At 61.5% G+C, this 57671-nt stretch carries 46 protein-coding genes (2 of these 46 running past the window's edge); 30 read left to right on the top strand and 16 right to left on the bottom strand.

The window, feature by feature from the left end:
* From AC0J1C_RS16460 to AC0J1C_RS16450, 3 genes are all read left to right on the top strand, one after another.
* Positions 1-195, top strand: the end of a protein-coding gene (locus AC0J1C_RS16460; protein WP_473044854.1) for a lysophospholipid acyltransferase family protein. Its footprint begins 504 nt before the window's first position; 195 of the gene's 699 nt are visible here — the last part of the coding sequence; its start codon lies off the left edge, out of view; it ends in the stop codon at positions 193-195.
* 95 nt (positions 196-290) lie between these two features.
* Positions 291-533, top strand: coding sequence for a GlsB/YeaQ/YmgE family stress response membrane protein (locus AC0J1C_RS16455; RefSeq protein WP_091988683.1), 243 nt, complete (start codon positions 291-293; stop codon positions 531-533).
* Positions 534-535: 2 nt separating this feature from the next.
* Positions 536-937, top strand: a complete 402-nt coding sequence (locus AC0J1C_RS16450; protein WP_091988680.1) for an MAPEG family protein — start codon at positions 536-538, stop codon at positions 935-937.
* 89 nt (positions 938-1026) lie between these two features.
* Here the strand turns inward: AC0J1C_RS16450 and AC0J1C_RS16445 are convergent, their stop codons facing one another.
* Positions 1027-1467, bottom strand: a complete 441-nt coding sequence (locus AC0J1C_RS16445; protein ID WP_473044853.1) for an OmpA family protein — start codon at positions 1465-1467, stop codon at positions 1027-1029.
* Positions 1468-1793: 326 nt separating this feature from the next.
* Between AC0J1C_RS16445 and AC0J1C_RS16440 the strand changes: the two genes are divergently transcribed.
* Positions 1794-3242: a rhomboid family intramembrane serine protease gene (locus tag AC0J1C_RS16440; RefSeq protein WP_473044852.1), complete on the top strand. Its 1449-nt coding sequence runs from the start codon at positions 1794-1796 to the stop codon at positions 3240-3242.
* Between the two features lie 133 nt (positions 3243-3375).
* Here AC0J1C_RS16440 and AC0J1C_RS16435 read toward each other — a convergent pair whose 3' ends face one another.
* Positions 3376-4830, bottom strand: coding sequence for a hypothetical protein (locus AC0J1C_RS16435; RefSeq protein ID WP_473044851.1), 1455 nt, complete (start codon positions 4828-4830; stop codon positions 3376-3378).
* Positions 4831-4974: 144 nt separating this feature from the next.
* On the opposite strand from AC0J1C_RS16435, the gene AC0J1C_RS16430 reads away from it, so the two are divergent.
* The 4 genes from AC0J1C_RS16430 (at position 4975) to AC0J1C_RS16415 (ending at position 12099) form a co-directional block, all read left to right on the top strand.
* Positions 4975-6798: an ABC transporter ATP-binding protein gene (locus AC0J1C_RS16430; RefSeq protein WP_473044850.1), complete on the top strand. Its 1824-nt coding sequence runs from the start codon at positions 4975-4977 to the stop codon at positions 6796-6798.
* A 125-nt stretch (positions 6799-6923) separates the two neighbouring features.
* On the top strand, positions 6924-8453 hold the full coding sequence (locus AC0J1C_RS16425; RefSeq protein WP_473044849.1) for a methyl-accepting chemotaxis protein: 1530 nt from the start codon (positions 6924-6926) through the stop codon (positions 8451-8453).
* A gap of 246 nt (positions 8454-8699) precedes the next feature.
* Complete coding sequence (gene acnA / locus AC0J1C_RS16420) at positions 8700-11462, top strand: aconitate hydratase AcnA (RefSeq protein ID WP_473044848.1); 2763 nt, start codon at positions 8700-8702, stop codon at positions 11460-11462.
* Positions 11463-11559: 97 nt separating this feature from the next.
* Positions 11560-12099, top strand: coding sequence for a ferritin-like domain-containing protein (locus AC0J1C_RS16415; RefSeq protein ID WP_473044847.1), 540 nt, complete (start codon positions 11560-11562; stop codon positions 12097-12099).
* A gap of 50 nt (positions 12100-12149) precedes the next feature.
* Here AC0J1C_RS16415 and AC0J1C_RS16410 read toward each other — a convergent pair whose 3' ends face one another.
* The 3 genes from AC0J1C_RS16410 to AC0J1C_RS16400 are packed head-to-tail and all read right to left on the bottom strand — an operon-like array spanning position 12150 to position 18694.
* Positions 12150-14078 (bottom strand): ATP-binding protein, encoded by a 1929-nt coding sequence (locus AC0J1C_RS16410; protein WP_473044846.1) that lies wholly within the window; start codon positions 14076-14078, stop codon positions 12150-12152.
* The gene (locus AC0J1C_RS16405; RefSeq protein WP_473044845.1) at positions 14079-16910 is read right to left on the bottom strand and encodes a PAS domain-containing protein; all 2832 of its coding nucleotides are present in this window, start codon (positions 16908-16910) and stop codon (positions 14079-14081) included. It lies immediately after the preceding gene.
* Complete coding sequence (locus AC0J1C_RS16400; protein ID WP_473044843.1) at positions 16907-18694, bottom strand: sensor histidine kinase; 1788 nt, start codon at positions 18692-18694, stop codon at positions 16907-16909. The genes AC0J1C_RS16405 and AC0J1C_RS16400 overlap by 4 nt, the downstream gene beginning before the upstream one ends.
* A gap of 165 nt (positions 18695-18859) precedes the next feature.
* Here AC0J1C_RS16400 and AC0J1C_RS16395 point away from each other — a divergent pair, with 165 nt between their 5' ends.
* From AC0J1C_RS16395 to AC0J1C_RS16360, 8 genes are all read left to right on the top strand, one after another.
* Positions 18860-20458 (top strand): diguanylate cyclase, encoded by a 1599-nt coding sequence (locus tag AC0J1C_RS16395; protein WP_473044842.1) that lies wholly within the window; start codon positions 18860-18862, stop codon positions 20456-20458.
* Positions 20455-21618: a response regulator gene (locus AC0J1C_RS16390; RefSeq protein ID WP_473044841.1), complete on the top strand. Its 1164-nt coding sequence runs from the start codon at positions 20455-20457 to the stop codon at positions 21616-21618. The genes AC0J1C_RS16395 and AC0J1C_RS16390 overlap by 4 nt, the downstream gene beginning before the upstream one ends.
* On the top strand, positions 21619-22014 hold the full coding sequence (locus tag AC0J1C_RS16385) for a response regulator (protein ID WP_473044840.1): 396 nt from the start codon (positions 21619-21621) through the stop codon (positions 22012-22014). It begins immediately after the preceding gene.
* A gap of 87 nt (positions 22015-22101) precedes the next feature.
* Complete coding sequence (locus AC0J1C_RS16380) at positions 22102-22422, top strand: DUF2288 domain-containing protein (protein WP_473044839.1); 321 nt, start codon at positions 22102-22104, stop codon at positions 22420-22422.
* A gap of 12 nt (positions 22423-22434) precedes the next feature.
* Positions 22435-22800, top strand: coding sequence for a PA4575 family protein (locus AC0J1C_RS16375; RefSeq protein WP_091988636.1), 366 nt, complete (start codon positions 22435-22437; stop codon positions 22798-22800).
* Positions 22801-22830: 30 nt separating this feature from the next.
* Complete coding sequence (locus AC0J1C_RS16370) at positions 22831-23739, top strand: LysO family transporter (RefSeq protein ID WP_473044838.1); 909 nt, start codon at positions 22831-22833, stop codon at positions 23737-23739.
* Between the two features lie 102 nt (positions 23740-23841).
* A complete protein-coding gene (locus AC0J1C_RS16365) occupies positions 23842-24801 on the top strand; it encodes an ABC transporter substrate-binding protein (protein ID WP_473044837.1) in 960 nt (319 codons plus the stop codon).
* Positions 24798-27131 carry a PhnD/SsuA/transferrin family substrate-binding protein gene (locus tag AC0J1C_RS16360; protein WP_473044836.1) on the top strand — a complete coding sequence of 778 codons (2334 nt, stop codon included), beginning with the start codon at positions 24798-24800 and terminating at the stop codon, positions 27129-27131. The genes AC0J1C_RS16365 and AC0J1C_RS16360 overlap by 4 nt, the downstream gene beginning before the upstream one ends.
* A gap of 2 nt (positions 27132-27133) precedes the next feature.
* On the opposite strand, the gene AC0J1C_RS16355 is transcribed toward AC0J1C_RS16360, so the two are convergent.
* Together AC0J1C_RS16355 and AC0J1C_RS16350 are read right to left on the bottom strand one after the other, a co-directional pair.
* On the bottom strand, positions 27134-28342 hold the full coding sequence (locus tag AC0J1C_RS16355; RefSeq protein ID WP_473044835.1) for an HD-GYP domain-containing protein: 1209 nt from the start codon (positions 28340-28342) through the stop codon (positions 27134-27136).
* The gene (locus AC0J1C_RS16350; protein WP_473044834.1) at positions 28339-29148 is read right to left on the bottom strand and encodes a TatD family hydrolase; all 810 of its coding nucleotides are present in this window, start codon (positions 29146-29148) and stop codon (positions 28339-28341) included. Before AC0J1C_RS16350 ends, AC0J1C_RS16355 begins: the two co-directional genes overlap by 4 nt.
* A 161-nt stretch (positions 29149-29309) precedes the next feature.
* Here AC0J1C_RS16350 and AC0J1C_RS16345 point away from each other — a divergent pair, with 161 nt between their 5' ends.
* Positions 29310-30581, top strand: a complete 1272-nt coding sequence (locus AC0J1C_RS16345) for a D-amino acid dehydrogenase (RefSeq protein WP_473044833.1) — start codon at positions 29310-29312, stop codon at positions 30579-30581.
* Positions 30582-30706: 125 nt separating this feature from the next.
* On the opposite strand, the gene AC0J1C_RS16340 is transcribed toward AC0J1C_RS16345, so the two are convergent.
* The gene (locus tag AC0J1C_RS16340; protein ID WP_473044832.1) at positions 30707-31435 is read right to left on the bottom strand and encodes a tRNA/rRNA methyltransferase; all 729 of its coding nucleotides are present in this window, start codon (positions 31433-31435) and stop codon (positions 30707-30709) included.
* On the opposite strand from AC0J1C_RS16340, the gene AC0J1C_RS16335 reads away from it, so the two are divergent.
* Positions 31434-32708 (top strand): methyltransferase, encoded by a 1275-nt coding sequence (locus AC0J1C_RS16335; protein ID WP_473044831.1) that lies wholly within the window; start codon positions 31434-31436, stop codon positions 32706-32708. The two genes, AC0J1C_RS16340 and AC0J1C_RS16335, sit on opposite strands and share 2 nt — an antisense overlap.
* Here the strand turns inward: AC0J1C_RS16335 and AC0J1C_RS16330 are convergent.
* The 3 genes from AC0J1C_RS16330 to AC0J1C_RS16320 all read right to left on the bottom strand — a co-directional run bounded on the left by AC0J1C_RS16330 (position 32665) and on the right by AC0J1C_RS16320 (position 36872).
* Complete coding sequence (locus AC0J1C_RS16330; RefSeq protein WP_473044830.1) at positions 32665-33147, bottom strand: DUF4124 domain-containing protein; 483 nt, start codon at positions 33145-33147, stop codon at positions 32665-32667. The genes AC0J1C_RS16335 and AC0J1C_RS16330 overlap by 44 nt on opposite strands.
* 75 nt (positions 33148-33222) lie before the next feature.
* Positions 33223-34431, bottom strand: a complete 1209-nt coding sequence (locus tag AC0J1C_RS16325; protein WP_473044829.1) for an OmpA family protein — start codon at positions 34429-34431, stop codon at positions 33223-33225.
* 167 nt (positions 34432-34598) lie between these two features.
* Entirely contained in the window at positions 34599-36872 is a 2274-nt protein-coding gene (locus AC0J1C_RS16320) for an ATP-dependent helicase (RefSeq protein ID WP_473044828.1), read from the bottom strand.
* A 101-nt stretch (positions 36873-36973) separates the two neighbouring features.
* Here AC0J1C_RS16320 and AC0J1C_RS16315 point away from each other — a divergent pair, with 101 nt between their 5' ends.
* From AC0J1C_RS16315 to AC0J1C_RS16305, 3 genes are all read left to right on the top strand, one after another.
* Complete coding sequence (locus AC0J1C_RS16315; RefSeq protein WP_473044826.1) at positions 36974-37351, top strand: DUF2237 family protein; 378 nt, start codon at positions 36974-36976, stop codon at positions 37349-37351.
* The gene (locus AC0J1C_RS16310; RefSeq protein ID WP_473044825.1) at positions 37351-39555 is read left to right on the top strand and encodes a tRNA(Met) cytidine acetyltransferase TmcA; all 2205 of its coding nucleotides are present in this window, start codon (positions 37351-37353) and stop codon (positions 39553-39555) included. The genes AC0J1C_RS16315 and AC0J1C_RS16310 overlap by 1 nt, the downstream gene beginning before the upstream one ends.
* Before the next feature lie 72 nt (positions 39556-39627).
* Positions 39628-40125: an ankyrin repeat domain-containing protein gene (locus AC0J1C_RS16305; RefSeq protein WP_091988599.1), complete on the top strand. Its 498-nt coding sequence runs from the start codon at positions 39628-39630 to the stop codon at positions 40123-40125.
* A 23-nt stretch (positions 40126-40148) separates the two neighbouring features.
* Here the strand turns inward: AC0J1C_RS16305 and AC0J1C_RS16300 are convergent, their stop codons facing one another.
* Positions 40149-41252 carry an enoyl-CoA hydratase/isomerase family protein gene (locus AC0J1C_RS16300; RefSeq protein ID WP_091988596.1) on the bottom strand — a complete coding sequence of 368 codons (1104 nt, stop codon included), beginning with the start codon at positions 41250-41252 and terminating at the stop codon, positions 40149-40151.
* A gap of 257 nt (positions 41253-41509) precedes the next feature.
* Between AC0J1C_RS16300 and AC0J1C_RS16295 the strand changes: the two genes are divergently transcribed.
* Positions 41510-41845, top strand: coding sequence for a c-type cytochrome (locus tag AC0J1C_RS16295; RefSeq protein ID WP_091988594.1), 336 nt, complete (start codon positions 41510-41512; stop codon positions 41843-41845).
* A 24-nt stretch (positions 41846-41869) separates the two neighbouring features.
* On the opposite strand, the gene ppnN is transcribed toward AC0J1C_RS16295, so the two are convergent.
* Positions 41870-43252, bottom strand: a complete 1383-nt coding sequence (gene ppnN, locus AC0J1C_RS16290; protein ID WP_091988591.1) for a nucleotide 5'-monophosphate nucleosidase PpnN — start codon at positions 43250-43252, stop codon at positions 41870-41872.
* A gap of 110 nt (positions 43253-43362) precedes the next feature.
* Between ppnN and thiI the strand changes: the two genes are divergently transcribed.
* Positions 43363-44817, top strand: coding sequence for a tRNA uracil 4-sulfurtransferase ThiI (gene thiI, locus AC0J1C_RS16285; protein ID WP_091988588.1), 1455 nt, complete (start codon positions 43363-43365; stop codon positions 44815-44817).
* 28 nt (positions 44818-44845) lie between these two features.
* On the opposite strand, the gene AC0J1C_RS16280 is transcribed toward thiI, so the two are convergent.
* Positions 44846-45859, bottom strand: coding sequence for a histone deacetylase family protein (locus tag AC0J1C_RS16280; protein ID WP_473044824.1), 1014 nt, complete (start codon positions 45857-45859; stop codon positions 44846-44848).
* Between the two features lie 190 nt (positions 45860-46049).
* Here AC0J1C_RS16280 and AC0J1C_RS16275 point away from each other — a divergent pair, with 190 nt between their 5' ends.
* Both AC0J1C_RS16275 and uvrD read left to right on the top strand, forming a co-directional pair.
* Positions 46050-47501 carry an NAD-dependent succinate-semialdehyde dehydrogenase gene (locus AC0J1C_RS16275; protein ID WP_473044823.1) on the top strand — a complete coding sequence of 484 codons (1452 nt, stop codon included), beginning with the start codon at positions 46050-46052 and terminating at the stop codon, positions 47499-47501.
* A gap of 313 nt (positions 47502-47814) precedes the next feature.
* Entirely contained in the window at positions 47815-49980 is a 2166-nt protein-coding gene (gene uvrD, locus AC0J1C_RS16270) for a DNA helicase II (protein WP_473044822.1), read from the top strand.
* A gap of 235 nt (positions 49981-50215) precedes the next feature.
* On the opposite strand, the gene AC0J1C_RS16265 is transcribed toward uvrD, so the two are convergent.
* Together AC0J1C_RS16265 and arsB are read right to left on the bottom strand one after the other, a co-directional pair.
* Positions 50216-51013, bottom strand: a complete 798-nt coding sequence (locus AC0J1C_RS16265) for an undecaprenyl-diphosphate phosphatase (RefSeq protein WP_473044820.1) — start codon at positions 51011-51013, stop codon at positions 50216-50218.
* A 129-nt stretch (positions 51014-51142) separates the two neighbouring features.
* Positions 51143-52213, bottom strand: coding sequence for an ACR3 family arsenite efflux transporter (gene arsB, locus AC0J1C_RS16260; protein ID WP_473044819.1), 1071 nt, complete (start codon positions 52211-52213; stop codon positions 51143-51145).
* 89 nt (positions 52214-52302) lie between these two features.
* Here arsB and AC0J1C_RS16255 point away from each other — a divergent pair, with 89 nt between their 5' ends.
* The 5 genes from AC0J1C_RS16255 to AC0J1C_RS16235 all read left to right on the top strand — a co-directional run.
* Entirely contained in the window at positions 52303-53067 is a 765-nt protein-coding gene (locus AC0J1C_RS16255; RefSeq protein WP_473044818.1) for a metalloregulator ArsR/SmtB family transcription factor, read from the top strand.
* 45 nt (positions 53068-53112) lie between these two features.
* A complete protein-coding gene (locus tag AC0J1C_RS16250) occupies positions 53113-54117 on the top strand; it encodes an ArsJ-associated glyceraldehyde-3-phosphate dehydrogenase (protein WP_473044817.1) in 1005 nt (334 codons plus the stop codon).
* Between the two features lies 1 nt (position 54118).
* Positions 54119-55312 (top strand): organoarsenical effux MFS transporter ArsJ, encoded by a 1194-nt coding sequence (gene arsJ / locus AC0J1C_RS16245; RefSeq protein ID WP_473044815.1) that lies wholly within the window; start codon positions 54119-54121, stop codon positions 55310-55312.
* A 94-nt stretch (positions 55313-55406) separates the two neighbouring features.
* Positions 55407-56591, top strand: coding sequence for an MFS transporter (locus tag AC0J1C_RS16240; protein ID WP_473044814.1), 1185 nt, complete (start codon positions 55407-55409; stop codon positions 56589-56591).
* A 4-nt stretch (positions 56592-56595) separates the two neighbouring features.
* On the top strand, positions 56596-57671 hold the 5' portion of the coding sequence (locus AC0J1C_RS16235) for a tRNA-queuosine alpha-mannosyltransferase domain-containing protein (protein ID WP_473044813.1). Its footprint extends 52 nt past the window's final position; 1076 of the gene's 1128 nt are visible here — the first part of the coding sequence; it begins with the start codon at positions 56596-56598; the stop codon falls past the right edge of the window.

Here is a 57671-nt window from a genome sequence, read left to right as displayed (position 1 = left end):
GCCGCCGGCGCGCCCATCACCATGGTCTGCGCCCAGGAATACCGGGATCAGGCGGTTGGCTGGAGCGGACGCCGTGAATCGGTCGCCATTCGTATCCTGCCGCCCGTGGAAACTGAGGGCCTCTCCGTGGAAGACATCCCGCAGCTCATGGCTCGATGCCACGAGCAGATGGCGCAGGCCATCGCCTCGCTCTGAGTACCTGTGGCGAAGTGCTTGATGCACCACTGGAAACAGTGCAGTCTTTGCGGGACTGATTCTTTCGTCCAACGACCCTCAGGGAGGGGCAAGCAATGAATCTGATACTGTTTCTTATCATCGGTGGTGTCGCCGGCTGGCTGGCCGGTCTGATCATGAAAGGCCGTGGCTTTGGTGTACTGGCCAACATCGGCATTGGCATTGTGGGCTCGGTGATTGGCGGCTTTGTATTTCGCCTGCTGGGCCTGGCGGCCCAGGGAGCCGTGGGTGAACTGGTCACCGCCACCGTCGGTGCGATTCTGCTGCTCGCCATTGTCAGCAAGATCAAGAAGGGCTGAGCATGATCGTACCTGTTACCGGAGTGTTCGCTGCCGTCACCGGCATTCTGCTGCTGGTGTTGTCGATCCAGGTCGTCAAGTTCCGGCTGAAGTATCGCAAGGGCATGGGCGTGACCGACGACCGGGATTTCGAGGCGGCGGTCCGGGCCCATGCCAATCTGGTGGAATACGCCCCCCTGGGTCTGATCATGCTGGCTATCGCCGAGCTCAATGGCGTGGCCAGTGGCCTGATCTACTGGACGGGCATGGCCCTGGTGGTCGGCCGTATTCTCCACGCCTGGGGCATGATTAATGGTCGTGGTGGGCCCCACAAGGCGCGAATGATCGGCATTGTGCTCACATGGCTGGCTATCCTGGCCACGGCCATCTTCCTGCTATGGAATGTCTGGAGCCTGTACGGCTGACGATCGCGGCGGCCTGGTGGCCGTGCGATAAGCGAAAGTGAAAAGGGGCCCTTCGGCCCCTTTTTTGTCGGTCTGATTTGCCGGGCGGCCTAGAGCGCCTGCGCCACATCCACCGTGAGGTACTCCAGTTCCACGCGGCGATTGGCAGCGCGATCCTCCGGTGTGGCCAACGGCCGGGAGGAGCCCCAGTGGCTCATGATAATGCGGGACTCCGGCACGCCCTCCTGCATCAGCACACGGGCGACGGCATTGGCACGCAGGCGGGAGAGGAACCGGTTGTAGTCCTCGCCACCAAAATTGTCAGAGTGGCCGTGGATGCGCACCATGGTGGTGGGGTTGTGCACAAGGTACGCCGCGTGTTGCTTGATGATCTCGAGGTCTTTGCCTTCCAGGGCGTGGCGGTTGAAGCCGTAGTGGAACCTCATGCGGTGAGGCCGCGCACTGCCGGACTCGAAAGCCGCAGGTAGGAAGCCGGATGCCATCGCGGCCTTGGCGATCAGTTCAGGGTTGTCCAATACGAGTACGGTCATCTCAGAATCCTTGTTTCAGGTATCCGGTTTTTCTTGTTATTCCCGGTCACTATTGGTGGATGCGGGAATAACGGCAATTGGCGATTGGTCGATAAGGCCCCCGCGAAACACACGCTTGCCGGCCCCGATTAAATGGCATTGCCATGACGATGGCATGACAGTGAAGCCCGGCAGGTGGCAGCTATCCACTCTGTGGAGCGGTGCACATTTCCCCGATTGACCCGGTGTGACCTCTGCGCCGGATTCCATTTGAACGCGAAAAGAAGGCGTGGCTATGGTAAAAAAGCAGACAATCAAGGACCGATAATGATGAAATGTGACCGCCCATGCTGATCATCCCCGCCGAAAACGCCGTCAACTGGAAACGCCCACCCTGGGTCACCCTGGGCCTGATGCTGGCCTGCCTGCTGGTGTTCCTGTTCTACCAGGGTGCCGACAGCCGCAAGCTCGAACAGGCCGTTGAAAGCTACCTCGAAGCCGACCTGCACCTCCTGGAGGCGCCGGCCTACGAAGACTACCTTCAGCGACAGATCCGGTTTGAAGGTCAGGAAAGCCGCATCTACGAACTGCAGCAGTTCCAGGAGTTGCGGGAAAACGACGAGAACCTCTGGTTGGCCATCAACCTGCTGATGGACCGGGAGTTCTACCAATACCTGCTGCAAAACCAGGACATAATCTGGGCGGCCAGCGAGCGGGCCTACTGGCAGGAACAGCGCCTGGCCATCGAACAGGCCTACATTCAGACCCTCAGTGCCCAGCAACTGGGGCTGGTGCCCGCCGACCTGTCGCTGTACACCCTGATTACCTACCAGTTCCTGCATGGCGGCTGGGGCCACATCATTGGCAACCTGGTGTTCCTGTTCCTGCTCGGCTTTACCGTTGAGAAAGCCCTCGGGCCTGGCCGGTTCCTGCTCGCCTACCTGTTGTGCGGGGCCATGTCCGGGTTGGTGTTTACCGCGTTTTCCGCAGGCAGCTATGTGCCCCTGGTTGGCGCCTCTGGCTCCATCTCCGGTCTGATGGGCATGTACGTGGCCATTTACGGTTTACAAAAGATCCGCTTCTTCTATTTCCTGGGCGTCTACTTCAACTACTTCCGGGCCCCGGCCATCGCCCTGCTCCCGGTGTGGCTGGGCAAGGAAATCTACGATTACTGGTTTGCCGGGGCCACCGGTATCGCCTACATGGCCCACGCCGGCGGGCTGATCGCCGGTGCCGGCCTGGTCTGGCTGCTGGGTAAAAGCTGGCTGCAGGTGCGCGAGGAGTTTTTCGAGCCCGAAGAAGAGGAGCAGGACGCCCGTTTTACCACCGGCTACGCCCAGGCCATGGCCAGCCTCGGCCGCATGGATTTTGACCTGGCCCGCCGCCAGTTCGAGGCCCTGCGCGAACACTACCCGGAGCGCCACTTTCTGCTGGAGCATCTGTACCAGCTCGCCAAACTCCGGCCGGACCTGCCGGAGTACCGGGAGCGCGCCCGGGAACTGATGAACGATGCCCTGAGTCGTCACCAGCCGGAACAGATGATTGCCATCTGGCAGGAATACCTCGGCAAAGGCGAGAGCCATAAGCCACTGTCGGCCCAGGACCACAACCGGGTGTTGTTCACCAGCCTGAAGCAGCACGACCTGAAAGCCGCCGAGAAAGCCTTCGAGCGGTTGAAAAGCACCGGCGATCAGTTGCTCACAACCGAGGCCTGCCGGTTGCTGGTGGAAGAGTTCGAAAAGCGCCAGATGGCGCCAAAGGCTCGCCACTACAGGCAGTTGTTGCAGGCGAGCTGACCTCGGGGAAGCAGGGTATGGGAGTGGGCTTCCCAAAACACGCTGTAAATACGTCCCTGTACGCTCGGCTCCGCCATCCATGGCTCCGCACGGTTTTGGGAAGCCCGCTGCCATACCCTGCCATAGACCTCGATTAATCCTGAACTGAAAACGACGCCTTGGGCCCTTTCAACGGCTCCCTGTTCTCGGCTTGCTGCAAGTAAGTGGCAATCTGCTCATGCAGCGGGTGGTTCACGCATCGCTTCTGGATAAAGGTCAGGAAGGCCATCGCTTTCTCCCATTGGGATAATCCGTTGGCCAGGGTCTGGGCCACCAGCAGGTAGGCCGGTGCCAGCTGGTCGCTGTCCGGGAAGCGCTTGTGAAAATCCTGCAGCAAACGCAGGGCCGGTTTGAACTGGCCGCGGTGATAGAGCGCCCGGGCGCAGCGCACCGCCAGGTCCGGGTCCTCGAGCTTGAAGCCGGGTTCGGCCTCCACCAGAGTGGCCAGGAGCCTTGCGATACCCTCGCCGTCATTGCGGTCGGCCAGCCAGCCCAGGATGCGCGGGTGGTAGCGGTACAGCTCTTCGGTGTCGTTGCGGGCCGTTAGCAGCTGGTACAACTGGCCGATGCGCAGGGCGTTGTCCCGGTCCCGCTTCAGGGCCTCTTTGAGCATGCTCTGCACCCGGTCGTAGTTGCCGTCCTTCAGGTTCATGTCGAGGTCGGCGTCGAACCGGGCGCTGCGATCCCGCTGGTGGGTATCCTGGCCAGCGGTTTCGTCCTGGATGTCGGAGGCGAAGCCCAGCTCCTCCTGGTACTGGAACAGCAGGTATCCGAGCATGTGGAACAGGATCAGGGTGAAGGTACTGTTCAGGAAGCCCGCCAGGGGCTGCGCCACCCAGAACGGGAAGTGGTTGACGGCAAAATCCTGGGCCGCGCCCGAGGCCAGGGTCAGCAGGATCAGATAGCCGTAGAGCAGGAAGTAGGGGGTGCCGATACGGGAGATCAGTACCGCCAGGTTCATCGGGTTCACCGCCGCACCCACCGAGCGTTCCATCGCCAACACCATGATGCTGGCCGGCAGTGCCAGCACCACGAAGGCCAGCGCCAGCAGCATCAGAATCGGGCCACCGATCATGGCGGCAGAGGCGACCAGTCCGCCCATCAGCACGAATACCAGTAACTGCAGGATGACGATGTCGAAGCCGCTTCCGGTGAAGGCCACCGAGACTGCCGGCGGTTTCAGGTGACCTTCGGCGGTGTGGTTGATCACCGCGTAGGTGTATTTGAATAGGGCCAGCGCCAGCACCAGCCAGATCAGGATGCCGACCAGGTTGGCCGGAGCCACCACCGGCACCAGGGTGCAGATGGCAATCACGATCAGCGGATCGGTATGGAACGGGTAGCGGAAGAACGCCCCCAGTCGGTGCCAGAAGGGAACCACCTCGGTGGCGGCGCCCAGGTATCGCATCGCCTTGCTGCAGTGAGGGCACAGGGCCCGCCGCTGGCGGGTGTCGGCGTCGGGCATGCAGCGGCTGCAGTAATGAATCTGGCATTCGCCGCAGTGCCATTTGGCGGGGTCGCCGGGATGATAATGGCAGTCGTGTTTCACAGAGGCGTGGGTCCTGGTCCTTCAGAAAGTCGTGGGGACATGATGACAGAACTGGCTTTTGATCGCAGCAAACCAGTTAACAGGTAGACTATTGTCAGCGCCCGCGCGTATCCAACCGGGCACATCCGTTTATTGGGAGGTTGTTTGGCAGATCCCCGGAACAGCGACGCCGGCACCGACACCCGCGAAATCCGGCAGCGGTATACCTGGCGGGACATCTTCGGGCTTGCGCTCAAGCACAAGCCACGGCTGGTGCGCGCCAATTTGCTGGCAATCATGGCGACGATCATGAGTGTGCCGGTGCCGTTGTTGCTGCCGGTGCTGGTTGATGAGGTTCTGCTGGACGAGCCCGGGCCGGTCTTGCCGGTGATGGACTCCCTGCTGCCCGAAAACTGGCAGATGCCGGTGGTGTACATCGGCCTGATGGTGCTGGCGGCGTTCCTGCTGCGTCTTGGTGCGCTGTCCTTCAATGTGCTGCAGTCCCGGGAGTTTTCCAAGGTTTCCAAGGATGTGGTGTTCCGCATCCGTTCCCGGCTGCTGGGTCGCCTGCAACGGGTGGCCATGTCCGAGTATGAGACCCGGGGTTCCGGCGGCATCAGCAGCCATTTCATCACCGATCTGGATACGGTGGACCAGTTTCTCGGCACCACCATCAGCCGCTTCCTGGTGGCCAGCCTGACGGTCATGGGCACCGCTGCCGTACTGCTCTGGGTGCACTGGCAACTGGGCCTTCTGATCCTGCTGTTCAACCCGCTGGTGATTTTCGCCACCATTCTGATCGGTAAACGCGTCAAGGAACTGAAGCGCCGTGAGAACAGTGCCTACGAGGCATTCCAGGGCGATCTCACCGAAACGCTGGATGCCATCCACCAGCTGCGGGCAGCTAACCGTGAAAAACACTACCTGCGCCAGTTGATCGACCGGGCCCGCAACGTGCGCGACCACGCCATCCAGTTCGAATGGCGCAGCGACGCCGCCAGCCGGGCCAGTTTTGCGCTGTTCCAGTTCGGCGTGGATGCGTTCCGGGCGGCGGCCATGGTCACCGTACTGTTCAGCGACCTGAGCATCGGCATGATGTTCGCCATCTTCGGCTACCTCTGGTTCATGCTTACGCCGGTGCAGGAAATGCTGAACATGCAGTACGCCTGGTTTGCCGCCAATGCCGCGCTGGCGCGCATCAACCGGTTGCTGGACCTGAAAGAGGAACCCCGCTACCCGGCCCTGGAAAACCCGTTTCGCGGTCGGCACACCGTGGGTCTGTCGCTGCGCAACATCCACTTCGGTTATGGCGAAGAGGAGGTGTTGCGGGGTATCAACCTGGAGCTGGCGCCGGGCGAGAAGGTGGCACTGGTTGGCGCCAGCGGCGGCGGCAAGTCGACGTTGATACAGGTGATCCTGGGCATGTACACGCCGCAGCAGGGTGAGGTCCTGATCGATGGCGTACCGGTCCAGCGCATCGGCTTGCCATGCCTGCGTGAGCATATTGCCACGGTGCTCCAGCATCCGGCGCTGTTCAACGACAGCGTGCGCCAGAACCTGACCCTGGGCCGGGACAAGCCGGATGCCGAGCTCTGGGAGGCCCTGCGCATTGCCCAGCTTGATGCCACGGTGGCGGCCATGCCGGCGCAGCTGGATACGATCATTGGTCGGCAGGGTGTGCGCCTCTCGGGCGGGCAACGACAGCGCCTGGCCATTGCCCGCATGATCCTGTCGGATCCCTCGGTGGTGATTCTCGACGAAGCCACCTCCGCTCTGGACGCCGAAACCGAATACCAGCTGCACCGGGACCTTGAGGCCTTTCTCAAACAGCGCACCACACTCATCATTGCGCATCGGCTAAGCGCCGTAAAACAGGCAGACCGGGCCTGTGTTTTCGAGGACGGGCGCATTATTGAGGAAGGCCGCCACGATGAACTGATTGCCAGGGAAGGTCTGTACGCCCAGCTATACGGAGAGCGCCAGCTCTGACCCACCCGTTAAAGTTTACTTTTCATTACAACAAAAACTGATCTGTCGCTTATGGCGACCGTAATAGCTGCCACGGGTTCCTGTCCGGCGGTCGTTTCGGCCGCCACTGATTCTGAGAGAGCGCCATGAGCAGTGATCGTGTTTCCCATTCCTACGCAGTAGAGGTTCGCGAAAGAACCGACCGACAGATGCTGTTGCTCCTGCTGGCCCACATTCCTGTGGTCGGCCTGCTGGTGCCGCTGGGGTATGACACCGCTCTCTTTGCCGTGTTGGCCGCGATTGTGGCGGGCGCGATTGGTCTGGTGGGCTTTTACACGCTTCGCGGGTCCCGGGCACTGTCTTGCCTGAATGCCGTGTGCCTGATGCTGTTTTCGGCCGTCATGATCCAGGCGCAGTTGGGCCGCATTGAAATGCATTTCCATATTTTTGCAGCCCTGGCGCTGGTCATCATCTACCGGGACTGGCTGCCGGTGGTGGTGGCTGCCGCCACCATTGCGGTCCACCATTTGTTGATTACAGCGCTGCAAATGGCCGAAACGTCCATCGGCAGCATGCCCTTGGTGGTCTTCAATTATGGTGCCAGTTGGCCGACGGCCTTCCTGCATGCGGCCTTCGTGGTCTTCGAGGCGGCTATCCTGGTATTTTTCGCACTCAGGATGCATTCAGAGCAGTCCCAGGCCATGGGTATCGTCGACGTTGTCCGGCAGTTTGACCGTAACCATGACCTGACCGGCCGGCTGGCCGAAGACGGGGAGAGCGTCACTGCCCGGTCTTTCAATGCCATGCTCGACCAGTTTGTCGGGCTGGTGAGTCGCCTCCGGGAGCTGTCGTCCCGTATGCGGGAGAACGCCGACGGCCTGACCAGCGTCAGCGATACCGCCACGCGCATCGCCAGTGATCAGAAGGTGCAGACCGAACAGGCGGCCGATGCGATGAACGAAATGTCGTCCAGCATCCAGGATGTTGCGGGCAATGCCCAGATGGCTTCAGATGCCGCCGATCACGCGTCCGACGCGGCCTCCAGGGGAGGCGAGGCCGTGGGCCACGCGTCCAGATTGACCGAGGCAACCAACGAGGCCCTCGCCAGCAGTACTGCCATGGTTGAGCAGCTTGGGCAGAAGGTCGTGTCCATCGCTTCTGTGGTCGGGTCGATCAACGACATTTCCGAGCAGACCAATCTTCTGGCTCTGAACGCGGCCATCGAGGCCGCGCGGGCCGGTGAGCAGGGGCGGGGCTTTGCGGTCGTGGCCGACGAGGTCCGGACTCTCTCGCGGAGAACCCATGAGTTGACCGACAACATCCGGGTGACTGTGGGCGAGCTGAAAGACCTTGCGGAGGCGACCACCGCCTCCATGGAGATGGGACGAAGCCGTTCGGCCGAGTCCACCCGGGCCATGAAGGATATGGAGGCGGCCATGGCAGACGTGGTGGCAGCCATCAGGGAGGTCTCGCAGATGAACACCCAGATTGCCTCGGCCTCCGAGGAGCAGGCGGCCACCTCGGCACAGATCAACGAGAACATTCAGTTCATTGCCAATCGCAATGGCGATCTGGTCGAGGAAGCGGATCGGGTGCGCGAGATGGCCCTGGGGCTGGAGCAGGTAACAGAAACGCTCGATGAACTGGTCAATCGCTACCGCACCGGACCCGATTGATGAACGACCGTGGTCGTCATCCCGGCTTCCGACCTTGGTCTGACATTCACCGGGGTGATGGCGAACATTCACCGCGGCGCGGTTGAACTCTCATTAATTGCTGCAATAGTTAAAGGAGGTTACACACTCGGAAGTTCCTCTGGCTGTCTCGTGCCCATACTCGGCGATGCCCCGGCGCTATGATGACAGAGGACTTCGTCAACGCCTTCCGGAATGCTCGGACAACGACGAAAAAGGAGGCACCACATGTCGACCGAAAGTCTCAGCAAAGACAGTCTGAACACCCTCTCCAGCCTGGAAGCGGGTGGCAAGACCTTTCACTACTACAGCCTGCTCAAGGCATCTGACACCCTGGGTGATCTGAACAGGCTGCCTTTCTCCCTGAAAGTTCTGATGGAAAACCTGCTGCGCAACGAGGATGACTCCACCGTTGAGCGCAAGCACATCGATGCCATGGTGCAGTGGCTGAAAGACCGCCATTCCGAGACCGAAATCCAGTTCCGGCCGGCCCGGGTGCTAATGCAGGACTTTACCGGTGTGCCCGGCGTGGTCGACCTGGCCGCCATGCGCGAGGCGGTCAAGGCGGCGGGCAAGGACCCGGCCATGATCAATCCGCTGTCACCGGTGGACCTGGTGATTGACCATTCGGTCATGGTCGACAAGTTCGGTGATCCGTCGGCCTTCAAGGACAACGTGGCCATCGAGATGGAACGTAACCAGGAGCGCTACGAGTTCCTGCGCTGGGGCCAGCAGGCGTTCGACAACTTCCGTGTGGTGCCGCCGGGTACTGGCATCTGCCACCAGGTGAATCTGGAGTACCTTGGCAAGACCGTCTGGCAGAAAGACATCGAGGGCAAGACGATTGCCTACCCGGACACCCTGGTGGGCACCGATTCCCACACCACCATGATCAACGGCCTGGGCATACTGGGCTGGGGCGTTGGCGGTATTGAGGCCGAAGCGGCGATGCTGGGGCAGCCGGTGTCCATGCTGATTCCCGAGGTGATCGGTTTCAAGATCACCGGCAAGCTGCGTGAAGGTATCACCGCCACCGATCTGGTACTCACCGTTACCGAAATGCTGCGCAAAAAAGGCGTGGTCGGCAAATTCGTGGAGTTCTATGGCGACGGCCTGAAGGACATGCCGGTGGCCGACCGTGCCACCATTGCCAATATGGCGCCGGAATACGGCGCTACCTGTGGTTTCTTCCCGGTGGACGAACAGACCATCAACTACATGCGCCTGACCGGCCGCGACGATGCCCAACTGGAACTGGTGGAAGCCTACGCCAAGGCCCAGGGGCTCTGGCGGGAGCCGGGCCATGAGCCGGTCTACACCGACAACCTGGAACTGGACATGGGCGATGTCGAGGCCAGCCTCGCCGGCCCCAAGCGGCCTCAGGATCGGGTGGCCCTGAAAAACATGAAGGCCTCCTTCGAGTTGTTGATGGAAACCTCGGAAGGCCCGGGCGAGGGCCGCAAGGCCAATCTCGAGTCCGAGGGCGGTGGCACCGCCGTGGGCGCACAGGACGCCTATTTCGAGCACCCATCCAGTCAGCCGCTGCATATGAATGGCGAGCAGGCTCGGCTTGACCCTGGCGCGGTTGTGATTGCCGCCATTACCTCGTGCACCAATACCTCCAACCCCAGCGTGATGATGGCCGCAGGCCTGATTGCCCAGAAGGCGGTCGCCAAAGGGCTGAAAACCAAACCCTGGGTCAAGACCTCTTTGGCGCCGGGCTCCAAGGTGGTCACCGACTATCTCAGGGTTGGCGGCTTCCAGGACGACCTGAACGAGCTGGGCTTCAACCTGGTGGGCTACGGCTGCACCACCTGCATCGGTAACTCCGGGCCGCTGCCCGAGGAAGTGGAGAAAGCCATTTCCGATGGTGACCTCACGGTTGCCTCGGTGCTCTCGGGTAACCGCAACTTCGAGGGTCGTGTGCATCCGCTGGTGAAAACCAACTGGCTGGCGTCGCCGCCCCTGGTGGTGGCCTATGCTCTGGCGGGCAACGTGCGCCTGGACCTGGAGAAGGATCCGCTCGGTGCCGACCAGGACGGCAACCCGGTGTACCTGAAGGACCTCTGGCCCAGCCAGCAGGAGATCGCCGAGGCGGTTGAGAAGGTGAAGACCGACATGTTCCGCAAGGAATACGCCGAGGTCTTCGACGGCGACGACACCTGGAAGTCCATCAAGGTGCCGGAAAGCAAGGTCTACGAGTGGTCCGACAAGTCCACCTACATCCAGCACCCGCCCTTCTTTGAGGGTCTGAAGGAAGAGCCGGACCCCATTGACGATATCAAGGATGCCAACATCCTGGCCCTGCTGGGAGACTCGGTAACCACCGACCACATCTCCCCGGCCGGCTCTTTCAAGCCGGACACGCCCGCAGGCAAGTACCTGCAGGAGCACGGCGTTGAACCGAAGGATTTCAACTCCTACGGCTCTCGTCGGGGCAACCACGAGGTGATGATGCGCGGCACCTTCGCCAACGTCCGCATCCGGAACGAGATGCTCGATGGCGTGGAAGGCGGCTTCACCAAATTCGTGCCCACCGGTGAACAGATGGCCATCTACGATGCGGCCATGAAGTACCAGGAGCAGGGCACGCCGCTCGTGGTCATTGCCGGCAAGGAATACGGCACTGGCTCCAGTCGCGACTGGGCCGCCAAGGGCACCCGACTGCTGGGCGTGAAGGCCGTGGTGGCCGAGTCCTACGAGCGTATCCACCGTTCCAACCTGATTGGTATGGGCGTGATGCCCCTGCAGTTCCCGGAAGGTACGGACCGCAAGAGCCTGAAACTGACCGGTGAGGAAACTATCTCCATCGAGGGACTGTCGGGTGAGATCAAGCCCGGACAGACGCTCACCATGACGGTGACATACAAAGATGGCGCCACCGAAACCTGCGAGTTGAAGTCGCGGATCGATACGGCGAACGAGGCCGTCTACTTCAAGCATGGCGGTATTCTGCATTACGTGGTGCGGGAGATGCTGCGCTCAGCCTGATGACCCCGGGACAATGCCCGGCGAGAAACCCATGGCGGACTGCCGCCATGGGGTCTGGCTTCTGTAACATTCATTTCTGGGAAACGAGAGAGAGACTATGACCGATCAACCGTTTCTGACCGATGTAAAAACCCTTCGTGAAAGAGCTCGCAAGCACATCGAGAATGGCGCCCTGACCGAGGGCTACGGTGCCAATCGCGACAATGTGGTGGATATTCTCAACGAAGCGCTGGCCACGGAAATTGTCTGTACCCTCAGGTACAAGAGCCATTACTTCCGGGCCGACGGCATCAACGCCTCGGTGGCTGCCCAGGAGTTCCTGGAGCATGCCGAGCAGGAGCAGCAGCACGCCGACTGGCTGGCGGAACGCATCGTGCAGTTGGGCGGCAAGCCAAACTTTTCACCGGAGGGTCTGCTGACTCGTGCTCACGCTGAATTTGTCGAGGGCGATACCCTGCGGGATATGGTTGTGGAGGACCTGGTGGCCGAGCGGATTGCCATCGACAGCTACCGGGAAATAGCTCGCTACCTCGGGGATCAGGATCCAACGTCGCGTCGTATCATGGAAGACATCCTGGCCCAGGAAGAGGAGCATGCCGACGACATGGCGGGGCTCCTGGAGGGCCTGGACGGTTGATGGGCCCCTGAACCAGCTTGGCCGGCGGTTTGGCCCCGCGCCTGGAAACCTCAGGAAACCGCCGGTCTGTTCAGTGGCAGGCTGAGCCAGAAGCAGGCGCCGGCGCCGGGCTCCGAGTGAAATCCAACGTCGCCGCTCATCGCGCGCATCAGCTCCCGCGTGATCGCCAGGCCCAGCCCGGTTCCGCCCTTCAGACGCCGGTCCGACGAGTCGGCCTGTGAGAATCGCTCGAAGATCCGGTCGTGGAATTCCAGCGGCACCCCGGGCCCCTGATCCCTGACACAGATGCGCACCGTGTCTGGAGACACCTCTGTGTATATCTCGACAGGATCGTTCGGCCTGGAAAACTTGATGGCGTTGGACAGCAGATTGTTCAGCGCCTGGGACAGCCTTGCCGCGTCTGCCTTCACGACCACCGCGTCGAGGTGACCAATAGTCAGCCTGATCCGCTTTTCTTCCGAGAAGTTCTCGATCTGCTCGGCACATTCCCGAACCAGGGGCTCGACCGGACAGTCAGTGACGGCAAATTCCAGTTTGCCGGCCATCAGCTTTTCGATGTCCAGCAGATCATTGATCAGAAACGTCAGCTGCAGGGTATTCCTGTGAGCGATTTCGGCCAGCCGTGCCGCCTGCGGCGGAAGCTCTCCAACCGCTTCATTAGCCAGGAGGCCCAGAGAACCGGCGATGGAGGTCAGAGGTGTTCGCAATTCATGACTGACGGTTGAGATGAACTCGTTCTTGACCCGCTCCGCCTTTTTCTTCTCGGAAAGGTCTTCCGCGATCAGCCAGATGACCGGTTCGCCGTTGGGTGAGTCCAGTGTCAGGCCATGAAGCAGCAAGGGTGTCGGCCCCGCCTCGGGTAGCGGGAAATAACCTTCCAGGCCAGTGAAACGGAGGTTTTTCCGCAGCATGTACAGGATGTCGAATCCCTCCGGTCGCTCCCTGCCCGCCCGGTCGCAGCCGGAGCGAAAGAAGGCCAGATCGTTGGCGCTTTTGCCGAACATATCGTCAAAACTGTTGTTGCTGCGCAGAAGCCCGCCGGTCTCCGTCGAATAGAGCCCGATGCCGAAAGGCGCAAGTTCGAACAGGCCCCAGAAGCGCCGCTGCATCTGGAAATCCCGCAGCAGGAGGCTGGTCAGCCAGCAGGTGCCTGCAAACACCACGAGTACCGAAATCGCCAGCAGACCGCGCACCATCCACGGCGACTGGGGATGGCGGGGCCAGCCGTCACTGGGTTCGGCCAGCAGTTGCCAGTTGATGCCGGGCATGGTCAGTTCGTGGTCGACCGGGTTATGCCACTCGGCGTTCGTATCGCCGTAAAAGGCGGTGGCAGGTGCAGACTCGGGGTTGTTGAAGAGTGCCAGGTGCCCTGATTCTTCGAAGCGATCCAGCCCCGCTTCCCGATACAGCCGTTCAAGATCGAGAATCACGGAAATGACGCCCCAGAACCGGTCGGTGTCCTGCTCGAAAATGGGAATTCGGGCGGCCATGCCCTTCCCGCCCTGCACCAGGTCGATGGGGCCGCTGAACAGAGCCGTTTTGGATTCCACCAGGGTCTGTATCTGGGTCGGCGACAGACTGTTTCTGGTGAGATCCAGGCCCAGGGCCGCCTCGTTGCCTTCCAGAGGATAGATGTTGCGAATGGTCAGATCGGGCGCCAGCCCGATGTTTCGGAGCTGTGGTGCCAGGTCGAAAATGACCGATGCCAGCTGGCGGAATTCCGTTTCCCGGATGTCCGGTTTGACGGAAACCGTCGCGGCGAGGCCCCACACGGTTTGGACGTTCTGGAGGATGGTGCTTTGCAGTTTGAGTCCGAGGTCGTTGAGCCCGGTTTGCCATTGCTGGCGCACGTCGTAACGGTGTCGTTCAGTCAGCACATCGTCGATCAGTACGGCGACGGTGGCCATTAGCACGAGTACGCCCATCCGGGCAGCCCACACCAATGACAGCAGACCTCTGGTCCGGGTTCTGATGGCCATCTATTCGGGTGCCCTCTCCAGATCCAGCCAGAAAGTCGAGCCTTCGCCGGCGACAGACTCGAAACCCACGTCACCCCCCATCTGGGTCATGATTTCCCGAGTGATAGCAAGGCCCAGGCCTGTGCCCCGTTTGCCCCGGGTCGCTGAACTGTCGGCCTGCGCGAACTTTTCGAAGATTCGCTGACGGAACTCCTCCGGTACTCCCGAGCCATGGTCGATAACCATGAGTCGCAAGCGTGTGCCCTCGCATTTGCCCCTGACCACCACCTGTCCGTTTTCGGGCGAAAACTTGACCGCGTTCGACAGCAGGTTTGTGAGTGCCTGGGCCAGGCGGCGTGCGTCGGCCATTACCATCTCATCCGGGAAGGGCGTATCGAGAGCGATCCTGACCGACCTCCGTGTAGCGTATGTCTGCAGCCGATCGATTACATCATGGATGATCGGGGTAACGCGGCCGGGTTTCCGATCAATGCCCATCTTGCCCGAAACCAGTTTTTCCATGTCCAGGAGATCATCCACCAGCTGTTGCAGTTGTTCGCTGTTTCTGTGGGCAATGGTGACCAGGTTCTGTGCCTTTTCCGGGAGCACGCCCGCCGTGCCGGATTCGAGGAGGCCCAGGGACCCGCAGATGGAGGTCAGCGGGGTGCGCAATTCGTGGCTCACGGTCGAGATGAACTCGTTCTTCATCCGGTCCACCTGCTTGCGTTCCGAGATGTCCTCAACAAGGGTCCAGATCAGGGGGATGCCTGAGGTGTTGCGTATTTTCATGCCGCGAACGGTCGCCGGATAGCTGCCCCCGTCTGCCCGGTAGATTTCAAGCTCATGGGGGCCAAAGCGTTGATGATCCCTCAGTTCCTCGAGAATCTGGTTCAGCCGGGGAGCGGATTCCGGCTTGATCAGGTCGTGAAAATTCATGGACTTGAGCTGCTGGCGGGTATAGCCCGAGGGGCTGAGCAAGGCGTCGTTGACCTCGAGGAATTCGCCCGTCAGGTAGTTGTTCAGCGCAATTCCAATGGGCGACAGTTCGTACAGGCGTCGAAGCTGGGTCTCGCTTTCCTGCAGAGCGAGTTCTGTGCGTTTGGACTGATCAATATCTGCGATGTAACCGTGCCACACGATGCTGTCGTCCGGCATGCGTTCTGGCGTTGATCGCCCCTCAAGCCAGCGCCAACCGTCCGAGCTGCTACCCACCCGGTATTGACAGGTCCAGGTTTCGAGCGTTTTCGCAGACTGCTCAATGGTTTCAGTGACGGTGGGCAGGTCATCCGGATGAATCCGGCTGAAGACCCCCGAGGCATCCTCCCTGACCTCCTCACTGCTAACACCATAGATGTCCCGGATATGAGGACTTGCGAAGGGGAAGGCCGAACGCCCGTCCGGCCACCAGCGATACTGGTAAAGCACCCCTGGCGTCTGCTCCACCAGTTTGGTCAGCATTTCGTTGCTGAGCTTTTGTTCGAGCACACTGGCAACCCAGCGCGCAAGGAGTGTGACAAACGTGATCTCTGTGCTGGAAAAGTCCTCCTCGCGATGCTCCGGAGAGGAAAAATTGAGGGTTCCGAACAGCTGGCCACGAACGGTAACTGGCGCCGCTATGTAGCTTTCAAGCCCGAAAACCTCGTAACACCGCTGATCCCGGTACCTGGACCGGGCCATGTGAGGTATCGCCAGACTCTCTCTGGAACCCAGCAGCATCGAACAGTAGGTTTCCTCGAGTGGGAATCTCATATCCCGCTGCAGTCCCGCGTCTTCGGGGGCAACGAACCAGCGTATCGAATAGATGCTGCTGTTGATCTCACTGACAATACCGATGGGCAGGTTCAGGAATTCACAGCCCATGCGCAGGGCGTTCTCGATTCGGTTGTCGTCGTCGCTGTCGTAATCGAGAGCCAGCTCGTTGAGATTGCTGAGGGCCTGGTTCTGCTGCTGTATGCGCGTGAGATTTTCCATTTCGGTCGTGATGTCTGCGTGGGTGCCATACATCATGAGTGGCTTGCCGTCGCCGGTCCACTCAATGACCTGCCCGCGGTCGTGCACCCACACCCAGTGACCATTGCGGTGTTTCATCCGGCACCGAAAATCGTATTCGGGCAGCTCGCCGCGGAAATGGGCGTTCAGCCGCTTTTCCGATTCCTGCAGATCCTCGGGGTGGGCCAGGTCGAGCCAGGTTGAGATGCTTACCGGTTCCAGTTCGGAAAGGGTATAGCCGCAGATGTTGGCCCAACGTTCGTTAAACACCGTTTCGCCGGTCTGGACGTTCCATTCCCAGGTACCGATCCGGGTGCCCTTGATGATCGCGTTGGCTCTGCGTTCGCTGTCCCTGAGGGCCTGTACATAGTCGGATTCATCAAGAAGATTGATCTCATGTTCCACGCAGCTGGCCAGATCCGCGAGCGTCTCCTTGTCGCGCTCGGAGAACGAACGCGGTTGATCATCGATAACACAGAGCGTGCCCAGACAATGCCCCTCGCTGTCGCAGACGGGCATCCCCGCATAAGAGCGGATGAACGGAGATTCCACCACAAGCGGATTGTCGGCAAAGCGCGGGTCGGCAAGCGTGTCCTCAATGATCAGTGGTTCCCGCTTGAGTATCGCGTGGCCGCAGAAAGACACGTCCCGGCCGGTTTCACTGGCGGACAGGCCGACCCGGGATTTGAACCATTGTCGATCTGTGTCCACCAGGCTCACGAGGGCTATCGGCACGCCGAGAGCGCGACTGGCAAGGCGTGTGAGCCTGTCAAAGCGCTCTTCTGGCGAGCTATCCAGCAGCCCTGTGCGATCCAGAGCCCGCTTGCGGGCATGCTCGTCCTGGGGGTAAGCGGGAGTTTTCATGCGCCCCGATCCTCGGCTGGCGCAACGTTGGGTATTTCCACCCAGAAGTTCGCGCCTCTTTCATAGTAATAGCCAACCGTTCCCTGCATCAGCGTGGCCAGTTCGCGGCAGATCGCCAATCCGAGCCCGGTGCCCTTGATCGATTTTGCGGCGCCCACCTCGGCCTGCGAGAACCGCTGGAAAAGCGACTTCTCAAAATGGGCGGGCACGCCCTCGCCGGAATCGCTCACCGTTATCCGGGTGTGGTCCGGCCCGGTTCTTTGGGTGCTGACAGTGATCGTCCGATTAGGTGGCGAGAACTTGATCGCATTGTTCACGAAGTTGTCCAGAACCTGTCTTAACCGGTTCGGGTCGGTCAGAACGGTCTGATGGGTATCTCCACTAATTTCCAGCTTTAACTCATGCTCTTCGGCGAGGGCGGCCTGGCTGGCGATTGTGGCTTCCAGAATCGGTGCCAGTGGCTGGGGCGACAGGCTGACTTTCATCTGGCCTGCGGAGAGCTTGTTGAAATCGAGGAGATCGGAAATCAGCAGTTGCAGGCGCTCGCCGTTCCTGGCCGCAAGCTCTGTCATTTCCCGGGCCTGGTCGGGCAGGGCGCCGGCGGTTCCGGACGTCAGCAGACGCAGGGCTCCGTTCAGGGAGGTCAGTGGCGTTCGCAGTTCATGACTGACGTTCGAGACGAAGTTTTCCTTCATGGTGCTGATGGCATCGCGTTCCCGCATCAGGTCGTTGAAGGCGGCTGCCAGCTTCCGGGTCTCGCTGCTGCCGGTCACCGGCAGTTGCTGCCCTCGGGCCGGATTCTTTGCCATGGACTCAATGGCCCTTGTGATTCGTGCCAGGGGCAGGGTCGCGCTCCGACTGGCCAGGAAGCTGAACAGCGCGATCAGCAGGCCGATACCGGCACTGATACCAACGAATTCCAGGAAGGAGCTCCGCGCCGGCGCGGTGGCTCGCTCGTATGGCACCGCCCGGATGAACATCCAGCCGATTCGCTCCAGGTGACTGGCGGCATAGATAAGTTCACGCCCCCGGCTGTCCTTTACATTGCCAAAGGTAATCCCGCTGAGTGCGGCGTCGACCAGCGGGTCCTGGCCGGGCGATGGCAGCGACTGAATGCGTTTGTCCGTTACCGGGCCGCCCTCGATGTAGAGAAAGTTCTCCACATCAATCACCTTGAAAATGTCGTTTTCGTCCTGCAGGCGGTTCCGCATTGCTTCGGGGATCAGGCTGGTCTTGCCAAGGTTGATGGTGCCGCCCAGCAGGCCAACAAGATCGCCATCATCCGTCTCAATGGGTGCAACGAAAGAAATGAGGGGAACGCCGGTGGTGCGACCCATGATGGGCCGGCTGATAACCGGCTGGCGGGTGCGAATGGCCCGCCTGAAATGGTCGCGGTCTCCGTAGTTGGTGCCGATCCTGCCTTCGACGTAAAAGTTTTCGGCAATGGCCGTGGCTTTATCGTCGAACACGATGATGCCATCGGGAAACAGCTCTCTTAACAGGCGCTGGCGATCCAGCTGTTCCTGAATGCCGTTGCGGGACAGCAGGGATTGACCGTCTGTCATGGCGGCGGCCGATTCGGCCAGCACGTCGAGCTTCAGCTGCAGTCGCTCGTCCACCTCGCTCGCAATCCGGCGGGTCTCATTCAGCTGCTGCTGGGTGAGCAGGGTTTCGAAATCGTCCACAAGCGCCTGATAGGCTATGGTCGTAATGCCTGCTACGGTGAGAAGAGAGCCAAGAAGAATAATGACGGCCAGGCGGAAGCCGAGCGAAAGTGAAGGCAAATTGGTTTCCCCGATGGTACCTTTAATGCGAGGTTGCAACTATTTTGAACAGCAGTATGGCATAAATTGTGGATCAGGCAGATCGAGTCGTGTATGTCCAATGACAGATTGGTTGATGTTGCAGGGAAGCTCGATCTTTTAAAGGAACGGTTCCGGGAAAGAGCAGTGACGGAAGTGGCTTCCGTTGTTGCCGATCTGGGCGCGGATGCGGGGGTTGAACCGAGCCGTGAACAGCTCGTTAATGCCTACCGGACCCTCCACAGACTGGCCGGCTCCGCCGGTACTTTTGGCTTTCAGGCACTGGGCAACGAAGCCCGGTCACTGGAAGTGCATCTGAAGCCGTTTGCCGAGGAGCAGGACGCCAGCCAGCGCGAGCAGGCCCGCCGTTTGACCTACCTTGATCCGGAGTTTCTCGGGCGGGTACGCGGACTGGCACAGCTTCTGGTACCCGGTGAGTCAGCCCGCGAGGCGCCTGAGCCGGCGATGCAGCGGGAGACGGCTTTATCGGAGCAGCCGGAAATCCTGGTCGTCGACCCTGACGTTGCCCGGGCCGAATCCCTGGCGACCGCGCTCGCGCCCCATGGATTCACCGTTCATTGCCGACAGGCGCCGGAGCCGACGGACCTGCCCGTTTCTGCGATCATCGTCCGCGACGGAACCCTGTCGGTCACAAGCCAACTGGCCAGAAGTCTGTCCGACCTGGCGCCTCTGGTGTTTATTGGTCCTGACGACAGTTTTGATCGCCGGTACGCCCTTGCGGCCCTGGGCGCCGATGGATTTGCGCCAGAGCCTGTGGATGTCCCGGCACTGGCGGATTCGATCGAACGGCTCATCAACGAGAGACACGAAGCCGGAGCGGGGCGCGTGCTGGTGGTCGACGATGATCCGGAGTTGCTGGAGCATTACGCACTCGTTCTCGAGGATAGTGGTCTTGAGGTACGTTGCGTAGGGGATCCATCAACACTTCTGGGTGCTTTGTCTGAATTCCGGCCCGACATTGTTCTGATGGATGTCCAGATGGGTGAGTACAACGGACCGACGCTGGCCAGGATGCTCAGATTCGACCCCGAGTGGGTGGGGTTGCAGATTATTTTCCTGTCTTCGGAGGAGGACCGGGAATTTCAGTTCGGGGCGCTGTCGGAAGGGGGTGACGATTTCCTGACCAAGCCGGTGTCTGACCGGATTCTGGTGCAGGCGGCCAAGGTTCGCTGTTACCGCGCCCGTCAGTTGGACAAACTCGCTTCACGGGACAGCCTGACAGGCCTGCTCAAACACTCGGTCGCCCTTGCAGAGGCGGTCAAGGAGCATGCGCGCTGTCAGAGGCTGGGGGAAACGTCGGTTCTGGCGATGCTTGATCTCGATCACTTCAAGCAAGTGAATGACCGAAATGGCCATAGGGTCGGGGACCTTGTGATCAAGGGGCTTGCCAACCTGCTCCGTCACCGTCTGAGAAAGACCGACACCATCGGGCGTTACGGGGGCGAGGAATTCATTGTTGTGCTGCCGGATTGTTCGGTGGGCGATGCCGTTCGGTCGCTGCAGGAAATCTGTCATCAGATGTCCCAGATCCGTTTTGGCGGCGCGACCGGGGAGTTTTCGGTCACCCTCAGCGTGGGACTGGCTGCCCTGGACCGGCACGACAGTGCGGAAAAGGCCATAGAGGCGGCCGACCGGGCGCTCTACCAGAGGAAGGCCACCGGCCGGAATGGTGTTACCTGGGATGCGGGGCACATGGAACCTGACCAGGATAGCCCTGTGTTATGAATGTGGTGATCGTGGAAGACGATGATCTGATGGCAGACCTGATGACGACGGTTGTCTCGGGTCTTCATCCCGGTCTGAAAGTCTTCAAGGCGGCGTCTGTACAGGAGGCCACTGCCTTGTGGCGCGAGAAGCAACCGGGCTTCCTGGTCGTTGACTGGATTTTGCCCGACGGCTCGGGTCTGGAGTTGTTGCGCCGGATACGAACCATGGATCGGGACTTACCCGTGGTCATGGTGACCGGGCGGGCCGACCGGGACTCCATTCTGAAGGCCAAGCATCTGGGCATTAGCGGGTATATCAGCAAGCCGTTCAGCGTCGAGTTGCTCCACGAACGTTTGTCCACCATGCTGGAGACCGTGTTGCCGGGCCAGACCGAGGTTCGTTCATTGATCGAGCGCCTGACCGAGGGCCTGGAATCCGGTGTTCAGATACCCGGCACGGTCGACACCGCCACGATTCTGTCCCTGATGGCGCGATCCGAAGAGCTCTCTGCCGGACAGCTTTCGGAGCGATGGCAGAACGAGGCGGCCTTGTGCGCGCGCCTGCTGGAGGTGGCAAACCGGTCGTCGTTTCGACGAACCGGGGAGCCGGTTGTGACGGTTCGGGACGCCATTTCTGTCATGGGCGTGCCGATGGCCCTGAGCCAGGCCCTCGCATTATCCCTCGATGTCGGAGCGTCGTTTCAGAACTCGACGCTGCGGGAGCTGGCCGAAAATTACCGTGATCGGGCATCGGCAGTCGGGCGAGAGGCCCAGAAGATTGCCATCGCACTTGGCAAGCGCTCCCTCGAATTCCAGACCGCCGGATTGCTGAGCCGCATGGGTGAGCTCGCCGTTCTCAGTATTCTGGAGCAATACGGTCGCGAAGGCGGAACGCTTGCACCGAACGAGATTGAACGGGCATTGTCGGAGTGGGCCCAGCAATACGGCAATCGGCTGAAAATCCAGTGGCGTCTGCCCATGGCCACGCGGCAAATGATCGGTGCAGTGCATTTTCTGCCGCGCGACGGCGTACGCCAGGATCTGCTCATCATGCGTCTGGCAGGCCTGCTGTCTGACGAGGTTAAAGGAGAAACCGAGGTTTTGCGGCTCCTGAGGATGCTGGGGCTGGAAGACTGGCAAAGGGCCGCGACAGCGGCGGAGGAAAAGGGAGAGGGTTAGATGATGGATGCCGCAAATACGCTTGAGCGGATCATGCTGGTCGAGGACGAAGAGGATATCCGGGCGGTGGCCGAACTGGCACTGGAGGCCGTGGGGGGATTTACCCTGAAAGCCTGCCCTTCCGGCGCCTGTGCGCTCAGCAATCTGGATGCCTACCAGCCACAGCTGATACTGCTTGACGTCATGATGCCCGAGATGGATGGCCCGTCGACGCTCAGAGCCATTCGGGAGCGTCCGGATTTCCGTGATACTCCGGTCGTGTTCATGACAGCCAAGGTCCAGCCAGACGAGGTCAACGAGTATCTGGCCCAGGGTGCCGCGGGCGTCATTCCAAAGCCCTTTGATCCCATGACTCTGTCGGCCAGGATCCGTGATATCTGGGCGGATCTCTCCTGATTCCGACGCTGAAAGCTTGGCACAGCTGGTTTGACACGTGCCGATTGGTTACCCTCTTGCGCCGGCACGAATTTGTGAGGTAGCTGTATGACATCGAAGCCATCGTCGGATGAGCTGAAAGCCAAACTGAACCTTGAAACCTCCAGGATCCACTGGCATGAGTTGCAGACCTACTTTGCCAGGGGGCAGGTGGTGCGGGTGGCACCCGAGCTGGATCTGCTGGCCGTGGCAGCGGAACTTGCGGCAGATAATAAGCCACGGTTCGAGCAGTGGATGCAGGAAGGGCAGGTGGGTGAGGTAGCGCCGGATACCGCGCAGGCCTGGTACGATCGCAACGCCGAATTGTGGGCGGTGGTGGTCGCTCCTTGGGTGCTGGTTCAGGATCGGTCCGGCCATGTTCTCCACTGATCGGCGCCGATCATGAAACTCCATTACTTTCACGGGCGGGGCCCGCTCCGGCATCTGGTGATGATCCAGGATGGACAGCGAGTGGAGCTGCACATACGGCCTGTTGCTGGCGGCCTCTGGGGGCTAGTGGCCCTGATAGGGCCGGATCAGGGGCAGCCGGAAGGGCAATGCCGTCGAGGCCCCTGGAAGACCCAGGCCCGGGCCGAATCGGCGCTGAGAAGTATCGCCGGCACGCTGATGGGGCGCGGCTTCGAACCCTGTCCCGAAGATTATGTGGTCTGGTCTGTGGCCGCCCAGCGCCTGGTTCGTCTGATCGAGACCGGCGCGACGGCGGCGGCTTCATCCTCCGAAACCATCCAGTTTGATCCCCTGGCCTGACAGGCCTCTATCCCTGCTTTGAGGAATACCATGCTCACCGGCGCATTGCTGATTCTCGCCCCGCTGTTTCTGGGCTTTGCCCTGGCCCTGGAAAACCGAAAGGTTATGACCCTGATTCACTACAGCGTTGAAGGGCTGGTGTATTTCATCCTGGTGCTGCTGGGGCTGGGATTGGGCCAGATGGAGGGCCTGGCCGCTCAACTGGGCGGTATGATGGCCCAGGTACTGATGCTGCTGGCCAGCCTTTTTGTGGCCAACATGGTGGGGTTGTGGCTGTTTCATCGCTGGCAACCCATGTCACTTGAACCCGCTGAGAACGCACTGAACCACGGCTATCGCCGGCTTTTCCTGGCGGGTCTGAAGCCGCTGCTGGCGGTGGTTGTCGGTTGGCTGGCCGGATACTACCTGCTGCCGGTATTTCCAATGGCCGAACAGCTGGCCACCTGGTCGCTGATGGTGCTGCTGTTCCTGATCGGGGTGCAACTTCGTAATGCCGGGCTGTCGCTGCGCAAGCTGCTGATGAATCGCCAGGGGCTGGGTATCGCCCTGGCCCTGGCCGCCAGTTCACTGGTTGCCGGGGCTGCGCTTGTGCCCTGGCTGGGTCTGCCCTGGCACGATGCCCTGGCGGTGGCATCAGGATTCGGATGGTATTCGCTCTCAGGTGTGGTGATTGGTGAGGCTCTCGGGCCCGCCTGGGGCGGGGTGGCGTTCCTGAACGACGTACTCAGGGAAATTGTCGCGCTGGCGATCATCCCGATGCTCATTGCCCGTCGGCCGGCCATGGCCATCGGCTATGGCGGCGCCACCGCCATGGACTTCACACTGCCGGTCATTCGCAGCAGCGGCGGGCTTGCCTGCGTGCCCGTGGCCATTGCCTCAGGGTTTCTGCTGTCGTTCCTCTCGCCGGTGCTGATGGCCGTGTTCCTTTCTCTGGGATAAATTGATCCCGTGCAAGGCAAGATGCGGTTTTACCGGTAAGATGACAGGCGGTACACTTGCCTTTATTGACAATTGTTAATGATCTGACCAGGCCAGAACCCGATGCAGCGCCGCAGATTCCTAGGTTTAGCTCTCGCCGCCGGGTTTGCCTCTGGGGGGCTCTCTGGCTGTTGGTCCCGACCGCCCCTGACTTTTGGTATTCACCACTGGATTGGTTACGAGCCGCTTTACCTCGCCCGCGATTTTGGCTGGCTGCCGGAGTCGGTGACGCTGCGCTCCGGTTCCTCCGCGACCAGTTCCATGGATGGCCTGCTGTCGGGATCGTTGGACGGGGCTGCGTTGACACTTGATGAGACCATTCGTCTGATATCGAGGGGAATGGATCTGGTGGTGGTCGCCGTGTCCGATGTTTCCGCGGGCGCGGATGTTCTGGTGGTCAGGCCGGGTATCGATAGTCTGGCCGATTTGCGGGGCCGCCGCGTGGCGGTGGAGATGAACGGTGTCTCGGGCATTCTCTTGCTGAAGATTCTGGAAGTGGCCGGGCTGAATCGCAATCATTTGAGCCTTATTGATCTGCCGGTCAGCCAGCATGCCGAGGCGTGGGAGCGGGGCGAGGTTGATGCGTCCGTGAGTTACGAGCCGGTGGCCTCTTTGCTGGTTCGGGCCGGAGGGGTTCGCCTGTTCGACAGCCGTCAGCTACCCGAAACCATTTTTGACCTGCTGGTTGTCACCCGCAAAACCGCCGCCGAGAACCCCGGTGCGATCGAGGATCTGGTGGCGGCTCATTTTGCCGGGCTCAAGCATCTGGTACGCGGCATCCACGATGCCCTGTACCGGGTGGCCAACCGCCAGGGCGTCTCGCCAACGGATGTTCGGCAGGCTCTGGCCACCATTACACTGCCGGACCTGGCCGCCAATCAGCGCTATCTGGCGGAGTCCGGACGAATAGAGGTTACGGCAGTTTCTCTTGCCCGGCTGATGTTCGGAGCGGGCCTGATCGCCACCCAGCCCTCCCTGCAGAACCTGAGCGATCCTTCATTTCTGCCGAGGAGGCTGTCTTGAGGAAGCGACTCAGGTTCGGTCTGCTCGTCCTTCTTCTTTCTGCGGAGGTCTTTGCTAACAGCCCCGGGGAGGGTCTTACGCTCGGTGTCTTCGCCTATCGACCGGATACCATCCTGCAGGAGCGCTACGCACCGCTTGCCGACTATCTCTCCGAGCAAGTCGGCGTCGACATCCGGCTCGAAGTCCTGAACCAGGACGCCATGAACCGCGCGGTCGCCGCCAATCGTGTAGATCTGTTCCTGACCAACCCCAGCCACTTTCTGCAGATTCGAAGTGAGCGAAGTCTTACCGGCGTTCTCGCAACTCTTATTCGTAGCTCGGGCGATGTCTCCACGACGAGTCTCGGAGGGGTCATCATCACTCGGGCGGATCGCCCGGACATCGAGTCTCTTGAAGACCTGCGGGGAAAGATTATCGCCTCCCCCGGGATCCACTTCCTGGGCGGCTATCAGGCTCAGGTTCTGGAGTTGAGGGACGCAGGTGTCGATATTCGGCGGCAGAACCTGGTGCGGTACCTCGACACCCATGATCGCGTCGTTCGGTCGGTGCTCTCGGGCGACTCCGACGTGGGTTTTATCCGAACCGCCATCCTGGAGCAGATGGTGGATGAGATTCCCGGTTTGTTTGATCAGATCAAGGTGCTGAATTCGCAGCAGCTGTCGGAATTCCCGTTTGCTGTGTCAACGCGACTGTACCCCGAATGGCCACTGGTTGCCCTGCCCCATGTTGACCAGCGCATCGTCCGGCGGGTGGCCTCGGCCCTGTTCGCCATCGAACCGGAAGATCCGCTGGCCCGAATCATGGGCATTGCCGGATTCTCGCCACCCGCGGACTACCAGTCGGTGGAGCACCTGGCACGTACCTTACGGGTGCCACCCTACGATCAGATGCCCCGGGTGACCTGGGTGGATGTCCTGGATCAGTACCGTCTCTGGGTTGTAACGATTCTGATTCTGCTGATCATGCTGGTGGCCAGCTCTCTCTGGCTGAGCAAACGCAAGCGTCAGCTGGCGATTGAGCAGAAACGCCTGAACCGACTGATCCTGAGCTGGCCACAGCCCATGCTGATGCTCAGGAATGGTGTTTTGATGGACATCAATCGGGCGGCCATGGATTTGCTCAAACACCGCTCGGGGACGACCATGCTGGGCAGAAATCTGGCGGCGTTCTCGCCGGTCCGCCAGGACGACGGCCAGATTTCCTACGAAAAACTCGAGCAGCTTCTGGAGGGCGTCGCGGCTGACCGGGTCATGCAGAGCGAGTGGCTGCTCAGTCGCTCCGATGGCTCTGATGTCTATGTCGATATGACTCTGGCGCCGATCCACGAGAAAGGCGAGACCGATCCCCTGGTGCTCTGCTCCTGGTACGACATTACCGCCCGCAAGCAGGCGGAGCAGCGCCAGCGACTGGCGGCCAGCGTGTTTGAATGTGCCCGTGAGGCCATCTTTATCACCGATAATCACGGCATGGTGATCGATGTGAACGATGCCTACCGGGCCATTACCGGACGGTCCCGGTCCCGTGCCCTGGGGCGCCTGCCACCACTGCCCATGGACGAGGGTATCTCGGTATTCTCCAGTGCCCGCAGCCAGGGTTTCTGGATGGGGGAGTTTCCGAGCCGGCATCCAAATGGTGACGAACTCATTTTATCGGCCACCATCAGCAGTGTGCGGGACGAGCAGGGCGAGGTGACCCACTTTGTCGGCATTTTTAGCGACATCAGTCGTCTCAAGGCGCAGGAGCGCAAGCTTCGCGTTATGGCGCACTACGATGCCCTGACCGCACTGCCGAACCGCGTTCTGTTTGCTGACCGCCTGCAGCAGGCTATGGCATTGACGCGTCGGCAAGGCAGCCGGCTGGCGGTAGCCTACATTGACCTGGACGAGTTCAAGCCTGTTAACGATGCCTATGGTCACAGGGCCGGTGACCAGCTGCTGGTTGAAGTGGCCAGCCGCATGCGGGCCGAGCTTCGCGAAGAGGACACCCTGGCCCGCCTGGGTGGCGACGAGTTTGCCGCCATTATCATGGACGTGCAGGACCAGAAAACGCTGGAAACTCTGCTCGCTCGACTGCTGGCGAAAATCTCGGCACCGGCCTGGGTAATGGATCACAGTGTCGAGATATCGGCCAGCATCGGCTATACGTTGTTTTCGCCAGACCAGAACGAGCCGGCAGCGGAAGAACTGGACGGCGACCAGCTGCTACGCCAGGCGGACCAGGCCATGTACCAGGCCAAACAGCAGGGTCGCAATCGTTATATTCGGTTTGTCGGAGAAGCGTCGCAGGCGTCGGCATCCGGACACTCGGGGAACAGCCCGACCACGGAGTGAACTCAGGCCAGGAACCTGCGAATGTCGATGCGGTACTCGTCGGGATCCACTGCCCGAACAATCCGGTCGTGGGCCGCGGGCCGGGCCAGATCCAGGGTTTCGACCGGAATCGCCATGCGGAACCGGGTGTGGTAAATCACCTTGACTGTGGGCAGTCGCTGGTCGCTGTCGTTGGCTTCAACCACCACCCCAAGCCGGCCGCTTTCCAGCAGTACCAGTGAGCCCACCGGATACAGACCGATACAGCGAATGAACTCCTTCACCAGTACCGGGTCCAGGTGATCGCCACTCCACTCCAGCAGCTTCTTCAGGCCCTGGGTGGGCGTCAGGCCCTTGTGATACACGCGGTCTGCGGTAATGGCGTCGTACACGTCGGTGATGGCCACCATGCGGCCGTATTCGGAAATTTCGTTGCCCTTCAGGCCTTCCGGGTAGCCGGAACCGTCCAGGCGCTCGTGGTGCTGCGCGGCGGTGATCACGGTCAGCTCGCCGATGCCCTCGGTCGCCGCCAGGATGTCCCGCGAGTGGCGGGCGTGGAGCTTCATCACCTCGAATTCTTCGGGAGTGAGGCGGCCGGGTTTGTGCAGAATATCGTCGGGCGTGAGAATCTTGCCGAGGTCGTGCAGCAGGGCGCCGACAATGGTCTGGTGGAGTACATCGGCTGACAGGCCCCGGTAGTTGCCAAACAGCGACATCAGTACGCTCAGGTTGACCGAGTGCTCAAGCAGGTAGTTGTCTTTTTCCCGGATACGGCCCAGGCAGCTCAGGGCGTTGGCATTGCGAAACACCGAGTGTCGGAGCTCGTCTGCCAGTTTGTGGATCGGCGCAATATCAATGGCGCCTCCGAGCTTCACGTTGTTCATGAAATCGCCCACCAGGCCCTGGGCCTGGCTGTGAATCCGCTGGGCAATGACAATTTCCTCTTCGAGCGGAACCTGGGCTCGCAGGCCCGGTGACTGCTCGCCAGCCCTTTGCAGGGCGGACTCATTCCTTCGATCCACTTCGGCGGCGGTTTCGGAATCCTGGGTGTCGAGGCCCCGTGAGGCGTCGATGTACACGAACTGGACCCCCATCCGCCGGATCTTCTCGATGGTTTCCTCTTTTTTGATCACGCCACGCTTGCGCTGGCTGTTGTGGGGAATCCAGTCGTTGTTGAGGTCGGTGATGTACATGCCGACCCGGAGGGCCGAAACCGGGACGCGCTTGATCATTCGTCAGGGAAGAACGTCCGCAGGCTGTTGGTATAGGTCTGGCTAATGACTTGATCGAGGGGGAGTTCTTTCACCTCGGCGATCTTCTCGGCCACGAATGGCAGATAGAAGGGCGCATTCTCCCGGCCCCGGTAGGGCACTGGCGTGAGGAATGGCGAATCGGTTTCTAGCAGGATCTGGTCAATGGGTGCCATGCGCACGATGTCACGCACGTTCTCCGCCTTGTTGAAGGTGGTAATGCCGTTGAAGCCGAGGCACCAGCCCTGGTCCAGGGCGTAACGGGCCAGGCCCGGACCCGAGGTAAAGCTGTGGATTACACCGCGGCGTTTGAGCGTGTCCTCGAACTCGCCGAGAATCTCGATGGTGTCCTCATCCGCCTCGCGGCTGTGGATCACCACGGGCCGGTCGGTGTCGCAGGCAATCTGCAGCTGGCGACGGAACACCTCGCGCTGGACGTTCCGGTCGGCGTTGTCATAGAAATAATCGAGACCGATTTCGCCCACGGCGACAATTTTTGCATCACGGGCGTGGGTGCGAATCTCGGTCTCGACGTCGTCGGAGTAGCTTTCCGCATCGTGCGGATGAATACCCTGGGTACCGTAGACCCAGGGTGCAATCTGGCTGAGCTCCCGCACCCGGGACAGGTTGTCCGGTGACACCGCGATTGTAATCACCTTCTCGATGTTCACGCCCCGGGTCTGCTCCAGGGTGTCCTCGAGAGGACGATCCTTGAGGTAATCGAGATGGCAGTGAGTTTCGATGATCGGCTGATCGAAAACGGGAATTTCGCGACGTTTTTTGCTCATTGTCCGGAACCAGACTCCAATGCAACCAGGGACATGGCTGCTATTCTGTGAATTTGGTCACGCAAGTCTACCAGCTTGTTCGATTGTTGGCGTGTATTACATTCATAGGCAGTCGTGTGGGGCCGTTGGAACGGCCGCGAACGAGGCAACGGGAGAAACGAATGCACATTGTGGTCGTCGGTGGTGGTGTTGTGGGTATGACCACCGCCTATGAATTGAATCGCCGGGGGCATTCGGTGACCCTGCTCGAGCGCCACGCTGTCGCCGGTAACGAAACCAGCAGGGCCAATGCCGCACAGCGCTCCTATGGCGTGGTGTACCCCTGGGCTGATCCGGCCATGGTGTTCAAGGCCATCCCCTGGATTCTCAAGCAGGATGGCCCCCTGAAGCTCCGGTTCCCGCCCTCGGTGGAAACCCTCAAATTCATGGTGAGCACCCTCCGCTATGCCTGGTCGCCGGGCCTGTTCGGCCTGAACCGCCGGGCCATGCTACGCCTGGGCATCCACAGCCGGGAGCGTTTCCTGGCGCTTGAACAGGAGCTTGACCTGTCCTTCGACGGCGACCATCGCGGCTTGCTGCATCTGGCCAGCTCGCCGGACGCGATGGAAGGGTACCGGGCCACCCAGGAGCTGCTGAGTGAGCTGAACATTCCTTCCCGCCTGCTCACGCCCGAACAGGTCCGGGAAGCCGAACCCGGCATGGTCGGCAGCGGGCCGCTTCATGGTGCCCTGAGCTACGACACCGACGGCACCGGCGACTGCCATCTGTTCTCGAAGGGGCTGGCAACGGTCTGCGAGGCAAACGGCGTGAAGGTGCGCTACGACGTGGAAGCCGAGCGCCTGATCGCGGACGCTCGGCGGGTCAGTGCCGTGTTGGTCCGAAACCGCGACGGCACCCTGGAGACTCTGGACGCCGATGCGGTGGTGGTCAGCGCCGGTTGCTGGTCCAACCATCTGGTTGAGCCCCTGGGCCTGCACCTGCCGATCTATCCGGTGAAAGGCTACAGCCTGACGGTGCCCATGACGGACCCCGATCGCGGCCCAACGTCGACCATCCATGACGACAACTACAAGGTTGTCTCAACCCGCCTGGGTAACCGACTACGGGCCACGGGATTTGTCGAACTGGCAGACTTCAACCGTGATATTCCCGAGGCCAGACTGGCGACCATCCGCAAATCGGTCGAGTCCCGGTTCCCCGGCTGCGCCAACCTCGACGCCGCCGAAACCTGGACCGGATTTCGGCCCATGACCCCGGATGGGCCCGCCATCATCGGCCGGGGCCCCAGAGAGAACCTCTATCTGAACACCGGCCACGGCACCTTCGGCTGGACCCTGTCCGCTGGCAGTGCCGACGTCATCGCCCAGCTCATCGATGGCGAGGAACCTTCCGTTTGCCTTGATGCTTTCCGCCCTGGAAGATTCCAAGAGTAAGTTCAACAAACCGGCGCGCGCAAAAGGCCCGGTAGCCGGCCGGATAAATCCTCCCGGGATCGTCGAAAACAGGGATGTTTTCGTCGAGCTTACAGGGACGTATTCACAGCGTATCCCGGGAGGATTTATCCGGCTGGCTCATCCTCAGAATTCGAGTGCGCTGGAGAACTGGATTCCACAACGCGCTCAATGTTCGAGCAAAGCGTATGCACAAACCCGATATCCCGGTCTGATAACAGTGGCAGCCGTTCAAACACCCATTGGGACAGCTTCCCCTCCGGTGGCGTGTCCAGCTTCGGCAGCAGGCCTTCCAGGCGGCCGCGCAGGGCACCCAGGCGATTCGGATCGGCTGACGCTTCCCCCTGCTCTGTAGCGACCGACAAGCCGGACATTTCCCAGGCATACAGCATCACGGACTGAGCGAGATTCAGCGAGGGGTAGGCGACCTTCATGGCAATGCCGGTCAGCAGGTCGCACTGGCCCAGCTCGTCATTGGAGAGGCCCCGATCCTCGCGGCCGAACACCAGTGCGGCGGTGGCTACGGACGAACCTTTGCTGGCCAGAACCTCCCGCAGACGCGCAGGATTGTGCCAGTCCTGGCGCTGGTGCCGGGGCTTGGCGGAGGTGCCTATCAGAAGGTCTACGGAGTTTCTTACCGACGCCAGATCGGGGAAAATGCGCGCATTGTCCAGGATGTGGTCGCTGCCGTGGGCGAGCCAGTGGGCTTCCGGGCGGGTATGCAGGTCGGAGTTCACCAGCCAGAGCTCGCCAAAGCCCATGGTGCACAGGGCGCGGGCCGCCGCTCCGACATTCTCCGGAACCTTGGGTTCAACAAGTACAAAGGCCAGTTGCATGACGTTACCTCCGGCGGCGAGTTTACACCAGGGCGCCGAATCTTTTTACCAGCATTGGCAGCGGCTCAACGACTGGCTGGTGGCCTATCGGGGGTTCTGGCAACCGGCACCGTTCATGACGCCGGAGCCCGAGTGGGTACGGCAGTATCCGGCGCTCGCCGACTGGCTGATGGCACAAACCGATGACGCCTGCCAGCGCCTGGATGATGCCCCGGAACGGCTGGCACAGCAGGCCGCCCGGTGGGTCCCCGATCTCGTCCATTACGGGGCTCTGGTGCAACTGCCGGTGCTCTCGGCATCGACGGACGGCATGGCGGCGGCGACACTCCCGGAAATCCACGCCACCGATATGCCCGGCCGCAAGCGCCTTCAGGCAGGGGCCTTCACCTCGGCCCTGTTGCCACTCTCAAAACCGGCTTTGGACTGGTGTTGTGGCAAGGGGCACCTGTCACGAACACTGGCACCGCACTGCCCCGGCCCGGTTACCGGGTTTGAATGGAACGGGGAACTGGTCCGTGATGGCAATCGCCTGGCCGGGCAGTTTGGCGACCGGGTGTCGATCCGTTGCCAGGATGTCATGGCAACGGATCTGACGCTGCCGGCGGACCACCACGGTGTGGCCCTGCATGCCTGCGGCGACCTGCACCGGCAGTTGCTCAAACGCGGCGCTCTGGCGGGCTTGCCCCGGCTCAGTGTTTCGCCGTGCTGTTACCACCTCACCGCTTCCGACCACTATCGGGCGCTCTCAAGTCAGGCTTCAGGCCATGAACCGGCACTGGAACTCACCCCGAACGACCTGCGCCTCGCGGTGCAGGAAACCGTGACTGCCCCCGCCCGGGTGCGTGAGCAGACCCGCCGGATCAGCCAGTGGCGGCTGGGCTTTGACGGGCTTCAGCGGGCGTTGCGAGGGCAGGATAACTATCTTCCGGTACCGTCTCACCCGCCGCGACTGGTCAACGAGGATTTCCAGGCGTTCTGCCGCTGGGCGGCGGCGAAGAAAGGCCTCGCCCTGCCTGCGGGTACGGATTTCAGTCATTGGCAGGCATTTGGGGAGCGTCGGTTCGAACAGGTGCGACGGTATGAACTGGTGCGCCACCTGTTCCGGCGCCCGCTGGAACTCTGGATGGTGCTGGATTACGCGGTGTATCTGGAAGAGCAGGGCTACCGGGTAACGCTCGGCACTTTCTGTGAGCGATCGCTGACGCCTCGAAACCTGATGCTGGATGCGGTCAGGGCTTGCGATACTCCACCCGCTCCACACAGCCATCCCTGAAATACACGTAGGTGAGTTCGTAAAGCGCGCCGTAGTAGCGGGTCTGGTAGATCCAGACTTCCTGTGGGCTGGTGTAGGTCTCCGGTGGGTTGCCGAAGGCCCGGCGCACGTTATCCCGGGTCATGCCCTGGACAACCTGTTCGCGAACCAGGTAACGCCGCAGGTCGGTGGAGTTGATGAACCGGCAGGTGCCGGGCTCTGTTTCCCGGGCTTCGCGGTCGGTGTTTTCGGCCGAGTCAGCATCGGGTGCCGGTTGGGGTATATTCTGGTCAAGGCTGCCGCCAATGCGGTTGTCCCGGATCGGAACCGATTCGGCGTCGGTGCCGCAGGGACGGTCTGAAAACACCGGGTTGCCGTTAGCTTCGCACCGGTAAACCTGGGCCTGCAATCCAGTGGCAAAGCCCATCAGGGTGGTGATCAATAAAACGGATCGCAGCATCGTTTCCCCGTGTGTTACAGAGACAGAAAAGGCGCCTGCAGGCGCCTTCTCCAATGCTCAGGGTAAACCCGAGAATCAGCGGACAACCTGGATGCGGGCTTCCACCCGACGGTTGGCAGCGCGGCCCTGCTCGGTGTCGTTGGAGGCCACCGGCTGGGCCTCGCCGTAACCGACGGCTTCCACGCGTGACGGATCAACACCCAGCGGTCCGGTCAGGCGAGCGGCCACGGATTCGGCGCGACGCTGTGACAGGAATTGGTTGTAACCGGCTTCGCCACGGCTGTCAGTGTGACCGGCAATCTCGACAATGGTTTCCGGGTTCGCTTTCAGGAACTCCGCAACACGACGGATCTCACTGTCGTAGGCATTGCCAATGATCGAGCTGTTGGAGGGGAACTTGACCTCAATGGTGAAGGTCTGGATGGTCTCGGTGACCCCCTCGCAGCCGGTATCATCAACCTGGGCGCCAGCGGCGGTACCCGGGCACTGGTCCTTGCTGTTCACAACGCCATCGTTGTCGCTGTCCAGCTCGCAACCACGGCTGTTTACTTCCGCGCCACGGGGAGTGGCAGGGCACTGGTCGCGGGTGTCTGCCACGCCGTCGCCGTCGGCATCGGGTTCGCAGCCTTTGCTGTCAACGGGCGCACCTGCAGGCGTGCCAGGGCACTGGTCACGGTCATCGGAAACGCCATCGCCGTCGGCGTCGGCCGGACGTGTCGGTACCGGCTTGGTGTCAGCCACGGTGCGGGCGAACGCGAAGCTGATGCCCAGGGACACCTGGGTGTCGAAGGTGCTTTCGTCAATGCCGTGGAACTCGCGGAGGTCGCCGCGCAGAGACACGGTGTCGTTGATGTTGTAGCGAATACCGGTGCCCACGTTTACCCGGGTCTCGTCGTGGTTGCTGCCAGCGGTCAGCGGACCGGCGGGGTCTTCGCCGAAATCGGCGTGTCCGGCGCCAATGGAAACATACGGATTCCATGCTTCGTCAGGTCCGGCGAAGTAATAAGTCCCGTCTACCCGAATCTCGTCGAACTCGGATTCGCCCGCAACGTATTTGCGGTCCGCATCTGCACGCGAGTACAGGGCTTCGACGGACCAGTTGGGCAAAAAGCGGTACTCGACGCCCACACCAAAGGTGCCGGTTTCGCTGAGGTCGCGTTTGTCGTCGAACAGCTGGAACGCAGCGAACGGATTGACATAAACGGTTTCCTGGCGGTCGGCCAGGGCGGGTGTTGCGAGAGAAGCAGCCAGCACGGCCGCAGACATTGGACGAATGACGTTCATTCGGAACCTCCTGTTCATTGTGGTTATTACGCCGCGGCCGCCAGTCGGCGGGGCCTTGCGACGCAATGGACGGTAGTAGGCCAAAAAACGCAAAAAAAGGAAACAGACTGTTACATCCGCACTTGTACCGAGTGCTACGGTGCCAAAACGCTTTTGTATCAGGCGTATCAGGCCAGATGGGTGAAGTACAGGTGAGCGCTTTTCTTGCTGAAGTTGAGTGTCTCGCCGTTGTCGAAGTGCACTTCGAACGAGGCCTCGTCTTCTCTCGTCACCGAGCCTGCACCGAAAATAGTATGGCTGACACGGGACGAGTGCCAGAGAGGTTCCCTGGCGCGCTGAGAAACTGCCGTCTGGCCCTCAATCTCTACGCCTTCTCGGTGGGCGTAGCGCAGGCTCACCGATGTAAGCGGAGCTTCCAGGCGGATGCTGTTGGCCTGTGTCGGGTCGCGGTCGTCGAGCCAGCTGCCGAACTCGTCGGCCAGCCCGAAGCAACATTCCTCGATAAATCGGCTGGGGCCCATGTCGCCGTCCAGGTGGGGGTGCCGGCTTTCGGGCCGGCTAATCAGGTGGAGCTGTCTGCGGGTTCGCGTCATGGCCACATAGAGCAGGCGCCGCTCGCTTTCCAGAAAGCTCCGGGCATCGTCCTGTGGCCGGGGGCTGTAGGGCAGGTACTTTTCCTGCAGGCCGGGGATAATCACCGTGGGCCACTCCAGACCCTTGGTGCGGTGGATGGTGGATAGCAGCACACCGCCTTCCTGCTTCTCGCCCGCTTGCTGTTTCAGCGCCTTCAGGTGGTCGAGGGCGCCATCGGCCGTGACATCCAGGCTCTTCAGATACTGCCGGAATCCCTGAACCGTATCGATACGTTCCTCGGCGCTGTCGTGGGTCAGGGCCAGGCTGCGAATGCCTTCGTACAGATCGGTGTGCTCGGCGTAGACGCTGATCAACCCCGCCACCGGCCCTGAATAACCCCGGAGCTGGGACAGCACCTCACCCAGTTTCCTGAGCTTGCGGGCCGCCATCGGGGCCAGGGCATCGAAATCCAGGGCCAGGAGGCGCTCGTGCCAGCCGTCGGCGAATCCGGCCAGGAAGCGGGCCAGCTGTTCCAGTTCCGGTTCCTTCAGCCCGACGTGGGGAAACCGCAGCAGCTGCCGGGCCAGCTCCAGCCGGTCTTCGTCCGGCAGGTTGGCCAATCTCCCCGTCACCACCATCAACAGGGCCGTGATTGCCTGCACCTCCCGGCTGAACAGAGCGCCCTTGCCGGCGTCGATTCGATAGGGAATCTGCCGGGCCAGCAGTTTCAATTCGATAGGCACACTCTGGCTCCAGACCCGGAACAGGATGGCGGCGTCCGCAAGCGCCGACTCCGACAGGCCCTGGAGGATCTGCAGTACCGTGTCGGCATCGCTCTCTGCCCGGTGCAGCGTGATGCCGGTATCGGGCGTGGACGGGTGCGAGTGACACAGCACATCCTTGCGGCCGGTGTTGTGGCAGATCAGATGATTGGCCAGCAGGGCCACGCGATGGCCATAGCGGAAGGTGTAGCTGAGGGTCTGTTCGAGCGGGCTCTCGAACTCATCGCTGAAGCGCCGGAGAATAAACTCCGGCCGGGCGCCGCGAAACTCGTAAATGGTCTGGTCCGGGTCGCCCACCACCGTCACCCGGGCCCGGTCGCCGGCCACGTAGCGCAGCAGCAGGTGCTGTATCTCATTGGTGTCCTGGTACTCATCCACCAGGATCAGATCCATCTTGTTGGCCACCAGCCGTTGCAGGGGCGGGTTCTGGTGAATGGCCATGACCGGCTCATAGAGCATGTCCGCGTAACTGATCCGGCCCTGGCTCTTGCGCCACTGCTCGAAGCTGTGGAACAGATCAATCAGGTATTTGTGTTTGTCCGAGTAGCCGAGCTCCTCGAACACAACCTCCACCGGTGACAGCGTGGTTTTCACCCGATCAATGAACCCCGTCGCGGTCTCCACGAAATCCTTCTTGTTGCGTCGGATCTCATCGGCCAGGTCCTCGGGCGCCAGCCTGCGGGTCAGTTGCCAGGCCTGGAAACTGATCTCCTGCTCGGTCAGGATCTTCTCCGAGAAGCCGGGCAGATAGCCCTCCCGGACAAACCGGTTGTACAGTCGCAGACCCATGGCGTGATAGGTCCTGATTTCCGGGAGAGCCATCCCGCTGCCGGCACACACCTCCTGCAGCTTGCGCTCGAAATCCACCCGGGCGCTGCGATTGAACATCAGCACCAGGACCCGGTCCGGATCGTGGCCCTGTTCCAGCAGATAGCGAATCCGCCAGGCCAGCGTCGAGGTCTTGCCACTGCCCGCCACCGCGGTAATCACCGCGTGCTCGTAGCCCGCGGTAATGATCGCCCGCTGCTCGTCGGTGAGGTAATCCGGCAGGTTGGTGGTGTCGGGAATTTGGGGTTCGGTCGGCATGGCCGGTATTGTAACGGCCCGCTGGTAGAGCGGATACCGCTACCGCATAATTGAACCCTTCTCCAAACTTGCTGCCCCCGAAACTGAAAGGTCTCGATAAAATGAAAATGTCTGAATCAATCAACGTACTAGGCGAAAAACTGGAAACCTGCGGCAAGGATCCGATCACCGGCTTCTACCGCGATGGCTGCTGCAACGTCGGCCCCGATGACTTCGGCCTGCATGCCGTTTGTGCCGTTGTCACCGACGACTTCCTGGAATTCTCCAAAGCCCGCGGCAACGACCTCAGCACCCCCAGGCCCGAGTTCGGCTTCCAGGGCCTGAAAGCCGGCGACAGCTGGTGCCTGTGTGCGGCCCGCTGGCAGGAAGCTTTCGAAGCCGGCTGTGCACCCAGGGTGCGGTTGCGCGCGACCCACCGCGCGGCCCTGGAAAAATGCGCACTCGAAGACCTCAAGGCCCACGGCGCTGACCTGAGCTGATGAACCACCCGGGACCGGACGCCGAGACCGAGGCTACCCACTGGCGTAACCTTCAGGCCAGCCTCACCGCCAATGGCCAGCGCCGACTGGTTTTGATCGAGGGCGATCGGGAAGACGCGCTGCAGTGGCTCCGCCAGCGGCTGCCCGGCCTCGACTTCGACCAGGGCCTGTGGACCGGTCCGAAAGGTGACAGCCCTGACGGCCGCCTGGTGCCAATGGCCCCGACCCGGGCCCGGTCGTGGCTGGGGCGGGAGCTTCCCCTCGTCGTGTGGGACGGCTGGCAAGGCAATCCTCCTGATGATCTGGCCGCACTGACCGGCGCGCTGACGGCCGGCGGCCTGCTGTTCTGGCTGATGCCGCCGCTCTCAGACTGGCGGCGGTTTGCCGACCCGGATTACGCGAGAACCGGCCTGGACCATGGCGGTGAGCATCCTTTTGCTGGCCGCATGTCGGCCCTCCTTGCCGATCATGAGGCGGTGATTCGGGTGAGCCCGGGCAGGGCTTCCTTGCCACCGATTCCGCCATTGCCCGACGTCCCGTTTGTTGTCGGCACCACCAGCGACCAGCAGCAACTGATACAGCGTCTGGTTCGGTTCGGGCTTGGCCGGCGGCGTCGACCGCTGGTGATTACCGCCGACCGGGGCCGGGGCAAGTCCGCGGCAATGGGTATGGCGGCGGCAGAGCTGTTGCTGAACGGACGGCAGGACATCGTTGTCACCGCGCCTTCGGCGCAAAGCACTGACACCCTGTTCCGTCATGCCAGTGTCGTCCTCGCCGACGTCCTGACCGAGAGCAGTGACGAGGAGTGGAGCAACGCCAGAGGTGACGAGCAGCTCGGTACCCCCGGGGATGAAAAGTGCCTGGTCACCCGCTCAGGCGCGCGCCTGAGGTTTATGCCGATCCGTTCGCTGCTGGCTTCCAAGCCGGGGGCAGAGGTCATTCTGGTTGACGAGGCCGCCGCGTTGCCCGCGCCGCTTCTCAAAGCCGTGCTGCTGGGCTGGCCCAGGGTGGCGTTCGCCACCACCGTCCATGGTTACGAGGGCGCCGGGCGGGGCTTTGCTATCCGTTTCCGGCAGGTGTTGGATGAAAAAACACCCCAGTGGCAGGCCGTGACGCTGACGGCGCCGGTGCGCTGGGCGCCGAACGATCCCCTGGAAGCGCTGGTTTCGGAACTGTTCCTGTTGGCCGCCGCCGGTGACGTCGGGCTCCCCCAACCAGAGGGAGCTGAGGCGCCTGTTATCGAGCCCTTCCAGCCTGCCCACGCTTCCGACCGGGTGCTTGCGGAGGCGTTCGGGTTGCTGGTGGACGCCCACTACCGCACCAGTCCCGCCGATTTACGGCAATGGCTGGATGATCCCCGTGCGCGCAGCTGGCGCGCAACGCTGAACGGTCGCACCGTCGGCGTGCTCTGGAGTACCGAGGAAGGCGGGTTGTCGCCGGAACTGGCCGGGGAGGTCAGCCTGGGTACCCGGCGGGTAAGGGGCCATCTCCTGGCGCAGTCATTGGCCAGTCACAGCGGCTATCCGGAGGCGGCTGCCCTGAAGGGCCTGCGGGTGGTGCGGGTGGCCGTGGCGGATGAATTCCGGCGCCTGGGCATCGGGCGCCGCCTGGTGGATGCCGCCAGGGTTGCTGCGACCGAGAGCGGTATCGATTACCTGGGTACCAGTTTCGGCGGCAGTGTCGATCTGGTGGCCTTCTGGCAGGGCTGCGGCCTCGGCGTGGCGCGCATGGGCTTGCAACAGGAGGCCTCCAGCGGGGAGTACCCGATCCAGATGATGCGCGGGCTCTCGTCGGCGGGGCTGGAACTGGCGGAGCGCATCCGCAAGCGCCTGGCCAGTCACTGGCTGGCGTTGCTGCCGGACAACTGGCCGGAGCTGGCACCTGAACTGCTGGCGCAAGTGACCGCAGACCTGCCGGGCGGCCCGGCTCCCGATGCCGAGGATCTGCGGGATCTCCGCCAGTTTGCCCACGGGCATCGGGGTTTTGCACTTACGGTTCCGGTGCTGAGAAAACTGGGCCAGGCTCCCGGCGTGATGGTCCGGCTGGCGCAACATCCGTCGCTCGGCCTCTGGTGCCTCGGCGTGATGCAGGGTCGACCCTGGTCCTGGCTGAAGGCCGAGGCTCTGTGTCTGGGCCAGAGAGACGGAGAGGATCGCCTGCGGCAACTGGTTCGCGATCTGCTCGAAAATGGGCCGGAGTTGTGAACGACTCGATTTAATTCCTGCCGGCGCCTGACCAGAATAGGGGTCTTTGCACTCCCACAGAGAACACCTGTTATGGCCAAGGAAATCGGCGCCCCTCGTTTGTTGCTGCTTCTGATTCTGGTTTTCCCATTGCTGTCCGGCTGCGCGTCGAAGGATCCCACGGTCACCCTCAGCCCGGAGGCACTGGCCGAGGCTGATGCCCTGCTGGTTTCAGCGGCGGCCAAGGGCGAGAAACGGCGTGTTGAGTTGCTGCTGTCTGCCGGCGCCAACGTGAACGCCACCGACGCCGAGGGCTATACACCGGTAATGCGGGCCGCGGAGAACGGACACCTGTCGGTGGTGCGAACCCTGCTGGCCGCCGGCGCCAACGTCAATGTCAGCCAGGCGGGAGAATCCGTGCTGATGAAAGTGGTGGCCAGTGGCAATCTGCTGACTGCGGAAATGCTGTTGTCTGCCGGCGCCGATGTCAATTACCAGACCGGGAGCGGCCGCACGGCGCTGGATGTGGCCCGGGCCATCAACCATCGTGACCTGGAAATGCTGCTGGTGCAGGCGGGCGCGAGGCTCTAGTTGAGCGGCTGATGGGAGGCTGGTCAGTCCAGCCCCATCGGATCCGTGGCGTCATTCCACTCCGGGCGGAAGTGGGCGGCCACCACCTCGTCCGGCACCTCGGCCACACCCGCATAGCTCCAGTGGGGGTGAAAATCCTTTTCGATCGCCAGTGCCCGGACGCCTTCCCTGAAATCGGGCCGGCGAAGGCACTCGGTGACCATGGCCAGTTCCATCCGAAGCACGTCCTTGAACGACATCTGCTGGGCCTTTTTCAACTGGGTCCACACCAGCCAGGCCGACACCGGGCATCCGTTTCTGAGGGTGTTCATGCAGCTATGCCACCAGGTGCAATCCACCTCGGCCGCCAGTAACTGATCAACAATCTCCGGCAGTTCGTCACCGGCACTCAGTCGGGCAATCCGCTGTTCGTGCCGTTCGAGATGGCTGGCGGGCAAGGCCCGGTAGTCCGGGGTCTGCATCTGGCCAAGCAGACGGAACAAGCGGTTGTCGTCAGCGGCTCGCTGTCCGGTCCAGCGCTCTGACGCCAGTCTATCCAGCAGGCGGTGGCGATCCTCCGGTTCGATCGCCATGTCGGCAAGGCCGACCCGCAAGGCGTCGGTCACGTTCAGCCGTGCGCCGGTCAGGCCCATGAACAGACCGAGCCGCCCGGGCAGCCGGTTCAGGAACCAGCTCGCCCCCACATCGGGGAACAGGCCGATGGTGATTTCCGGCATGGCCAGGGTTACGTCCGGTGTTACCAGCCGGTAGCGACAGCCGGCAAGCAGTCCCATTCCCCCGCCCATAACCACACCGTGAGCCAGACCAAGAACCGGTTTGGGGAACCGGTGCAGCAGGTAGTCGAGGCGGTATTCCTTGCGGAAAAAGCGCTGTGCCTGGTCCTCGTCCTCCGGCGTGACCATGGCCTGGTAAAGCGCCCGGATGTCGCCCCCGGCACAGAAGGCTCTGTCGCTGGCGCCCTGGATCACCACAAGGCAGATACGGTCGTCCTCGGCCCACCGATCGAGAACGTCCAGCATCTGGTCAACCATCGGCTCTGAAAGCGCATTGAGCCGGGCGGGTGCATTGAGTGTCAGAACGCCAATATGGCCTTCACGACAGGCGAGTTCCTGGGCCTCTGCGGTCATTGAGGGCATCTCCGAAAAATGAAAATAAACCTTGTTGTCAAACTGGTCGTATTCTCTGGTGCGCCGTTACTCTGCATCGGCAATCGTGCCCGCAAAAGAGGACGAACGTCGCACGAGGGTCCTTGACCTATCACATTTGAGGATCTCAGGCTGTGTGCTATAAGTGCAGGCCAGTGTTGGTAAGTGCAAGCCAATCGATTGTTCGGCCTGCGAGGCCGGTTGCACATCCTGATGATAATGATGAGAGGGTAAAGAGAATGAGCTTGAAACACTACGTTGTTGCCGGAATTTTCGCACTTGGTGCGGTCAGCCCGGCCGTCGTTTCCGCAGCGGGCGATGCGGCCGCCGGCAAGTCCAAGGCTGCGGTTTGCGCTGCCTGCCATGGTCAGAACGGCATTGCCCAGATCCCGACCTATCCCAACCTGGCCGGCCAGAACGAGCAATACCTCGTGATGGCGCTCAAGGCCTACAAGAACAAGCAGCGGACCGGTGGTCAGGCCGCCATCATGCAGGGCCAGGCCGCGAACCTGAGCGACCAGGACATTGCTGATCTTGCCGCGTATTACGCGAGCCTGCCCGCAGGCGGCAAGTAAGGCCTTAGTGGGTCAGCGAGCGGCTCAGGCCGCTCCGCTGACAATCCGGTAGCTCGGCCGATAAGCCGAGGAGCCGGGCAGCTTCATCCGGTTCTGGGCCACAAACTGCTCCAGCATTGCTTCCAGTGGCTTGATCAGGCTCGGGTCGCCGGCAATCTCGAACGGCCCTTTCTCCTGAACCTGTCGAATACCCCCTTCCTTGACGTTACCCGCCACGATACCGCTGAACGCCTTGCGCAGGTTGGCGGCAATCAGGTGCACGGGTTGGTCCCGATGCAGCTCAAGGGCGCGCATGTTGTCGTGATTGGGTTCGAAGGGCAGCTGGAAAACCGGGTCGATTTTCAGCATCCAGTTGAAGTAATAGGCGTCCTGCATCGCCCGCCGGAAGGTCTCCACTTCCTTCATACCCTTTTTCATGGTTTGCGCTACCTGCACCGGATCATCAATGATGATTTCGTACTTGCTGGCGGCCTCGTCGCCCAGGGCGTTGCGGATGAACTTGTCGATCATCTCGAAGTATTCCGCGTTTTCCTTCCGGCCGGTGAACACCACCGGGAAGGGCAGGTCGGCGTTATCCGGGTGCAGGAGAATGCCCAGCAGATAGAGGATTTCCTCGGCGGTTCCCACGCCCCCTGGGAACACGATCACGCCATGACCACAGCGCACGAATGCTTCCAGGCGCTTCTCGATATCCGGCATGATCACCAGCTCGTTGACGATGGGATTGGGCGCTTCGGCCCCGATGATCCCTGGCTCGGTGATGCCAATGTAGCGGCCGTTCTTTACCCGCTGCTTGGCGTGGCCGATGGTGGCGCCTTTCATGGGGCCTTTCATGGCGCCCGGACCACAGCCGGTGCAGATGCTCAGGGCCCGGAGCCCGAGCTGGTGCCCCACTTCCTTGCTGTACTGGTATTCGTCGTTGCCGATGGAATGGCCGCCCCAGCACACCACCAGGTCTGGCTGGCGCCCGGCCTGCATCACCCGGGCGTTGCGCAGGATGTGAAATACAAAGTTGGTGATTTCCTCTGGGTCGTCCCGCCGGAAGCCCGCCGCCGATTGCGGAATCGAGTGGGAATAGATGATGTCCCGCAGTACCGAGAACAGATGTTCCCGCAGCGCTCGCAGCATTTCCCCGTCCACAAACGCGTGGGCCGGTGCGTTGATCAGTTCCAGCTTCAGGCCGCGGGGCTGGGGTACCAGGCGTACATCGAAATCGGAGTGGGCCTCCATCAGGGCCTTGCAGTCGTCGGTCTCGATGCCGGTGTTGAGAACGGCCAGGGCGCACTGCCGGAACAGTCTATACAGGCCGCCCTCGCTGCGGTCCTTGAGCCGGTTCACTTCATGGTTGGAGAGAATTTCAAGGCTGCCCTCGGGAGAAACCAGGGCATTGATGGTGATTTCCTGCATTAACGGCGGAGCTCCTGAATGTTTCGGCAATGCCCGATTTTGAGGCATAGAATCAAAACGGTACACTAAGCGCTTTCCATTTCATACGCCACCCGACGAAATTCCGATCTATGAAACTGCTTATCCGTCCCGCCCCGGAAGTTGCGATCAAGAGCAAGCCCGTCCGCCGCCAGCAGATGCGTCACCTGCGGCAGAATATCCGCAAGCTGCTGGCCCGGCTGGATGCCGAGATCCATGTAGAGGGCAGCTGGGACCGGGTGGATGTGGAGGTGCCGGATGGCCGCGGCCTGTCCGGGCCAGTGATTGAGGCCCTGTTGCGCATCCCCGGCATTTCCACCATCCAGGAAATCGCGGCCTTTCCGCTGGAGAGTCTGGATGATGTGGCCGACAAGGCGGTCGCCGCCTTCGCCGACCGGCTGAACGGCAAGACGTTTGCCGTCAGGGCCCGTCGCCACGGCGAGCATGATTTTCGTTCGATCGATCTGGAGCGGGCGGTCGGTGCTGCTTTAATGCAGGCATCGAATGCCGCGGGGGTCGACCTCAAGGCGCCTCAGGTGGAAGTGCGGGTGGAGGTTCACGGTGACCAGTTCCACATCGCCCACCGCAAGCATCGCGGGCTGGGCGGCTACCCGCTGGGCAGCGTAGAGAATGTACTGACCCTGGTCTCCGGTGGTTATGACTCCTCGGTAGCGGCCTATCTGATGATGCGTCGCGGCCTGCGTAATCATTTCCTGTTCTTCAACCTAGGCGGCACCGCCCATGAGGTCGGCGTGCGCCAGGTGGTGCACTACCTGTGGGACCGATACGGGGCGTCCCACAGCGCCAAGTTTATTTCGGTGCCTTTCGAGGGCGTGGTGGCCGAAATCATGCGCTCGGTCAGTCACCGGCACTGGGGCGTGGTGCTGAAGCGCCAGATGCTCAAGGCAGCGGCGGAAATCGCCCGCAACAATAATGCGGTTGGCCTGGTGACCGGTGACGCCGTGGCCCAGGTGTCCAGCCAGACCCTGAGCAACCTCAACGTAGTGGACCGAGCCAGCGACGAAGTGGTTCTGCGGCCCCTGGTGTCCATGGACAAGGAATCGATTATTCGCATCGCCCGGGAGATTGGCACCGAGTCCTTCGCCCGAACCATGCCCGAATACTGTGGGGTGATTTCCCAGAAGCCGGCCACCCGCGCGAAACTGCATCGTGTGGAGGAGGACGAGGCTCAAATGGATGCATCGGTGCTGGCGGCCGCCATTGAGGCCAGGGACGAGACGCCGGTGAACCGACTGCTGGATACCACGGTGACCCCGGAGGAGGTGGAGCTGGTCCAGACTCCGGCGGTGGACGATGTGATCATTGATGTACGCCACCCCTCGGAGGGGGAGCAGTCACCGCTGACTCTCACCAACAACGAGATTCTGCACATCCCGTTTTATGAGCTGAACCAGCAGTTGCCGGAGTTGCCGGCGAACCGGCAGTACCTGCTGTACTGTGATCGCGGCACCATGAGCCGCATGCATGCGGGCCATCTGAAAGCCGAGGGGCACGAGAACATCAAGGTCTACGTGCCCGCAGCCTGAACCGTGGGCCGGCCGCGCCATTGACTGCTCAGCCGGCCATGCCCTTGAAGAACTGCTGGACGTTTTCGCTCAGGGCATCCAGGTCATACCCGCCTTCCTGCACCACCAGAGTCGGCAGCCCGAGCTGGCGGATATGGCTGCTGAGCCGGCAGAAGCCCTCGGACGAGACCGATACCTTGGCCTGGGGGTCGTTCTTGTAGATGTCGAAACCGAGGGTCAGGATCAGGGCATCCGGCTGATACAGCTTGATGGCGGCCAGGGCCTCGTCCAGTCTGGCAAAGAAATCCTCTTCCGATGAGCCGTGGGGCATGGGCAGGTTGATGTTGTAGCCAAAGCCCTCGCCTTCACCCCGCTCGTTTTCGAACCCGGTCACCACTGGGTAGAAGTTGGTGGGGTCGCCGTGGATCGAGATATACAGCACATCGCTGCGGTCGTAGAAAATCTCCTGAATGCCCTGACCATGGTGCATGTCGGTGTCCAGAATCACTATCCGTGGGAACCGATGCTTCATGTGTTCGGCGGCGATGGCGGCGTTGTTGAGATAGCAGAAGCCACCAGCGGCATCCCGGCGGGCATGGTGACCCGGTGGGCGACATACGGCGTAAGAGGTCCTGTCGCCGGCGATCAGGGCATCCGCGGCGCCGAGCGCACTCTGGGCCGACCAGTAGGCGGCGTGCCAGGTGCTCTCACCAATGGGACAGCTGCCGTCGGCCTGGTAGCGGGCGGCCTCGGCGAGGATGCCGGTGAGATGGTTGGGGGATCGAACGAAGATATTGGAGATGACCTCGTCGCCCCAGTCGCCCATGGCTACCCAACGCCGATGGGCGGATTCCAGGAAACGCAGGTAACCGAGGTCGTGAACTTTCGAGATCGGTCCGGCGCCCTGGTCGGCAGGCTGGAGCACGGAAATGCCCATCTGTTTCAGGCCGCTCAGCATCTCACCCGTCCGGTCAGGCACCTCCTGGGGTTGTCGCATCTGCCCACGGGTAAAGTAAGTCTTGGGAATATGCTGGTCCTGAGCGGGATGGAAAAATGCCTTCATTGTCCGGCCTCCTCAATGTTTGATCTTCCGAGTATAGGCACAGTCCGGGGATGATCAAAAGCCTGCCCTTGACTTTACAGCCTGAGATACAACATCCACTATGAAAGACATAATTTGACGACGCAACCTGACACCCTGATCGGCGCCCGTGTGGCGGGCGTGGGTCAAGACGAGCATAAGAGGAGCCGAGATGATCGAGTCACCCCTGCTGCACAAGCTGACCGGCTATATCGGCGGTCGCTGGACGGACAACGCGCACGGCAACACGTTTGACGTATACAACCCGGCAACGGGCAAGGTGATTGCCCAGGTGGCCTCCATGTCAGAGGAGGAAGTAAAGGACGCCGTTGCCGCCGGCAAATCGGCCCTGCGACTGACCAGTCCCTACAGCATCGAGACCCGCCGCAAGTGGCTGGAAGACATCCGTGATGCCCTCAAGGCCAACAAGGAAGAGGTCGGCCGCATTCTGTGCCTTGAGCACGGCAAGCCCCTGCACGAAGCCCAGGGTGAGGTGGATTATGCCGCGGGCTTCTTTGATTACTGCTCCAAGCACATCCAGGCCCTGGATGCGCACACCATTCCTGAGAAGCCCAAGGACTGCACATGGACGGTTCACTACCGGCCCATCGGTGTGGCCGGACTGATCACGCCCTGGAACTTCCCGATTGGTATGATCGCGAAGAAGCTGTCTGCGGCGCTGGCGGCCGGCTGTCCGTCGGTGATCAAGCCGGCCAGTGAGACCCCGCTGACCATGATTGCGCTGTTCACCCTGATGGACAAACACACCGACATGCCCGACGGCATGGTCAACCTGGTGATGGGCAAGGCCAGTGTGATCGGCAAGGTGCTGTGCGAGAGTCCGGACGTACCCATGCTCAGCTTCACCGGCTCCACCGAGGTAGGTCGCAAGCTGATTCTCGACACCGCCGAGCAGGTCAAGAAACTGGCTCTGGAACTGGGCGGCAACGCCCCGTTCATCGTGTTCGAAGACGCCGACCTGGACGCGGCGGCCGACAACCTGATCGCCAACAAATTCCGTGGGGGCGGTCAGACCTGCGTGTGTGCCAACCGGATTTTTGTGCACGAGAAAGTGGCGGATGCCTTCGGCGAGAAGCTGGCCGAGCGGGTTAACAAGATGACCGTGGGCGACGGCATCAACGGTGACGTGGACATCGGCCCGTTGATCAACAAGGCCGGCTTCGACAAGGTGAAGCGTCACCTTAAAGATGCCCTGGAGAAAGGCGCCCGGCTGGTTGCAGGCAAGCAGCCCGGTGAGCTGGGTGACGGCCTGTTCTTCCCACCGACGGTGGTACACGGTGTAAACCGCGATATGTGCTGCTACCAGGAGGAAACGTTCGGTCCGCTGGTGCCCATGGCGCTGTTCCGCACCGAAGAGGAAGTCATCGACGCCGGTAACGACACCGAGTTCGGCCTGGCCTCCTACGTGTTCACCAACGACCCGGAGCGTGCCCAACGCGTGGCCGCCGGCCTGCGTTTCGGCCACTGCGGCTGGAACACCGGCACCGGCCCGACGCCGGAAGCGCCGTTTGGTGGTATGAAGGCGTCCGGTATTGGTCGCGAAGGTGGCCTCGAAGGTCTGTTCGAGTTTGTGGAAGCGCAGACCGTGCCGAGAGGCTTCTAAGTTCCGAAAAAAAGCCCTCAACCTTGGGGGTGTCGCACGGGGGAGGTTCCCCTTCAGGACACGCTACGAGCACATCCATGTGCGCTTGGCTGTGGCCATCCATGGCCACAGACAGTCCTGAAGGGGAACCTCCCCCGCGCTCTTTCTGACATGGGGAGAGGGCTTATCGAATCATTAGATTTGGCATTACGCAGGTCGGATTAGCAACGCGTAATCCGACGCGCAACCAGAAAAATCTCCCATCCGGAAATCCTGCTTTTCTCCTGTTATACTCGTGAACCTGTTTATTTAACCAGTAGCGAACCGATTCCCTATGGACGTCTCCCACATCATCGATCCGTTGAACGATGCCCAGCGCGAAGCTGTCACCGCCCAGAACGATCACCTGCTGGTGCTGGCCGGCGCCGGCAGTGGCAAAACCCGTGTGCTGGTGCACCGGATCGCCTGGTTGATGACTGTGGATCGGGTGCCGCCCACCGGCATACTGGCGGTGACTTTTACCAACAAGGCCGCCAAGGAGATGCGTTACCGCATCGAGCAGATGATGCAGATCCCGGCGCGGGGGCTGTGGTTTGGTACCTTCCACGGTATCGCTCACCGCCTGCTGCGTTCGCACTGGAAAGACGCGGGCCTGCCCGAGAACTTCCAGGTGCTGGACAGCGACGACCAGCTGCGGCTGATCAAGCGGGTGATGCGGGAGAACCAGATCGACGAGAGCAAGTGGCCGCCGAAGCAGGCCCAGTGGTTTATCAACAGCCAGAAGGACGAGGGGCTGCGGGCGGACCACATTCAGGAAAATCCGGGCGATCAGTTCCTGTCGATCATGCTGAAGATCTATCGGCAGTACGAGAAGCTGTGCCAGCAGGGTGGGCTGGTGGATTTTGGCGAGCTGCTGTTGCGCTCCCACGAGCTGTGGCTGCACCGCCCGGAGCTGCTGGCCCATTACCAGGGGCGGTTCCAGCACATTCTGGTGGACGAGTTCCAGGATACCAACACGATTCAGTACGCCTGGCTGCAGGTTCTGGCCGGGAACCGGGTGCCGCTGACGGTGGTGGGGGACGACGACCAGTCCATTTACGGCTGGCGAGGTGCGAAGATCGAGAACATCCAGCAGTACCAGCGGGATTTCCCCAACTCGCGGCTGGTGCGCCTGGAGCAGAATTACCGCTCCACCCAGACCATCCTGAAGGCCGCCAACGCGGTGATTGCCAACAACCAGGGCCGGCTGGGCAAGGAGCTCTGGACCGATGGCCCGGAGGGCGAACCGATCAGCCTGTATGCGGCCTTCAACGAGCAGGACGAGGCCAACTACATCGCCGACAGCATTTCCGCCTGGGTCCAGGACGGCAACCTGCGTAGCGAGTGCGCCATACTGTACCGATCCAACGCCCAGTCCCGGGTGCTGGAGGAGTCGCTGATGCGCCAGGGCATTCCGTACCGGGTGTACGGGGGCCTGCGCTTCTACGACCGGCAGGAAATCCGAAACGCCCTGGCGTATCTGCGCCTGGTGCAGTACCGGCGCGATGACGCGGCCTTCGAACGCGTGGTGAATGTGCCGCCCCGGGGCATCGGTGCCAAGAGCCTGGCGGAGCTCCGTGAATATGCCACCGAGCAGAGCATTTCCCTGTGGGAATCCGCCGAACGGCTGCTGGACGCGGGGCAGGTGAAAGGTCGTGCCAAGACCGGCTTGCAGGCGTTTATCGCCATCATCGAAAAGCTGTCCGGCATGGTGGGGGATGCAACCCTGCATGGGTTGATGAAGCAGACCATCGAGGACAGTGGCCTCAAGGATTACCACGCCAGCGAAAAGGGTGAGAAGGGGCAGGCCCGGGTGGAGAACCTTGAGGAACTGGTCAACGCCCTGTCTGACTATGAAGTGGAGGACGGTGTCGATCCGCTGGCGGAGTTTATTGCCCAGGCGGCCCTGGATGCCGGTGAAGCCCAGGCGGAGGCCCACGAGGACAGCGTGCAGCTGATGACCTTACATTCCGCCAAGGGCCTTGAGTTTCCCATGGTGTTCCTGGCCGGTGTGGAAGAGGGGCTGTTCCCCCATGGCATGTCCCTGGAGGAGCCCGGCCGCATGGAGGAAGAGCGCCGGCTGGCCTACGTGGGCATTACGCGGGCCATGAAAAAGCTGGTGCTTACTTACGCCGAATCCCGCCGCTTGTACGGGCAGGAGAAGTTCAACGCGCTGTCCCGGTTTGTTCGGGAGATCCCGGGCGACTGTCTGCAGGAAGTGCGGCTGCGCAATACCGTGACCCGGCCGGCGATGGTTGAGCGTCCCAACGAGAGCTTGTTCGCCCAGGATTCGGCCCAGCAGTCAGGCTTCAGCCTGGGGCAGAGAGTTCGTCATCCCAAGTTTGGCGAAGGCATTGTGATGAACTCCGAGGGCACCGGGCACCATACTCGGGTGCAGGTGAACTTTGATGAGGGCGCGAAGTGGCTTGTTTTGGCTTATGCGCCTTTGGAGGCCTGCTGATTTCTTCTTTGGAGGTGGCACAGGTCGGGTAAGGGTTTCCAAAACACGCTCCTTGCGGCACCCCTCCGGGGTCCAGCCTGCAATCACAGATTGCAGTCGTTCGGCTGTCGCATGAAGCTTCGCTTCATAAGCGCTCGGCCTCACCCATGTGGCGCTTGGGCTCCGCCATCGATGGCTCCGCACAGTTTTGGAAACCCTTGCCCGACCTGCGCTTCAGACCATTTGCTACCCGCTCTTACATAAGAACCGCGTAGATTACACCTGCCAGAACAATCCGGTAGATGACATACGGCCACATCCCCACCTTGTTAAGCCATTTCAGGAAGAAGTGGATCGCGGTGATGGCCATTAGGAACGAAGTTACCCCACCAATCAGAAAGCCACTCCAGTCCACGACAACATCCGAAGTCGCTACTTCCAGCAATTTCACCGCCGATGCCAGCACGATGATGGGGATTGCCAACAGGAATGAGAACCTGGAGGCGGTTTCGCGGGTCATGCCGAGGAACAGGCCGGCGGTGATGGTAACGCCGGAACGGGAGGTGCCGGGGACCAGGGCCATGGCCTGGGCGACGCCGACCAGGACGGCGTCTTTCCAGTTGAGTGTGTCCAGGGTGCGCTGTCGTTTGGGCAGCCAGTCTGCAACGCCCAGCAATAGGCCGAAGAACAGGGTGGTGAAGAAGATGACCTCCACGGCCCGTAGTTCGTTGTCGATCATGTCCAGCAGTGCCAGGCCGGCAAGGCCCGCCGGGATGGTGCCCAGCACCAGGTACCAGGCCAGGGCACCCTGGCCCACGATTTTGCGGCGGGAGGCGGAGATCAGGCCGTCCCGGGCAATGCCGAAGACGTCCTGGCGAAAATACAGCACCACGGCCAGCAGCGTGCCCACGTGCACGGACAGATCAAAACCCACGCCCTGATCGGTCCAGCCGAATAATGCCGGGGTGAGGATCAGGTGGGCGGAGCTGGAGATGGGCAGGAATTCGGTCAGTCCCTGGAGAAGGCCAAGGAAAAGGGCCTGGAAAACGTCCATTGCATTGATTCCGTCAGATGCAGTGCTTCAGAAATGTGGGCGCGATATTAGCAGGGTGGGGGTGAGCTGAACAGCTAAGGCGAGTGATGCCAGCGCCGTGCCCGAGAGCCTGGCACTGGCCGCAAGGATTTATGCGGGAAACCGGTCCCGGGTGCGATTGGCTATTTTGACCAGCATCAGCATGAGCGGTACTTCCACTAGCACACCTACTACCGTGGCCAGCGCTGCCCCCGATTGCAGGCCGAACAGGGCGATGGCCGCGGCCACAGCCAGTTCGAAGAAGTTGCTGGCACCAATCATGGCGCCTGGCGCCGCAATGCAATGGCGGACTTTCCAGAGCCTCGCCCAGCCGTAGGCCAGAAAGAAAATCAGAAAGGTCTGGACAATCAGCGGCACGGCTATCAGCACGATGTGCAGTGGGTTGTTAAGGATCACCTCGCCCTGGAAGGCGAACAGCAGCACCAGGGTGACGATCAGTGCCGCCGGGGTGACCGGGCTGAGCCGCTTCATAAAAACGTCGTCGTACCACTGTTGACCATGGCGTGAGATCAGTGCGCGGCGAGTCAGGTAGCCGGCCGTCAGGGGAATCACGATGTACAGGACGACGGACAGAAGCACGGTGTCCCAGGGCACCTGTATGTCGGAAATGCCCAGCAGGAAAACCACAATCGGCGCGAAGGCAAACAGCATGATGATGTCGTTCAGGGAGACCTGCACCAGGGTGTAGGCGGCATCGCCTCTGGTCAGGAAACTCCACACGAACACCATGGCGGTGCAGGGCGCCGCACCCAACAGGATCGCGCCGGCCAGGTACTCGCTGGCCAGCCCAGGCGCAATCCATGGCTCGAACACCACCATCAGAAAGAACCAGGCAATGGCGAACATGGTGAAGGGCTTGATCAGCCAATTGACGATGGTAGTGATCGCCAGCCCTTTCGGTTCTTTTCGCACGCCCACCACGGCACTGAAATCAATCTGCGCCATCATCGGGAAAATCATCGCCCAGATCAGAATGGCGATGGGGATGGAGACCTGCGCGACTTCGAAACGGGACAGGGTTTCCGGCACCACAGGCGCGAGCTGACCCAGCGCGACGCCGGCGATGATGGCCAGAGCCACCCACACCGACAGGTACCTGCCGAACAGATCCATGCCTTCGCCGGAGCCTTCCGTTTGGGCTATGTCTGGGGTGGTGGTCATTTTTGCCGGATTCCTTTACTCATGAGGATGCTGGATCTATTATGCACAAAAACAGATATGCATAAAACCGAATATACGGAATCTGGGATATGAAGCGCCGCGTTTTGTTTGTCTGTACCGCCAACAGTGCCCGTTCCCTGATGGCAGAAGCCTTGCTCCGGGACATGGCCGGCGACCGGTTTGAAGTGGCCAGCGCTGGCACAGAGCCAACGAGGCCCCACCCTATGGCACTTCAGGTCATTGAGGAAGCCGGTATCTCCACTGAGGGGCTGCACAGCAAGCAGCTGACTGATGTGCAGGAGCAATATTGGGATTACGTGATCACTCTTTGCGAGAAAGCGGCCAGTGAGTGCGGCACGGTCTGTCAGCCGGCCCAGCAGATTGCCTGGGATTTTGCCGATCCGGTACCGGCGAACCGCCACTCCAGCTTTGCCCTCACTCTCAAGGAAATCCGGGAGCGCATTTCGCTGTTCGCGCTGGTTCACCAGAAAGAAACCGGACTGAAACCCGCCAGCTATGATCCGGTCACGGTGTTCAAGGCTCTGGCCGACGATTTTCGCCTTGCGGCGCTGTTACTGATCCGCAGCCAGGAACAACTCTGTGTCTGCGAGCTTACCGAAGCCTTTGAGGCGCCCCAGCCAAAAGTCAGCCGGCATCTGGCCACGTTGCGGGATGCCGGTCTGCTGGCCGCGGAGCGTCGGGGCCAGTGGATCTACTATTCCCTGAATCCTGGTATTCCGCAGTGGCTGGCACGTGTGCTGGATGAAACCGCCAGCCATAACGGTCGATTGATAGAGAGCCCACTGGAGCGATTGCAGGCCATGGCAGACCGACCGTCTGTCCAATGCCTGTAATCCTCGCGCGGTTTAATGTTTGAACAGTTTCATCAGGAGCACACCATGAGCAAGATCAAAGTAGGCATTAACGGATTCGGCCGAATCGGCCGACTGGCCTTGCGGGCCGCCTGGGGCTGGCCAGAGATGGAGTTTGTGGCCATCAACGACCCGGGTGCCGATGCTGCCACACTGGCCCACCTGCTTAACTTTGACAGTATTCATGGTCGCTGGAGCAAGGAAGCCACTGCCGAAGGAACGGAGATCGAGATCGAAGGGAAGCGCATCCGCGTGACGCATAACAAAACCATCGGGGAAACCGACTGGTCCGGCTGCGATCTGGTGATTGAGGCTAGTGGTGTGAACAAGAAGGTCAGTGCCCTGCAGGCCTACCTGGATCAGGGCGTGAAGCGGGTGTTGGTGACCGCGCCGGTAAAAGAGCCAGGTGCCAAAAACATTGTGGTGGGCGTGAACGACGATATTTTCGACCCGGCCAACGACCGTATTGTTACTGCCGCCTCCTGCACCACCAACTGCCTGGCGCCCGTGGTCAAGGTGATTCACGAGAAGTTGGGGATCAAGCACGGCTCCATCACCACCATTCATAGTCTGACCAACACCCAGACCATCGTTGATGCGCCCCACAAGGATCTGCGTCGAGCCCGCGCCTGTGGCAGCTCATTGATCCCCACCAGCACCGGTTCGGCAACGGCAATTATCGAGATCTTCCCGGAACTGAAGGGGCGCCTGGACGGCCACGCCGTTCGAGTGCCACTGACCAATGCGTCGCTGACCGATTGCGTGTTTGAGGTGGAAACGCCTACCGATCGGGCCGCGGTGAACCGGTTGTTGAAGGAAGCCGCTGAGGGCGAACTCGAAGGCATTCTGGGGTATGAAGAACGCCCCCTGGTGTCGATCGATTACGGGACCGACCCGCGTTCGTCCATTATCGACGCCTTGTCGACCATGGTGGTCAACGGCACCCAGGTAAAACTCTACGCCTGGTACGACAACGAGTGGGGGTACGCCAACCGCACCGCCGAGCTGGCGCGCAGGGTGGGCCTGGCCTGACATGACCGCCGCCATTCGCCAGTATCTGGTCATCACCGGCAACTACTGGGCCTTCACCCTCACCGACGGCGCGCTGCGCATGCTGGTGGTGTTGCATTTCCACCAGCTGGGTTACTCGCCCCTGGCCATCGCGCTGCTGTTCCTATTCTACGAGTTCTTCGGCGTGGTGACCAACCTGGTGGGCGGCTACCTGGGTGCCCGCATGGGCCTTAACCGCACCATGAACATAGGGTTGTTCCTGCAGATCGTGGCACTGGCCATGCTGGCGGTTCCCGCGGCCATGCTGACGGTGCCCTGGGTGATGGCGGCTCAGGCTCTGTCTGGCATTGCCAAGGACCTGAACAAGATGTCGGCCAAGAGCGGCATCAAGCTTCTGGTGCCGGACGAGCAACAGGGCACGCTTTACAAGTGGGTGGCGATTCTGACCGGCTCCAAGAACACCCTCAAGGGCGTCGGATTTTTCCTCGGTGGCGTTCTTCTGATGGCGGCCGGCTTCACAGGTGCCGTGATCATCATGGCCGTGGCGCTGGGGCTGGTCTGGCTGGCCAGTCTGTTCCTGCTGGGGCAGGACCTGGGCAAGAGCAAGGCCAAGCCTAAATTCCGCGAGATCCTCTCCAAGAGCCGGGCCATCAATGTGCTCTCCGCCGCCCGCATGTTTCTGTTCGGGGCGAGGGATGTCTGGTTTGTGGTGGCCTTGCCGGTTTACATGGCCACAGTGTTCGGCTGGGATCACTGGCAGGTCGGTGGTTTCATGGCCAGTTGGATCATTGGCTACGGTTTTATCCAGACCATTGCCCCGCGCATCACCGGCAATCGGGAGGGTAAACAGCCCGTAGTGCTCTGGGCAGCCGCCCTGGCGCTGATTCCTGCGGCGATTGCCATTGGCCTGGTGGCGGGCTGGTCACCCCGGCTCGTGATTGTTGGAGGTCTGCTGCTGTTTGGTGTGCTGTTCGCCGTCAACTCCTCCCTGCACAGCTATCTCATCGTGAGCTACGCCCGGGGCGATGGCGTGTCGCTGGATGTCGGCTTCTATTACATGTCCAATGCCGCCGGCCGTCTGCTGGGCACGGTGCTGTCCGGCTGGGTATACCAGGCCTGGGGACTGGAGGCCTGCCTGTGGATTTCATCGGCCCTGGTGGCTACGGCAGCCCTGCTGTCGATGATGCTGCCTGAGCGCAGGCCCGTAACGGCGTGATCATGAAGAAACCAAAGTAGCATGGGCGTCCTGCCTGGCGCAGGCTAGTCTGTGACCATCACGCGTCTAAAACGAAAACAACAAGACACCAACCATGATCAACCTGCTGAAACGTTACCCGCTGCCTGTCATCGTCCTGGCCCAGCTCTTTGGCACGTCGCTGTGGTTCAGCATCAATGGCGTCTGGCTCTCGCTTTCGGCGCAGCTGGGTCTGACCGAAAGCGACCTGGGTCGATTGACCCTTGCGGTTCAGGCGGGCTTTATCGCCGGTACCCTGACCATCGCCGTGACGGGCCTGGCAGACCGCTTCGGCGCCAGCCGGATCTTTGCCCTGTCGAGCCTGCTGGGTGCCCTGGTCAATGGCGGGTTCATCTTTGCCGCCGGTGTGCCTCCGTTCGATTTCGCACTTCGGTTTGCCACCGGGCTGTGCCTGGCGGGCATCTACCCACTCGGTATGAAAATGGTGATCGCCTGGACGCCCAGGTACGCCGGCGCCGCCCTGGCCTGGCTGGTGGGCATGCTGACCCTCGGGACAGCCCTGCCTCACCTGATGCGCGGGGCTACCCTGGGCATGCCCTGGGAGTGGCCCCTGATGGCGGCCTCCTGCCTGGCGCTGGTTGGTGGAGCCCTGGTGTTGATACTGGGCGATGGCCCCCACCTGCCCAGGAGCAATGGCCGACTGCCGCTGAGCCAGGGATTGGCGGCCCTGCGAATGCCGCAGTTCCGGGCAGTGGCCGGTGGCTACTTCGGCCACATGTGGGAGCTCTATGCGTTCTGGACCCTGGTGCCCCTGCTGATTGGCCGGGAACTGCAGCGTCTGGGGCAGAGTGATGCCTGGATCCCGTGGCTGTCGTTTGCGGTGATCGGCATTGGGGCGGCCGGCTGCGTGGGGGGTGGCCGGCTCAGCCGGACCCTGGGCAGCGAGTGGGTGGCCCGACGGGCTCTGATGGTCTCCGGCGCCTTCTGCCTCGCCTTTCCCTGGTTGGGCGGTCTGCCTCCGGTGCTGCTCATTCTCCTGCTGATCGTCTGGGGTATTGCCGTGGTGGCCGATTCACCACAGTTCTCGGCTCTGGCCTCGGCCACGGCACCGAGGGAATCGGTCGGGTCGTCCCTGGCGGTGATGAACGCCGTGGGGTTCGGGCTGACCCTGCCGGCGATCTGGCTGACCAGTGGTCTCTGGGCAGAATTGGGCAGCGGGGTGGTGTGGTTGCTGATTCCCGGGCCTGTGTTCGGTCTCTGGTCCCTTGCCCGCTATCGGAAGCAGGCCGCGGTTTCCTAGGTTTATGTCTGAGACGCTGCCGCCAAAGGGCGCCCTTCCACGAATTCTTGTGCTTTCTGCCTACGATGCCGCCAGCCACCGGCGCTGGCGTGAGCAGATCAAGACCCTCTGCCCGGACTACGACTGGCACCATCTGGCGCTGGCGCCGCGGTATTTCCGCTGGCGCATTCGTGGCAATCCCCTGAGCTGGTTCAACGAGCCACTGGTAAAGCAGCGCTGGGATCTGGTTATCGCCACCTCCATGGTGGATCTGGCCACCCTACGCGGCCTCAACCCGTACCTGGCGGCCACGCCCTGCCTGCTGTACATGCACGAAAACCAGTTCGCGTTCCCGGTGTCCAGCGGCCAGAACGCCAGCGTCGATCCCCAGATGGTGAATCTTTACAGTGCCCTTTCGGCCGAACAGGTGGTGTTTAACAGTGCCTGGAACCGGGACAGCTTTTTGTCCGGTGTGTCCACTTTCCTGGACCGGCTGCCGGATCAGGTGCCCCGGGAACTGGTGGACCAGCTGAGGCACAAGGCCCGGGTGCTGCCGGTGCCCATAGAGGACCGGCTGTTCCTCGACCGTCCGGCGCGGCCGTTACCCGCCATCCCGCACCTGCTCTGGAACCATCGGTGGGAGTATGACAAGGGCCCGGAACGGCTACTGGGGCTATTGCAGGTGTTAAGGCAGCGATCGATTCCGTTCCGGCTCAGCGTGGTGGGGGAGCGGTTCCGCCAGTATCCGAAGGTATTCGACCAGATACGCGAGGCGTTCGACGGGCGGATCGATCACTGGGGCTATCTGGAAAACCGGGCAAGCTACGACCAGCTTCTGAGCCAGGCAGATGTCGTGGTTTCCACGGCCCTGCATGACTTCCAGGGTCTGGCGATGCTCGAGGCGATGGCTTCAGGTTGCGTGCCGCTGGCGCCAGACCGGCTTGCCTACCGTGAGTACGTGCCCGGGTCTTGCCGATACGCCAGCCATGACCAGGAGCCCGGGCGGGAAGCCGAGGCCGCCGCCGATCAACTGGCGTGCCTGATGGCCGGCCGTCCGCCCGAATGTGTGCCGCAGGCGTGGAGGGCAAGCCGGCTGGCCGC

The sequence above is a fragment of the Marinobacter sp. E2 genome, assembly GCF_055755345.1.
Note: the sequence above shows the minus strand (reverse complement) of the source record. Positions and strands in the feature narration are given on the sequence as shown.

Excerpts from the sequence above, each read along its gene's own strand:
- AC0J1C_RS16405 (WP_473044845.1), bottom strand. The coding sequence starts at position 16,910 with ATGAAAACTCCCGCTTACCCCCAGGACGAGCATGCCCGCAAGCGGGCT.
- AC0J1C_RS16310 (WP_473044825.1), top strand. The coding sequence starts at position 37,351 with ATGAACCACCCGGGACCGGACGCCGAGACCGAGGCTACCCACTGGCGT.
- AC0J1C_RS16305 (WP_091988599.1), top strand. The coding sequence starts at position 39,628 with ATGGCCAAGGAAATCGGCGCCCCTCGTTTGTTGCTGCTTCTGATTCTG.
- AC0J1C_RS16325 (WP_473044829.1), bottom strand. The coding sequence starts at position 34,431 with ATGAACGTCATTCGTCCAATGTCTGCGGCCGTGCTGGCTGCTTCTCTC.
- AC0J1C_RS16335 (WP_473044831.1), top strand. The coding sequence starts at position 31,434 with ATGACGTTACCTCCGGCGGCGAGTTTACACCAGGGCGCCGAATCTTTT.
- arsB (WP_473044819.1), bottom strand. The coding sequence starts at position 52,213 with ATGACCACCACCCCAGACATAGCCCAAACGGAAGGCTCCGGCGAAGGC.
- arsJ (WP_473044815.1), top strand. The coding sequence starts at position 54,119 with ATGACCGCCGCCATTCGCCAGTATCTGGTCATCACCGGCAACTACTGG.
- AC0J1C_RS16350 (WP_473044834.1), bottom strand. The coding sequence starts at position 29,148 with ATGAGCAAAAAACGTCGCGAAATTCCCGTTTTCGATCAGCCGATCATC.
- AC0J1C_RS16370 (WP_473044838.1), top strand. The coding sequence starts at position 22,831 with ATGCTCACCGGCGCATTGCTGATTCTCGCCCCGCTGTTTCTGGGCTTT.
- AC0J1C_RS16265 (WP_473044820.1), bottom strand. The coding sequence starts at position 51,013 with ATGGACGTTTTCCAGGCCCTTTTCCTTGGCCTTCTCCAGGGACTGACC.
- AC0J1C_RS16415 (WP_473044847.1), top strand. The coding sequence starts at position 11,560 with ATGACCGATCAACCGTTTCTGACCGATGTAAAAACCCTTCGTGAAAGA.
- AC0J1C_RS16275 (WP_473044823.1), top strand. The coding sequence starts at position 46,050 with ATGATCGAGTCACCCCTGCTGCACAAGCTGACCGGCTATATCGGCGGT.
- AC0J1C_RS16330 (WP_473044830.1), bottom strand. The coding sequence starts at position 33,147 with ATGCTGCGATCCGTTTTATTGATCACCACCCTGATGGGCTTTGCCACT.
- AC0J1C_RS16440 (WP_473044852.1), top strand. The coding sequence starts at position 1,794 with ATGCTGATCATCCCCGCCGAAAACGCCGTCAACTGGAAACGCCCACCC.
- AC0J1C_RS16425 (WP_473044849.1), top strand. The coding sequence starts at position 6,924 with ATGAGCAGTGATCGTGTTTCCCATTCCTACGCAGTAGAGGTTCGCGAA.
- AC0J1C_RS16320 (WP_473044828.1), bottom strand. The coding sequence starts at position 36,872 with ATGCCGACCGAACCCCAAATTCCCGACACCACCAACCTGCCGGATTAC.
- AC0J1C_RS16385 (WP_473044840.1), top strand. The coding sequence starts at position 21,619 with ATGATGGATGCCGCAAATACGCTTGAGCGGATCATGCTGGTCGAGGAC.
- AC0J1C_RS16410 (WP_473044846.1), bottom strand. The coding sequence starts at position 14,078 with ATGGCCATCAGAACCCGGACCAGAGGTCTGCTGTCATTGGTGTGGGCT.
- uvrD (WP_473044822.1), top strand. The coding sequence starts at position 47,815 with ATGGACGTCTCCCACATCATCGATCCGTTGAACGATGCCCAGCGCGAA.
- AC0J1C_RS16375 (WP_091988636.1), top strand. The coding sequence starts at position 22,435 with ATGAAACTCCATTACTTTCACGGGCGGGGCCCGCTCCGGCATCTGGTG.
- ppnN (WP_091988591.1), bottom strand. The coding sequence starts at position 43,252 with ATGCAGGAAATCACCATCAATGCCCTGGTTTCTCCCGAGGGCAGCCTT.
- AC0J1C_RS16355 (WP_473044835.1), bottom strand. The coding sequence starts at position 28,342 with ATGATCAAGCGCGTCCCGGTTTCGGCCCTCCGGGTCGGCATGTACATC.
- thiI (WP_091988588.1), top strand. The coding sequence starts at position 43,363 with ATGAAACTGCTTATCCGTCCCGCCCCGGAAGTTGCGATCAAGAGCAAG.
- AC0J1C_RS16280 (WP_473044824.1), bottom strand. The coding sequence starts at position 45,859 with ATGAAGGCATTTTTCCATCCCGCTCAGGACCAGCATATTCCCAAGACT.
- AC0J1C_RS16250 (WP_473044817.1), top strand. The coding sequence starts at position 53,113 with ATGAGCAAGATCAAAGTAGGCATTAACGGATTCGGCCGAATCGGCCGA.
- AC0J1C_RS16300 (WP_091988596.1), bottom strand. The coding sequence starts at position 41,252 with ATGACCGCAGAGGCCCAGGAACTCGCCTGTCGTGAAGGCCATATTGGC.
- AC0J1C_RS16295 (WP_091988594.1), top strand. The coding sequence starts at position 41,510 with ATGAGCTTGAAACACTACGTTGTTGCCGGAATTTTCGCACTTGGTGCG.
- AC0J1C_RS16455 (WP_091988683.1), top strand. The coding sequence starts at position 291 with ATGAATCTGATACTGTTTCTTATCATCGGTGGTGTCGCCGGCTGGCTG.
- AC0J1C_RS16390 (WP_473044841.1), top strand. The coding sequence starts at position 20,455 with ATGAATGTGGTGATCGTGGAAGACGATGATCTGATGGCAGACCTGATG.
- AC0J1C_RS16240 (WP_473044814.1), top strand. The coding sequence starts at position 55,407 with ATGATCAACCTGCTGAAACGTTACCCGCTGCCTGTCATCGTCCTGGCC.
- AC0J1C_RS16450 (WP_091988680.1), top strand. The coding sequence starts at position 536 with ATGATCGTACCTGTTACCGGAGTGTTCGCTGCCGTCACCGGCATTCTG.
- AC0J1C_RS16345 (WP_473044833.1), top strand. The coding sequence starts at position 29,310 with ATGCACATTGTGGTCGTCGGTGGTGGTGTTGTGGGTATGACCACCGCC.
- acnA (WP_473044848.1), top strand. The coding sequence starts at position 8,700 with ATGTCGACCGAAAGTCTCAGCAAAGACAGTCTGAACACCCTCTCCAGC.
- AC0J1C_RS16445 (WP_473044853.1), bottom strand. The coding sequence starts at position 1,467 with ATGACCGTACTCGTATTGGACAACCCTGAACTGATCGCCAAGGCCGCG.
- AC0J1C_RS16340 (WP_473044832.1), bottom strand. The coding sequence starts at position 31,435 with ATGCAACTGGCCTTTGTACTTGTTGAACCCAAGGTTCCGGAGAATGTC.
- AC0J1C_RS16315 (WP_473044826.1), top strand. The coding sequence starts at position 36,974 with ATGAAAATGTCTGAATCAATCAACGTACTAGGCGAAAAACTGGAAACC.
- AC0J1C_RS16255 (WP_473044818.1), top strand. The coding sequence starts at position 52,303 with ATGAAGCGCCGCGTTTTGTTTGTCTGTACCGCCAACAGTGCCCGTTCC.
- AC0J1C_RS16380 (WP_473044839.1), top strand. The coding sequence starts at position 22,102 with ATGACATCGAAGCCATCGTCGGATGAGCTGAAAGCCAAACTGAACCTT.
- AC0J1C_RS16365 (WP_473044837.1), top strand. The coding sequence starts at position 23,842 with ATGCAGCGCCGCAGATTCCTAGGTTTAGCTCTCGCCGCCGGGTTTGCC.